At 34.8% G+C, this 57671-nt stretch carries 54 protein-coding genes and 1 other annotated feature (1 of these 55 running past the window's edge); of the genes, 8 read left to right on the top strand and 46 right to left on the bottom strand.

Translation table 11 applies throughout. The annotated features are described in order from the left end of the window. The 16 genes from ACLTBU_RS11800 to ACLTBU_RS11725 all read right to left on the bottom strand — a co-directional run. Nucleotides 1-150, bottom strand: partial view of a hypothetical protein gene (locus tag ACLTBU_RS11800; RefSeq protein ID WP_412219048.1) — the 5' end (the start) only. Its footprint begins 4272 nt before the window's first position; the window shows 150 of its 4422 coding nt (coding positions 1-150); it begins with the start codon at nt 148-150; its stop codon lies off the left edge, out of view. A 3-nt stretch (nt 151-153) separates the two neighbouring features. Continuing rightward, a complete protein-coding gene (locus ACLTBU_RS11795) occupies nt 154-885 on the bottom strand; it encodes a DUF6063 family protein (RefSeq protein WP_412219047.1) in 732 nt (243 codons plus the stop codon). Continuing rightward, the gene (locus tag ACLTBU_RS11790) at nt 875-2392 is read right to left on the bottom strand and encodes a replicative DNA helicase (protein WP_412219046.1); all 1518 of its coding nucleotides are present in this window, start codon (nt 2390-2392) and stop codon (nt 875-877) included. Before ACLTBU_RS11790 ends, ACLTBU_RS11795 begins: the two co-directional genes overlap by 11 nt. A gap of 243 nt (nt 2393-2635) precedes the next feature. Next, nucleotides 2636-3151: an N-acetyltransferase family protein gene (locus ACLTBU_RS11785; RefSeq protein WP_412219044.1), complete on the bottom strand. Its 516-nt coding sequence runs from the start codon at nt 3149-3151 to the stop codon at nt 2636-2638. A gap of 198 nt (nt 3152-3349) precedes the next feature. Then, nucleotides 3350-4255: a metallophosphoesterase family protein gene (locus ACLTBU_RS11780; RefSeq protein ID WP_412219043.1), complete on the bottom strand. Its 906-nt coding sequence runs from the start codon at nt 4253-4255 to the stop codon at nt 3350-3352. Between the two features lie 14 nt (nt 4256-4269). Continuing rightward, nucleotides 4270-5208: a DUF4474 domain-containing protein gene (locus ACLTBU_RS11775; RefSeq protein WP_412219042.1), complete on the bottom strand. Its 939-nt coding sequence runs from the start codon at nt 5206-5208 to the stop codon at nt 4270-4272. A 176-nt stretch (nt 5209-5384) separates the two neighbouring features. Then, nucleotides 5385-6176 carry an endonuclease/exonuclease/phosphatase family protein gene (locus tag ACLTBU_RS11770; protein WP_412219041.1) on the bottom strand — a complete coding sequence of 264 codons (792 nt, stop codon included), beginning with the start codon at nt 6174-6176 and terminating at the stop codon, nt 5385-5387. Between the two features lie 15 nt (nt 6177-6191). Then, nucleotides 6192-7850 carry a PTS transporter subunit IIBC gene (locus tag ACLTBU_RS11765; RefSeq protein ID WP_412219040.1) on the bottom strand — a complete coding sequence of 553 codons (1659 nt, stop codon included), beginning with the start codon at nt 7848-7850 and terminating at the stop codon, nt 6192-6194. Nucleotides 7851-7966: 116 nt separating this feature from the next. Then, nucleotides 7967-9613, bottom strand: a complete 1647-nt coding sequence (locus tag ACLTBU_RS11760) for a glycoside hydrolase family 13 protein (protein WP_412219038.1) — start codon at nt 9611-9613, stop codon at nt 7967-7969. 164 nt (nt 9614-9777) lie between these two features. Further along, entirely contained in the window at nt 9778-10770 is a 993-nt protein-coding gene (locus ACLTBU_RS11755; RefSeq protein WP_249333270.1) for a LacI family DNA-binding transcriptional regulator, read from the bottom strand. 451 nt (nt 10771-11221) lie between these two features. After that, a complete protein-coding gene (locus ACLTBU_RS11750; RefSeq protein ID WP_412219036.1) occupies nt 11222-12472 on the bottom strand; it encodes an alkaline phosphatase family protein in 1251 nt (416 codons plus the stop codon). 12 nt (nt 12473-12484) lie between these two features. Continuing rightward, the gene (locus tag ACLTBU_RS11745; protein WP_412219035.1) at nt 12485-13813 is read right to left on the bottom strand and encodes an ABC transporter substrate-binding protein; all 1329 of its coding nucleotides are present in this window, start codon (nt 13811-13813) and stop codon (nt 12485-12487) included. Nucleotides 13814-13842: 29 nt separating this feature from the next. Then, nucleotides 13843-14661: a carbohydrate ABC transporter permease gene (locus tag ACLTBU_RS11740; RefSeq protein WP_412219033.1), complete on the bottom strand. Its 819-nt coding sequence runs from the start codon at nt 14659-14661 to the stop codon at nt 13843-13845. A gap of 8 nt (nt 14662-14669) precedes the next feature. Continuing rightward, nucleotides 14670-15545: a carbohydrate ABC transporter permease gene (locus ACLTBU_RS11735; RefSeq protein ID WP_412219032.1), complete on the bottom strand. Its 876-nt coding sequence runs from the start codon at nt 15543-15545 to the stop codon at nt 14670-14672. Next, a complete protein-coding gene (locus tag ACLTBU_RS11730) occupies nt 15542-16588 on the bottom strand; it encodes an ABC transporter ATP-binding protein (RefSeq protein ID WP_177671652.1) in 1047 nt (348 codons plus the stop codon). The genes ACLTBU_RS11735 and ACLTBU_RS11730 overlap by 4 nt, the downstream gene beginning before the upstream one ends. 238 nt (nt 16589-16826) lie before the next feature. Further along, the gene (locus ACLTBU_RS11725; RefSeq protein ID WP_412219030.1) at nt 16827-17657 is read right to left on the bottom strand and encodes an HAD family hydrolase; all 831 of its coding nucleotides are present in this window, start codon (nt 17655-17657) and stop codon (nt 16827-16829) included. A gap of 185 nt (nt 17658-17842) precedes the next feature. Here ACLTBU_RS11725 and ACLTBU_RS11720 point away from each other — a divergent pair, with 185 nt between their 5' ends. Both ACLTBU_RS11720 and dhaS read left to right on the top strand, forming a co-directional pair. Further along, a complete protein-coding gene (locus ACLTBU_RS11720; protein ID WP_412219028.1) occupies nt 17843-18466 on the top strand; it encodes a hypothetical protein in 624 nt (207 codons plus the stop codon). 44 nt (nt 18467-18510) lie between these two features. Further along, nucleotides 18511-19086: a dihydroxyacetone kinase transcriptional activator DhaS gene (gene dhaS / locus ACLTBU_RS11715; protein WP_249333275.1), complete on the top strand. Its 576-nt coding sequence runs from the start codon at nt 18511-18513 to the stop codon at nt 19084-19086. On the opposite strand, the gene ACLTBU_RS11710 is transcribed toward dhaS, so the two are convergent. Further along, nucleotides 19081-19323 carry a hypothetical protein gene (locus ACLTBU_RS11710; RefSeq protein ID WP_249333276.1) on the bottom strand — a complete coding sequence of 81 codons (243 nt, stop codon included), beginning with the start codon at nt 19321-19323 and terminating at the stop codon, nt 19081-19083. The two genes, dhaS and ACLTBU_RS11710, sit on opposite strands and share 6 nt — an antisense overlap. 187 nt (nt 19324-19510) lie before the next feature. Here ACLTBU_RS11710 and ACLTBU_RS11705 point away from each other — a divergent pair, with 187 nt between their 5' ends. Beyond that, nucleotides 19511-21226: an oleate hydratase gene (locus tag ACLTBU_RS11705; protein WP_412219026.1), complete on the top strand. Its 1716-nt coding sequence runs from the start codon at nt 19511-19513 to the stop codon at nt 21224-21226. 52 nt (nt 21227-21278) lie between these two features. On the opposite strand, the gene ACLTBU_RS11700 is transcribed toward ACLTBU_RS11705, so the two are convergent. The 9 genes from ACLTBU_RS11700 to ACLTBU_RS11660 form a co-directional block, all read right to left on the bottom strand. Continuing rightward, nucleotides 21279-22760, bottom strand: coding sequence for a hypothetical protein (locus ACLTBU_RS11700; protein WP_412219024.1), 1482 nt, complete (start codon nt 22758-22760; stop codon nt 21279-21281). After that, nucleotides 22757-23284, bottom strand: a complete 528-nt coding sequence (locus tag ACLTBU_RS11695; protein ID WP_412219022.1) for a sigma-70 family RNA polymerase sigma factor — start codon at nt 23282-23284, stop codon at nt 22757-22759. The genes ACLTBU_RS11700 and ACLTBU_RS11695 overlap by 4 nt, the downstream gene beginning before the upstream one ends. 171 nt (nt 23285-23455) lie before the next feature. After that, on the bottom strand, nt 23456-24517 hold the full coding sequence (locus tag ACLTBU_RS11690; RefSeq protein ID WP_249333279.1) for a sialidase family protein: 1062 nt from the start codon (nt 24515-24517) through the stop codon (nt 23456-23458). A gap of 78 nt (nt 24518-24595) precedes the next feature. Continuing rightward, the gene (locus tag ACLTBU_RS11685) at nt 24596-25696 is read right to left on the bottom strand and encodes an aminopeptidase (RefSeq protein WP_177671660.1); all 1101 of its coding nucleotides are present in this window, start codon (nt 25694-25696) and stop codon (nt 24596-24598) included. An 83-nt stretch (nt 25697-25779) separates the two neighbouring features. After that, complete coding sequence (locus ACLTBU_RS11680) at nt 25780-27492, bottom strand: alpha-L-fucosidase (protein ID WP_412219019.1); 1713 nt, start codon at nt 27490-27492, stop codon at nt 25780-25782. 545 nt (nt 27493-28037) lie between these two features. Beyond that, nucleotides 28038-28343 (bottom strand): hypothetical protein, encoded by a 306-nt coding sequence (locus ACLTBU_RS11675; protein WP_249333282.1) that lies wholly within the window; start codon nt 28341-28343, stop codon nt 28038-28040. A gap of 108 nt (nt 28344-28451) precedes the next feature. After that, complete coding sequence (locus tag ACLTBU_RS11670) at nt 28452-29543, bottom strand: FHA domain-containing protein (protein ID WP_412219017.1); 1092 nt, start codon at nt 29541-29543, stop codon at nt 28452-28454. Nucleotides 29544-29612: 69 nt separating this feature from the next. Then, entirely contained in the window at nt 29613-29771 is a 159-nt protein-coding gene (locus ACLTBU_RS11665; protein WP_249333284.1) for a hypothetical protein, read from the bottom strand. Between the two features lie 172 nt (nt 29772-29943). Continuing rightward, nucleotides 29944-31275 (bottom strand): sulfatase-like hydrolase/transferase, encoded by a 1332-nt coding sequence (locus ACLTBU_RS11660; RefSeq protein ID WP_249333285.1) that lies wholly within the window; start codon nt 31273-31275, stop codon nt 29944-29946. Between the two features lie 368 nt (nt 31276-31643). On the opposite strand from ACLTBU_RS11660, the gene ACLTBU_RS11655 reads away from it, so the two are divergent. Continuing rightward, a complete protein-coding gene (locus tag ACLTBU_RS11655) occupies nt 31644-32708 on the top strand; it encodes a glycerol dehydrogenase (protein ID WP_412219014.1) in 1065 nt (354 codons plus the stop codon). A 159-nt stretch (nt 32709-32867) separates the two neighbouring features. Here the strand turns inward: ACLTBU_RS11655 and ACLTBU_RS11650 are convergent, their stop codons facing one another. Then, a complete protein-coding gene (locus ACLTBU_RS11650; protein WP_249333287.1) occupies nt 32868-33209 on the bottom strand; it encodes a DUF6508 domain-containing protein in 342 nt (113 codons plus the stop codon). Nucleotides 33210-33376: 167 nt separating this feature from the next. Further along, nucleotides 33377-34168, bottom strand: a complete 792-nt coding sequence (locus ACLTBU_RS11645; RefSeq protein ID WP_412219012.1) for an AraC family transcriptional regulator — start codon at nt 34166-34168, stop codon at nt 33377-33379. Nucleotides 34169-34337: 169 nt separating this feature from the next. Between ACLTBU_RS11645 and ACLTBU_RS11640 the strand changes: the two genes are divergently transcribed. Continuing rightward, entirely contained in the window at nt 34338-35660 is a 1323-nt protein-coding gene (locus ACLTBU_RS11640; protein WP_177671668.1) for an alpha-glucosidase/alpha-galactosidase, read from the top strand. A gap of 79 nt (nt 35661-35739) precedes the next feature. Here ACLTBU_RS11640 and ACLTBU_RS11635 read toward each other — a convergent pair whose 3' ends face one another. Both ACLTBU_RS11635 and ACLTBU_RS11630 read right to left on the bottom strand, forming a co-directional pair. Beyond that, nucleotides 35740-36777 (bottom strand): galactose-1-epimerase, encoded by a 1038-nt coding sequence (locus ACLTBU_RS11635; RefSeq protein WP_177671669.1) that lies wholly within the window; start codon nt 36775-36777, stop codon nt 35740-35742. 4 nt (nt 36778-36781) lie between these two features. Then, on the bottom strand, nt 36782-37762 hold the full coding sequence (locus tag ACLTBU_RS11630) for a LacI family DNA-binding transcriptional regulator (RefSeq protein ID WP_412219010.1): 981 nt from the start codon (nt 37760-37762) through the stop codon (nt 36782-36784). Between the two features lie 179 nt (nt 37763-37941). On the opposite strand from ACLTBU_RS11630, the gene ACLTBU_RS11625 reads away from it, so the two are divergent. Together ACLTBU_RS11625 and ACLTBU_RS11620 are read left to right on the top strand one after the other, a co-directional pair. Next, complete coding sequence (locus tag ACLTBU_RS11625) at nt 37942-39129, top strand: galactokinase (RefSeq protein WP_249333291.1); 1188 nt, start codon at nt 37942-37944, stop codon at nt 39127-39129. Next, complete coding sequence (locus ACLTBU_RS11620; protein WP_412219008.1) at nt 39122-40603, top strand: UDP-glucose--hexose-1-phosphate uridylyltransferase; 1482 nt, start codon at nt 39122-39124, stop codon at nt 40601-40603. The genes ACLTBU_RS11625 and ACLTBU_RS11620 overlap by 8 nt, the downstream gene beginning before the upstream one ends. 45 nt (nt 40604-40648) lie before the next feature. Here ACLTBU_RS11620 and ACLTBU_RS11615 read toward each other — a convergent pair whose 3' ends face one another. From ACLTBU_RS11615 to epsC, 8 genes are all read right to left on the bottom strand, one after another. Beyond that, entirely contained in the window at nt 40649-41122 is a 474-nt protein-coding gene (locus tag ACLTBU_RS11615) for a hypothetical protein (RefSeq protein WP_177671673.1), read from the bottom strand. Nucleotides 41123-41427: 305 nt separating this feature from the next. Beyond that, nucleotides 41428-42840 (bottom strand): flotillin family protein, encoded by a 1413-nt coding sequence (locus ACLTBU_RS11610; protein ID WP_177671674.1) that lies wholly within the window; start codon nt 42838-42840, stop codon nt 41428-41430. A 108-nt stretch (nt 42841-42948) separates the two neighbouring features. Beyond that, entirely contained in the window at nt 42949-43557 is a 609-nt protein-coding gene (sigH, locus tag ACLTBU_RS11605; protein ID WP_177671675.1) for an RNA polymerase sporulation sigma factor SigH, read from the bottom strand. Nucleotides 43558-43618: 61 nt separating this feature from the next. Next, complete coding sequence (gene rlmB, locus ACLTBU_RS11600; RefSeq protein WP_177671676.1) at nt 43619-44608, bottom strand: 23S rRNA (guanosine(2251)-2'-O)-methyltransferase RlmB; 990 nt, start codon at nt 44606-44608, stop codon at nt 43619-43621. 2 nt (nt 44609-44610) lie between these two features. After that, complete coding sequence (locus ACLTBU_RS11595; protein WP_177671677.1) at nt 44611-46194, bottom strand: polysaccharide biosynthesis protein; 1584 nt, start codon at nt 46192-46194, stop codon at nt 44611-44613. Nucleotides 46195-46217: 23 nt separating this feature from the next. Then, on the bottom strand, nt 46218-46598 hold the full coding sequence (locus tag ACLTBU_RS11590; RefSeq protein ID WP_249333293.1) for a Mini-ribonuclease 3: 381 nt from the start codon (nt 46596-46598) through the stop codon (nt 46218-46220). Between the two features lie 53 nt (nt 46599-46651). Next, on the bottom strand, nt 46652-48061 hold the full coding sequence (gene cysS, locus ACLTBU_RS11585) for a cysteine--tRNA ligase (protein WP_412219085.1): 1410 nt from the start codon (nt 48059-48061) through the stop codon (nt 46652-46654). Beyond that, the gene (gene epsC, locus ACLTBU_RS11580) at nt 48057-48818 is read right to left on the bottom strand and encodes a serine O-acetyltransferase EpsC (RefSeq protein ID WP_408646580.1); all 762 of its coding nucleotides are present in this window, start codon (nt 48816-48818) and stop codon (nt 48057-48059) included. Before epsC ends, cysS begins: the two co-directional genes overlap by 5 nt. Nucleotides 48819-48869: 51 nt before the next feature. Next, nucleotides 48870-49091: a binding site (T-box leader), on the bottom strand. A 165-nt stretch (nt 49092-49256) separates the two neighbouring features. On the opposite strand from epsC, the gene ACLTBU_RS11575 reads away from it, so the two are divergent. After that, on the top strand, nt 49257-49940 hold the full coding sequence (locus tag ACLTBU_RS11575; RefSeq protein WP_177671680.1) for an AraC family transcriptional regulator: 684 nt from the start codon (nt 49257-49259) through the stop codon (nt 49938-49940). Between the two features lie 73 nt (nt 49941-50013). Here the strand turns inward: ACLTBU_RS11575 and ACLTBU_RS11570 are convergent, their stop codons facing one another. From ACLTBU_RS11570 to ACLTBU_RS11535, 8 genes are all read right to left on the bottom strand, one after another. Continuing rightward, complete coding sequence (locus ACLTBU_RS11570; RefSeq protein WP_412219005.1) at nt 50014-50982, bottom strand: erythromycin esterase family protein; 969 nt, start codon at nt 50980-50982, stop codon at nt 50014-50016. A gap of 26 nt (nt 50983-51008) precedes the next feature. Next, a complete protein-coding gene (locus ACLTBU_RS11565) occupies nt 51009-51272 on the bottom strand; it encodes a hypothetical protein (protein ID WP_412219003.1) in 264 nt (87 codons plus the stop codon). 14 nt (nt 51273-51286) lie between these two features. Continuing rightward, on the bottom strand, nt 51287-53266 hold the full coding sequence (locus tag ACLTBU_RS11560; RefSeq protein ID WP_412219002.1) for an FtsX-like permease family protein: 1980 nt from the start codon (nt 53264-53266) through the stop codon (nt 51287-51289). Beyond that, entirely contained in the window at nt 53256-54023 is a 768-nt protein-coding gene (locus ACLTBU_RS11555; protein WP_283246230.1) for an ABC transporter ATP-binding protein, read from the bottom strand. Before ACLTBU_RS11555 ends, ACLTBU_RS11560 begins: the two co-directional genes overlap by 11 nt. Nucleotides 54024-54138: 115 nt before the next feature. Then, nucleotides 54139-54930, bottom strand: coding sequence for a sensor histidine kinase (locus ACLTBU_RS11550; RefSeq protein ID WP_412219001.1), 792 nt, complete (start codon nt 54928-54930; stop codon nt 54139-54141). 212 nt (nt 54931-55142) lie between these two features. Next, nucleotides 55143-55814 (bottom strand): response regulator transcription factor, encoded by a 672-nt coding sequence (locus tag ACLTBU_RS11545; protein WP_249333299.1) that lies wholly within the window; start codon nt 55812-55814, stop codon nt 55143-55145. A gap of 121 nt (nt 55815-55935) precedes the next feature. Beyond that, nucleotides 55936-56412 (bottom strand): 2-C-methyl-D-erythritol 2,4-cyclodiphosphate synthase, encoded by a 477-nt coding sequence (gene ispF, locus ACLTBU_RS11540; RefSeq protein WP_412219000.1) that lies wholly within the window; start codon nt 56410-56412, stop codon nt 55936-55938. Between the two features lie 193 nt (nt 56413-56605). Next, the gene (locus ACLTBU_RS11535; protein WP_412218999.1) at nt 56606-57463 is read right to left on the bottom strand and encodes a DegV family protein; all 858 of its coding nucleotides are present in this window, start codon (nt 57461-57463) and stop codon (nt 56606-56608) included. Nucleotides 57464-57671: the final 208 nt, after the last annotated feature.

Here is a 57671-nt window from a genome sequence, read left to right as displayed (position 1 = left end):
GGCAGCTTGAATGAAAACTGTTTTTCCTCCCCCATTCTCTAGTAGTATAGCTGTGTTATGTCCTGCACATTTAAAGAGTTCATCATTATAACGCTTACTACCATTTTCATAAATTACGTTAGTATATCTAATTTTTGATATCGATGCCATCTTTTATGCTCCCTCCTTCTTGTCAAACTGATAAATAAAATCTAGTAACCCACGGTTGTATTCATAATCCATATAGTAACGCTGAACAATAACTTTGGTCTTCTCAGTCAGCTCCATTTCGTTGTTCCCAATATCATGAATCATACCTTGTTTTTCTAAGAAGTTCTTCACTGAATTTAAGAAACTCATACGGCTATTGGTATTGCCTGATTGCTTTTTAGCTTTTTCTTTAACATCATCAATAGCCATCCATTTTTCTAGAATTCTAATCCAGTTGTACTCTTGTTCTTCTTCTATTTTTCTAAGTTCCTCTTCCTCTATTTTGGAAATGCTCTCAAGTCTTAAGTGTACTGCCTCTAGCCATTCTTCCATTTTAATAAAGCTTCTTGTAGGCTCTTGACTTTGATAGCTATTGTAGAACTCACCAAGTAGAATAATAATAGTCACATACATAAGATAAATATCTAGATTGGTCGCACCACTTGAGAGATAAATCCTTTTAATCATTTCATTACTCATATGTAAAGGAGAAGTGGTTGCAATAGGGACTAAATACAGTATGTCACCACCAACAATAATGGTTGCATCATCCTCCCTTGCAAATTGATCTACTAATTCTTCAATACGCTCATCTCTCATATAAGCCTTAGCGTCTGCTGTGAGGCAATTCCCACTAGCCGCTAGCCTTGTATAAATTTTATAAGCCTCAATAATTTCTTCATTTTTATATTCCATCGTCCTCACCTGCTTTTACTTCTAATGTCAAATCTATTTCCATATTTGTGATGGTAAAACGCTCATATTTTTCTATCTCGCCTTCGTTTTCTCTCACTTTAATGCTGTTAGTCATACCTCGTAAAACTTCCTTCACGCCACTTAAAAGGCTTTCATCATCTAATTCATCTAAATCGATAGGAGACTTTTGATGGAGCATAATCCAAAAATCATAGAACAGCCTCTGTTCTAATAAAACGGACTCTTTTTCCTCCAAACTACTGCAAATTTCTTCTAAAGTAATACACGTTCTTCCTTTTAGAAGCTCTCGCGCCTCTAACATCACCTCTTTAAAGTATGCCTTTAACTGCTCCTTGTGCTGATTAAGCTGCTCTTCACTTGCCCCTTCTAAAAAGGCTCTACCTGTTTCCTCTTCTGTACGCTTTTCAATACGCTGCTTACCAAATACACTAAGCGGGTACCATTCCCTACTACGTGCCACTTTTAAAAACGGCTCTACAAAAGTTTTACTTGCATGAAGTGGCAGTGGTTTACCCATCATAGCACCTACAATATCTTGCTGGAAGTTAAAATTATCTAGTCCTATAAAGTAAAGTGCCTGCTGAGCCGCTTCTAAAGCATGAGTACGTAGCACAATACTATCTTGTAACAGCTTGCTATGCTCATGATGTACTGCTTCTAATTGCTGGTCGATTTTTAGCATAAGTGTATAAGCTTTTTTATCTTTTTCATTTTCAATCTGATACTTTAAACTATCTTTTGTCAATCTCACAAAGTCTTGTAGTTCATCAAACTCCTGATTTTCCCTTGCTAGCCTTACATGAATATCTTCAATAAGATTTTTATAACGCTCATAGGTCTCTTCAGATACAATGCTCCTCGTCACTTCATGTTTAATTTTCATAAGCCTTTCTCTTAAGTTCTCAACTGAAAGACTCATCTCATCTATTTGTCTAAGGGCACCTATAAACTCACCTTTTTCAAGCTGCTTACGTAGGAGCAATTGATTAATAGAGATTTGAAACTCACTAAAGTATTCCTTACTAGAGAAAATCAGCTCTAACCCTTGGTCATCTAATGTATAGTATTGTGTATTAGACTTTACATCAGCACGTGCAGCCTTCAAAATGGAATAGTAAATAGTCTCCTCCTGCTTAGTCTCCCAGTTGTAGAAAGTCATACTATTACGACTCCCATTAGAAGGTCTAAAGACATCAATAATCTCTCTAGCTAATTCTAGAAACTCCTCTCTATTCATATCTATTTTTCCATCATTCACTTTATATAAAAAGGCCGCCAATTCCTTGACCCCACTGGTCTTCTGGCGCACAATCATATTTTCAAAAAAGAACAGTAAAGTGAGCATCCCTAATTCATAATAAGGAATATCCTGACTCGAATGATCTTTTTTTGTTTTTCTTCCAAGCCTGTATAAAGGATCATAAATAGCTAGCCTTTTCATACGCTCTCCAAAATGGTCCAAAACTCCGCCCATGTCTATATGCATTTTAGCTTCCTCCAAATTTCTAAAATATCTTTTTTATGGATCGCTTCCACATCATCTTATTTACTAAAAGAAACTTATGTTCCCCTCTATTATAACATGTCCCCCTATCAATCCCTAATTAAAAAAGTATAAGAATCCCTAAAAATAATTTCAGAAATTCTTATACTTATTAGTCTTTATTCAGTTCATCCCTATCCTAATAACCCCCTACCTTCTGGCCCATCAATCCCAACGCCAAAACGCTTATGCTTTACGTGTAAAATCTTTGGATAAATAAAGTACTAAATCATCATTATTTGTACATGCCGCATAAGGCTCTAACCTTTCATTGTTATACCAAACGCCACTCCCATCTGGAATGTAACCTCTTTTGATATACAAGCGCTGTGCAGGACCATATCCAGCATGTAGGCCTACCCCTAGACAAATCTTATCAGAATACTTTTTGACTCCATCTTCAATTGCATTAAAAATGGCCGTCCCTACTCTTTTTCTTTGATACTTTTCAAGAACATTGAAATCACATACAGTTGGAATATGCTGATTAGCAAAAGGACCATGCTGAGCATTTGGCAGAAGCGTTGCATATCCAAGTACTTGCTCTCCTTTTACTGCTATAAAAACTTTTCTCACACCATTTTTTTGTTCTTTATAATACTTTTCAAATAACTTGATAGGCTTATCCCATCCCTGTAACTTAAAAGCTTTGTGAAAATCAAGTATATCTGATTCCATCATATCCCTAATTTGAATATCCAAAATATCTCCCCCTATTTCTATAAGTTTTCCTTATTATATCATTATTTTAAAGAACTTCATGCACAATGTATGTATACAGCTATTCTTTAGAATATATACCTCTTAGCTTTAAACTCTATGTAGGGCTCTACCCAGCTTAAATAAAAAAGTATAAGCCTCTCTAAAAATGGTTTAGAAATTCCTATACTTATAAACATTTTATACATCTATCCTACTGTCAAAGAAATCCTGTATTTTTACTGCGCCTTCCAAGACTTCTCTTGTAACATATAAGCTTCTATCTGCCCTTGTCATGACATGCCACTTCACTAAGCTAATGGCACCCTTTTCGATTTCTATTGCTGTAATACACCTTGGATGCACACAACTTCCATCATTAAAGTACATAGGCTCACCAACTTTAGGAAAACTTGGTCTATGTGTATGTCCCGTTATTAACATCTTATTTTCTTCCTCTGCCCACTTCTTTAAGTGAGCCTCTACCTTATTCTTTTTGTTATAATTCTTCCCTGCTCTCGTGGGGTCCTTTACACCCCAAAGCTCCACTGTTCTCCATAAATACCTTACCAAAAATCTCCCTAACCTCCAGGCTTGATCATTAATAAAATCTCCTTGATGCCCATGCACAAGAAAAATTCTATTACCACTATTTCGATCTTCTAAAATCAAGCTCTCATAAACTTGCATAGAAGGAAATAGTGAACAAACCTTTTTTCGGGTCTCACAGTAATACTCTGTACACTTCCTTTTAAACAATTTCTTATTACTCTTCTCTTTATCATGATTGCCATAAATCATATATAATCTCTTTTCATTATAAAACCTAGACATAAGCCAAAAAGCATTACTATGCACTTGAATAATCTCTTTCATACATCTATTTTCCCAAAGTTCATCACCATCTCCTAGCTCAATGTACGTAAAACCTTCTTTATAATAGTCATTTAATGCTGCCCAAAATAGATGTTGATTCAATAAAAAATTATCTCCCCAATTTCCACTCCCTCTATGACAATCACTCATCATCACAAACTTAGAGTCCTGATCATAAGGAAGGATTATTGCCTCTTCATAAGCTTTTGATAAACATTTAGATGTTCTCATACTCCCCTCCCTTGCTATTGATTGAGATAAGGTTGCATATTTTTATAAAGTTCTTCCAATTTTTTAGCTCTTTTACCATTGGCAAGCATTCTAAATAATATAGGATAATAGATACGTAAGAAATCAATCTTATCAAGTGTGCGTGTAAAATCTCTCGTAACCCAATTAAATAAATGGCAATAAAATCTATTAAGTCTTTGAATCCAGGCTACTACCCATTTGCCATATTTCTGTGGCTGTGCCGTTCTAGGCGTTGTAAAAATAACTTGGACCATTTTATTTTCTACTCTAATATCCTGAGCTTTATAACCCGCATCACTCAGCCCCTTAATAAAAGCTCTTTGCATCTCCCGATTTGGAAAAATAATCCGAAGCTCTAAAGATAATTGCTCTGGTTTAGAAAAGACAGCTACATCAAAACCCGTTAACCACCAGTGTCTCCCTTTTCTTTCAATGATCGTCTTATCCTCTTTTTTTAAAGTATATGCCATTTGTAAACGGTCATCATCGGATACACACTCATAGAAAGCCCCTGAGAAAATGCCCGGTATATCTACATCCTCTTTATCTGTTACATACACGCCGACTTCTCCCCCTGTTGTCATACCATACTGCCCCTTCCAAAACTCAATAAGCCACCTTCTACCATCATATTGAAAATAAATAGGTTCACTGTCTATAATCATATTTAATGAGGGTGCTAATTCATCATAAAGACGGCAATATCCCACCTTTCTCTGCCATGGATACATGTGCGAATAGACAAGATCTTGTTGTACATCAAACAAAAAACCATATAGACTTAATGCTTCATTTATATCTTTTACCTTTTGACTATCCGTTCTTTCCTCTACTTTTTCTATTGCTAATCTTCTACGTATCCATGCCCAATACACAATTAATCCCATAAATAAAACTACCATACAAATTGCAAGGATAAGTGAATGTTCCATTTAACCTCCCCCTTATTATAAATGTATCTCTACACTATTTTATTCCTTCATAGCAGTATTGGTGATCTATTATCACTAGCTTGTATCCCTATCATGCTCTATCCTTAATATTTTTTAAATTGCAAAAAGCAGGGTTTTCTATAAAACCCTGCTCATAACGTCTTTCGAGTATTTCTTTATACTTCACATTCCATCTCTACACCGAAATGATCTGAGACAATTTCTTTGTTTACACCATTGAAACAAACTTGAGATTCTAAAACTTTTATAGGCTGATTGGCCCAAATCAAATCAATTCTTAACCCTGCTTGATTTTTTTCCCATCCATCAATCTTACCTTGTACTGTAATACCTTCATCTTTTTTCTCAGCTAACGTATAAGTATCAACCCAACCTTTAGAAAGCATATAGTCATAGCCTTCATCTCTTACATTAGCATTATTATTAAAATCACCCATCATAAAGGAAAGACGTTTTGAGTTAATCGATACATTAAGTGTATCTATTTGATGTTTAAAAGGCTCTTCTTCATCTATCCACCATCCTAGATGGCAAGTATAGAAATCTATGGTTTTACCTTTATAATCTATAGAAATTTTTACAACTTTACGTGTTTTCCAGTAATTTGTATCATGCCCTTTCGTCACAAAGAATTCTTGCTCTTCTACAATTGGGTGCTTACTTAAAAGACATAAGCCTTCTTCATAAACTTTATAGCCTATATGAGAGAATCCCCATCTAAAGTCATATTCTGTTACACCTATTGCCTTTAAGGCATCTAATAAAGCATAGACAAAATTACCTTCTTTAAGGCCTTGTACAACTACATCTCCATCTATAGGCTGACTAACTTCTTGGAGAGCAATGACATCATAGCCTTTGTCTTTAATCTCTTGTGCTAAAACCTTAATCTTATGTTGTTGATCTACTTCTTGCCATGAATGGCAGTTAAGTGTCAATAATTTCATGCTTTAATCTCCTACTTATTTTCCTAACAAATCTTGAACTTCTGATTTAAGCACATCCACTTGTGGACCATAAATGGCTTGGACACCGTTGTTTTTACATACAAGACCGATAGCACCATTTTGTTTCCATGCACTTAGGTCACCTACTAAACTTACATCCTTAACAGTTACTCTAAGTCTCGTCATACAAGCATCCACATCAATAATATTATCTGCGCCTCCTAAGAGTTCAATAGCTCTTGTAGCTTGAGATGCTTTTTGATAAGTTGATGCCGCTTTCTTAGTACTTCCTTCTGCTTCTTCACTTTCATCATCAATATAGTTACCACATCGTCCTGGGGTAGCAATATTAAACTTCTTGATTAAGAAACCAAATACGCCAAAGTTTAAGAAGAAGAATACAATACAACTAATCCCAAAATTCACAAGGTCCATACCAATACCTGCATTAACCATCATTGGTATACGTGTTAGGAGTTCAACGACTCCGAATGAATGTACTCTTAAGTTTATCAAATCCGCTAAAGCAAATGCAAGTCCAGTTAAGATGGCATAAGCTACATATAAGATAGGTGATACAAACATAAACATAAATTCAATTGGTTCTGTAACACCTGTTAAAAATACGGCTAAAATAGCGGATAAGAAAATGGTTTTGTATTTTGATCTTTTATCTTTATCTACATTTTTATACATTGCAAAGGCTACCCCAAGGAGAGAAGCTGAGGATAAAATAACTTGTCCTACTTTAAAACGTGCTGGTGTAACTGCCTCAATTAAATTGCTATAGCCTACCATATCTCCTGCAGCTTTTAAATTATTAAGGTCTGTAATCCATGCAAGCCATAGTGGGTCTTGTCCTGCTACAACTTGTCCTGCCGCTGGCCCTGTTAACATAGTGTATAAGCCACCTAACTCTGTGTAATTAACAGGCACAGTTAACATATGGTGAAGACCAAATGGTAGAAGTAATCTTTCTAAGGTTCCATAAACAAATGGTGCTACAACTGGCGCTGTATCTTTTGAAGCTGCTAACCATTGCCCAAAACTATTTAAAGAACCTTGAATAAATGGCCAAATCACAGATAAAGCTACCGCCATTACTGTAGACCCTAAAATAACCATAAAAGGTACAAAACGTTTTCCATTAAAGAAGGCAAGTGCCTTTGGTAATTTATTAAAGTTATAATATTTATTATACAAATAAGCTCCTAAGAAACCTGAAATAATACCGATAAATACCCCCATATTTAAGGCTGGTGCACCTAGGATAGATGTAAAGTAATCTGGAACTGTTAATGCTTGTCCAAGAAGACTTGTTACTGTTGCACTACTATCACTTAACATTGCACTACTTACACCAAAAATAGCCCCTGTAATACGATTTGTTAAAACAAAGGTTAACAGTGCTGCAAATGCACCACCAGCTCTGTCATTTGCCCAAGACCCACCAATGGCAACTGCAAACAGAATATGTAAATTGCCAATAATAGCCCAACCAATGTCTTCCATGACTCTTGCTACTGCTTGTAAAAATCCTGCATCAAAATTCATACCAATTAATTTACCAATTGAGATCATAATCCCTGCTGCTGGCATTACAGCAATTACAACGAGTAATGCTTTACCAAATTTTTGCCAAAATTCGAATGAAAATACCTTCTTATCCTTCATGTTCAATACCTCGCTCTCTTCCTACTCTCTTCTCTTTTTAAATGATTTATACTTATGCCTTTAAAATCATCTCTTCTTATGTTTTCTAAAATGACTTTATATGCATGTATGAGGGATTACTTCAATTTATAAAGTCTTGCTTCATAAGGACGTAATGTAGTATACTGCTTAAATTCTTCTACTGTATAATTAGCTAATAGTAACTCTTCTACTTCCAAAATCTCTCCGTTAAGTGTTGCCACTTGGTCTGTTAAGTTACAAAGTACTAAATACTTTTCATCTTCTTCTCCACGTGTATAAGCATAAACCTTAGGATGTTCCTCCCAGATTAATTGATATTTACCATAAACTAAGGTTTTGCTTGATTTTCTAATTTTAATCATCTCTTTATAGAAATTCAAAATAGAATCTTTATCTTCTTGCTGAGCTTTTACATTAATAGTGACATAGTTAGGGTTCATACCTATCCAAGGTGTGCCTGTAGTAAATCCAGCATTTATGCTCTCATCCCATTGCATTGGCGTTCTTGCATTATCCCTTGAACAGTTCCACATAAATTTCAGTGCTTCAGACTCCTGTACACCTTCTGCAATCATTTCATTGTATTTATTGACAGAAGATACATCATTGTAAGCTTCTATACTTTCAAAAGCTACGTTGGTCATACCAATTTCCTGCCCTTGGTAAATAAAAGGGGTACCTTGTTGCATAAAATACATAAGCCCTAAAGCTTTAGCACTTTCTAGCCAATAGTTTTTATCATTTCCCCATCTAGATACTGCTCTTGTAATATCATGATTTTCAATGAATAAGGCATTCCATCCTTTGTTATGCAGTGCATCTTGCCACTTTGAAAGCGTCTTCTTAAACGTGATAACATCTAAATCTTCTACACCTTCTTTATCCCATAACTCTAGATGTTCGAATTGGAAGATCATATCGAACTTCCCTTCCTTTTCACCTACCCATAGATGACTTTCCTTGGCACTTACACCATTGGCCTCGCCTACAGTCATAATATCGTACTTATCAAAAGTGTTCTCCTTCAACTCCTGCAAATAAGTATGTATACCTTTTACATTCATATGCTTACTAAAAGAAGAGACATATTTAAGTCCTTTTGGATTATCTAAATCCTTTAATCCTTCTTCTTTTTTGATATGGCTAATAGCATCTACTCGAAAACCATCTATACCCTTATCTAACCAACCATTAATCATATCATATAAAGCTCTTCTAACTTCCTTATTCTCCCAGTTCAAATCAGGTTGTCTTTTGCTAAAGAGGTGCATGAAGTACTCATCCGTTACCTCATCATATTCCCAAACTGAGCCGCTAAAAATACTCTCCCAGTTATTTGGCTCTTGTCCATCCTTACCTTCTCTCCAAATGTACCAATCACGTTTCTTACTATCCTTTGAAGTACGTGATTCTAAGAACCACTCATGCTCATCTGATGTATGATTGATAACTAAATCTATGATAAGCTTCATACCTCTTCCATGTACCTCATTGAGAAGTTCATCAAAGTCTTCCATTGTGCCAAACTCATCAAGAATTTCTTCATAATCACTAATATCGTAACCGTTATCATCATTTGGCGATTTGTACATTGGACAAATCCAAATAACGTCTATACCTAAATCTTTCAGATAATCTAGCTTAGAAATGATCCCTCTTAAATCACCTATACCATCTCCATTAGAATCCATAAAACTGCGTGGGTATATTTGATAACCTATCGCTTCCTTCTTCCAGTCCATGATGTCTCCTTTCAGTGCAACCGTTTGCATAAATCTCTAAAAAAATATATGTTTATAATGACCAGATTTATAGTAAATTAACCGGTTGTTTTGTGCAATTTGATATCGTATTTTTATTATACTCATTTTGCTACATTCATGCAACCGGTTTCATTCTTTTTATTCTATTTTCTTTTAATCCATTCAGTTTCTACTATATAATGCTTATTTTTTTGCTCTTTTCCTTCTAATTGATTAATGAGTAGCTTACTTGCATACCATCCTAATTTTACAGCTTGAATATCTATGGAAGAAATAGGTGGATTTTGATACTGGCCTATTACTGTATTGTTAAACCCAATAAGTACTTTTCCATCTTTCCCATTTTCATTGCAGTATAGATTAACCCCTACTGCTATAAGGTCATCAGTAGTTAGAATAGCTGTCAACTCTTTTTTAGAAAGTAAGACCTTAGCCCCTTCCTCCCCAGTTCTCTCATCAAAACCTGTTCCATGATAGACGAGTGCTTCATCATATACTATTTGATTATCTCTAAGTGCTTTTTTATAACCTTCCAGCCGATCTTTAGAAACCACCCAGTCTATTTTGGCGCCTATAAAACCAATATGCTTATGTCCACTTTTGATTAGTTCATCTACTACCTGATATGTAGCACTCTCATTATCGTTATCTACCCATAAAGTAGTATCCGTATCTTCTGGATGGCCAATGACTACAAAGGGAAAATTCATTTCTTTTAAAAGTTCTATGGTATGGTCTTGTGATTCAGCTTTTAAAATGACAATCCCATCTACTCGCCCATTCAAAGTAAAATCTTTGACATACTTAAGCTCATCCTTTTTATCCTTGGCTACAGCATACATTAAGTAATAATGATGCTGCGTAGCATATAAACTAATACCCTGCATAACTTGAATAAAAAATGGATTTGCAAAAGTATTTTCAATTTCATTAGGTAAAATAATACCTAATATGTGTGTTTTATTATTCGCCAAACTTCTTGCAATGGCATTAGGTTTAAAGTTTAGCTTCTTGATTGCCTCTTTTACCTTTTGCTTTGTTTCTTGACTAATACGCTCATTATTTGATAACACTCTTGAAACAGTAGAAGGTGATACCCCTGCTTCCTTTGCTACATCTCGAATCGTAACCTTCATGCTTATAACTCCTTTGCCAGTACTATACATTTTCTTTATCATACCTTTTTTAAAAAGAAAATCATAGCCTGTAGCAATAAATCTATTAACTCAGTTGTATAATCTCTATGAGTCATATAAAAATACTCTAAATACTACTATACTATTCTTTTGACTTGGTCCTAAGCATATTTTTGTCTCCAGGCACATTGCCCCCATCCCAAAGAAATTTTAAGCTAGGCGTGTCGTCGTACGGTTCACATACTTGCTCTAGACTTTCTCTATAATCAGCAATTTCTAATCGATTAATTTCATCTTTTTTAACTCCCTTGTTATAAATTTTATGGAGTTTATTACTGAGTAATCCAAGTTTTCATATAGTTATATCTTAATGCTTATATTTATATGAATCATTTTATAATATAGCTAAAAAAAAGCACCAGTGCTCATAACACTAATGCTCCCTAAAGATTTAATCTATAAATGCCTTGCCTTCTAATCCTTCTGGTAACTCTAACCCTAATAACTTCATTAAAGTTGGGAATTCATCTACTAGCTTACCAGATTCTATAACCTTGGCTGGGCGTTTAGAATTGTAAATAATGAAAGGTGGCTTATCTCCTTTTACAGGAAGGTGTCCATGGGTAGCCTTTGAATACTTGTAGTCTTCTGTATCTACATCTTGTGCCACCTCACAGTCTACTTGATTAGATATGGATATACCTGCACTACCTTCTACTACGTATTCAAAGTCTCCTGTAAGATGAAGTGCTTTAGCCTCTTCTTTATTGAAGATGGCTTCAATATAACCTAACTTCTTAGCTTCTTCCATTACTTCTAAAGCTTTAATTTCTGCTTCTTGATTTACTATGTATAAATGTCCTGAGATACCAGCTGACTGCATATAGGCCTCATACTCTAATACATTGCCCGCTCCATCTGTCTTAATTAAGCCTGCACGTCTTAGCATTTCATTGATACTGATGACACTTTGTATATCTAGCTGACCATGATCTCCTAGTACAACAAAAGTTGTATCTTCAAATAGGCCTTTACGTTTGTAGAGGTCTATTATATTTTGAATCCACTGTCCATGCAGTCTTTGCGCCTCACTTACTAATTCAGCCTGAGTACCTGCCGCGTGTCTTGCATGATCTAGACTTGCCTGATGCAAAAAGAGTACATCTGGTGTATAACGGTCTACAATCTCTAATAAACAAGCTTCTCCAAACTGGTCAAGATGAGGATTTTTCTTCCAATTAAGTAACCCTTTATGATGCTCGTAAATCTCTTCCATAAGAGATGATGTTGTTTCTACAATTCTTTTATTCGCTGCATCATACTCTGGCGCCCAAATCTCAGGAATAAGATAATCTATAGGTGCATCAGCTGTTACCGGCCATAGCACTGCTGATGTTGTAAGGCCCTTTTCTTTAGCATAATCAAAGATTGTTTTAACCTTTAAATCTTTATAGTACCAATACCAATTTTCATTATAATGCTCTGGATCTAAAATTTCATTATGATGAATACCATGCCCCTCTGGATAATGACCTGTCATAATCGTAGCATGACATGGATAAGTTAGTGTTGGATAAATACACTCTATATTTTTCACAACAACACTGTCTTCTAGTATTTCTTTAAAACCTGGTAAGTCTTTCACCACTTCTAAGTCACTTGTAAATAAAGAGTCTACACTGATTACCACTAATTTTCTCATCTCTTCATTCTCCTATTTGCTTTCTTGTAATAATTTTGTTGCTTCCATAGCTGCCTTGTCTAATGTATCTTGCACCTTTACATCCGTTGTAAAGATCTGATCTAAAGCATTAATATACACATTATAGGCTTCACCATATGCTTTATTCATAGGACGTCCATGACCATATTGTAATTGATCTACAGCCACTTTAAATTGTGGTGTGCTTTCATATAAAGCTTCAATTTCTGGATGAGTTGTTGAACTAATCGTTGTTGGAAGATAACCTGTTTTCTTATGTGAATACACTACTTGTTCTTCTTCTGTCATAAAGTTAATAAAAAGTGCTGCTGCCTCTTTTTCTTCATCGGTTAATTTAGAAGTCATAACAATATTACATCCCCCTGTTGGTACGCTATATTCTTTGCCACATGGGATAAAAGCTGTACCAATTTCATAACCATTTTGCCCCGCAATATCTAACGTATTATTAAGAGATCCTGTAGAGTCCACCCACATACCAATTTTTTGATTCATAATTTCAGTTGTACGTGTATCACTTGCATTGTTACCACTATAATATTTAAAGTTATATTTTTCTATACCTTCTTTTAAGAACTCTACAGCCTCAACCGCAGGTACCTGATTAAAGATAGCTTCTGTTTCATCTGCATTCACTATATTTCCACCATTACCTTGTGTGTATGCTTCAAAATGCCAAATATCATTAAGGAATCCAAAACCTTTTACACCAATACTTTCAAGTTGTTTGGAAGTACTTGCAAGCTCTTCCCAATTGGTTGGTGCACTGGTAATGCCTGCCTGATCAAATAACGTTTTGTTATAGTAGAAAATAGGTGTACTTCTTAAGTAAGGTACGCCATAGAGCTTACCATCTACATAAGAATTATCCATTAATCCAGGCAAGAAATTGCTTTCTTTTTCATCACTAATATAGTTCTCTAAAGGTTCAATCATGCCTGCATCAGCAAAGCTTTTAATACTGGCAATCTCCATTACAGAAATAGCTGGTTGTTCATTGGCAATGAAAGCACTTTTAAGTTTTGTATGTAATTCATCATAGCTACCTTGGTATTCAGCTGTAATACGAATATTATTTTCTTTGCCAACGGTTTCATTAAATTTTTCAGTAAGCTCTTGGTTATTTTCGGCTACTTTATCTTGCCAAGAGTACCAAAATTCTAATTCAATTAGATCACCTTCCTGATTGCTTCCTTTCTGAGTATCTTTCACACTACTTTGTGCCTCAGCGGCCTGGCCTGATGCACATCCTACTGTATTTATAGAAATCATAGCAATAAGTGAAGCACCTAACATTTTTCTAAAAAGATTTTTATTCATTTTCATTCTCCTTTATGAGTATTCAAATTTTATTTATCCCCTAAATAGGTAAAAGCTTTAATAATTTGTTTTTGTGCAAATAGGAATGCAATTAAAATCGGTATAACCAGCATGACATTACCTGCCATTAAAATATGATAGTTTACACCACTTTCAATCTGTCTTAAGGAAGCAATTCCTACTGGTAATGTTCTAACACTATCGTTTGTAGTTAACGTTAAAGGCCAGAAATAATCATTCCATGTACTAATAAAGGTTAATAAAGCTAACGTTGTAAGAGTCGGTCTAGCAAGAGGTAGCATAATTTTAGTAATGATTTTAAACTCCCCTGCCTTATCTAGTTTAGCTGCTTCAATCAGCTCTTTTGGAACTTGTTTAAAAGTTTGCCTTAACATAAAGATGCCAAAGGCACTAGAAGCAAACGGTAAAATAAGACTTGGCAATTTATTAATAAGTCCCATATTAGAAAACATAACGAATAAAGGTAGGAAAACAAGCTGTCCTGGAATCATCATAGTAATCATAATAATCCCAAAGATAAGTTTATCCCCTCTAAACTCATACCTAGCAAAGGCATAAGCTGCTGGAACAATGGTAAGCATTTGTAAAACAAGTACACTTATTGTAATGATGATACTGTTCTTAAGATAATGCATAAAAGGTATAGAATTAAAAGCTTGCTGGAAGTTTTGCCACTGAAAAACTTCTGGCCACATACTCGGTGGGAAAATAACAGTCTCCCCTAAAGTTTTGACAGATGTGATAAACATCCAATAAAACGGAAAGAAAAATATGAGAAATAAAATCACTGTCACCATAAATCTTGGAAGTTGTTTAATCCTTTTCATACTGCCTCCTATTGGTAATGAACTTTCTTAGAAAGTAACTTAAAGTAAATGATTGTAAAAATGGAGATAATTACAAGGAGTACCACACCAATGGTTGATGCATACCCAATCTTATAGAACTGGAATCCATATTCATAAATGGAATACACAAGAGTATTGGTACTATTTTGAGGCCCTCCATTTGTAATGATTTGAATAGTCTCAAAAACTTTAAATGAGGCAATAATACTTACAATGGTTAAGAAAAAGAGTGTAGGCGAAATCATAGGCAAGGTAATTTTAAAGAAGGTTTGCCTTTTAGTTGCTTTATCCAAAGATGCCGCTTCATACAAATGCTTTGGTATACTTTGAAGGGCTGATAAAATAATAAGCGTATTGTACCCTAGCGTCTTCCATACAGAAATAATTACAAGTGAGATTAAGGCCACTTTAGGATTACCTAGCCAATCTATAGGTCCTACCCCCACTAGGGATAAAAGATAGTTAAGTAGTCCAAAGTCATTATTCATAAGCCACATCCATAAGAATGAAATAGAGGCAAGGGATACAATATAAGGTGTAAAAATGAGATTTTGCATAAATTTATTAATGCGTGTATCCTTCCTTAAAAATAAAGCTAAGGCTATAGATAAAATCACACCTAATCCAACCGTTAATAGCATATACACAAAGGTATTGGATAGGGTTTGATAAAACTTTACATCTCTAAATAAAGTTTGATAGTTTTTAATACCTACAAATTCTTTAGTAGGTGAAATCATATCCCATTCATAAAAACTAAGGAAAATAGTATTTAAAATAGGATAAATAGAAAACACAATAAAAACAATAAGTGCCGGTGCCACAAATAAATAAGGCTTCAGAGTCTTAATAGCTTTTTTCATAATATACTCCCCTGAATTCTATCTTTATTGTAGTCAAATCCATACATATGTTTATAAGCAAGAGAAAGCTTTACTTCATCTTCTATTTCAAGTTCTACATCATTAAATACCTTAATGGCTATAACACCCATCTTAGTTTGGATACGATAAATAACTTCTGAACCAAGCATCTCTCTTGTTAAAACAGAACCCTTAAATACGAACTTTTCTTTTGTCTCATCGCCTTCTTCATAGATTTTCACTTTAGAAGGCCTAAAACCTATATAGCCTACTTCTGGTTGTAGCTCTAGACATTTGTTAACCTTGTCTCTTGTTAAGATATTCATCTCCGGTGTCCCAATAAATTGTGCTGTAAAAATATTTTGAGGAGATGCATAGATTTCATGAGGTGTACTGTGCTGTCTAATCACACCTTTTTCCATGAGTACAATATCTGTTGCCATAGATAAGGCTTCTACTTGGTCATGCGTTACATATACAAAAGTCACTCCTAATTTATGATGAAGCTCAATAAGCTCTGATCGCATTTGATTACGTAATTTAGCATCTAAATTACTTAAAGGTTCATCCATTAAGAATACTTTTGGCTTCTTCACCATGGCTCTTGCCAAGGCTACACGTTGTCTTTGCCCACCAGATAGTTGGGAAGGTTTTTTATGAAGATGTTCTGTTAAATCCACAATGCCTGCGATTTCTTCAATAAGACGTTCTCTCTCTGCCTTAGGTACTTTGGCATTAATAAGACCAAACTCAATATTGCCTTTCACCGTCATAGTCGGATATAAAGCATAGTTTTGAAATACCATAGCAATATCCCTATCTCCTGGCTCTACATGATTCATCAGTTTGCCATCAATATAAATTTCTCCATCTGTTGTATCTTCTAAGCCCGCAATCATTCTTAATGTAGTTGATTTACCACACCCAGAAGGCCCTACTAATACTGTAAAGCTACCTGACTCGATTTTTAAATTTAGATTTTCAATAACGGTTGTTCCGTTCTCATAAGTCTTTCTTATATTCTTTAAACAAATCTCTGACATAAGTCCTCCCTTATTGGTCTAACTTTATTCTCTTCTGCTGTTACAAGGCCTATTTTAAAGAGGTTTTATTAAACTCTGAGGAACTTTAGGTTAAATAATTGTTTTTTTATATTAAATTTATGATAAATAGAGTTTTGACTCATAAATCAAAATGAGGACTATCTCTTTGTAAATAGTCCTCATCAAAACTTTCTCTCTTCCTTTTATATCGAATGAACTTGACATCATGCCATTATCATTAAGCACTTTCTCTCTTCTTGCAGTAGACTAAAACTTCTTCTAACTGCTCTCTTAATTGTTCTAATGTATGAACACGTACTGACCAATCTACATGATCATGAATATCATAAGGGGAAGTTAAAATGGTATGACCTCCAATAGCTTTAACAGGATAAAGGTCATTATAGCCATGGTCCCCAATAGCTAATATTTCTGAACCCTCTATATGATGATTTTTAAGGATGCCTGGTAAGTGCTCCATAACACCAAAAGGCTTATCTGCCCCATAGTGAATGATGTTAAATTTATCCTCTAAGTTAATATACTTGGTAAAATCGATTGCTTCTGGCCTAGCTGTATTCGTCATCATATACATCCCCTCTGTATACTTAGCAAGTTCACCTAGAACCTGCACAAGCTGCTCATTAACCTCTATAGCATACTCAGGCATAAGCATTTCTTCTCTTACCTTAGCAAAGGCTCTATCTACTACTTCTTTTGCTATGCCTAATTGGCCAGCAAGCATAAAGACTATACTCCATCCATCCCCTATGAATCCATACTTTCTATCTAAATAATTTTCAAAATGTCCATCTGTATTTACAATAGGTTCAATATCTAATCTCTCTTCTAATGTTTTACCTGTTAAGTCCATTGTCCTATCATAAAGATGCCCTAATAAAAACTTATCCTTACCTTCTATGATAGCATCAGCTTTTGCTTGAATAAGCGCTTCAAACTCTTCAAATACACTTCCTTTCAAAAGATGAGAAATAAATCGTTTATAATATTGTCTGTCTTGATATAAGGTTCCATCTAAATCACATATAATCACTTTAATATTGTCCATCTTTTTTATACCTCTTCTTTAATCTAATCTTTTTATATTTCTATTTAAACTTTTATATCTAATACGTTATAATATTCTTTTAAGTATGACAATATATTTAAACTCGATTTAACTTTGTAAGTTGTTTTTTAACAAATAGTCTTATAAACTTAACAATTTCTATTTTAGAAAGGAAATGAACAATTATGAAAAAATGTATAGGTTTATTCATAGTACTTATGCTACTAGGTAGCTTTTCAGCTTGTACCCCAAAAGATACTATTCCTCCTATGTTTATACAAAAAGCCACTTTAACTAAAGATGAAGAGAAAATTATAAAATTATTAGACCTAGATACTATAGCTGATATTTATGATTTTAAAGTAGATGATAAATTACAATCTATTCATATTAATACTTATGAACTTAAAGACGGCAAGTGGGAAATGCTTATGTCAGATAGCAGCCAAATGGTTAAGGATGTATCAGGTAGACTGGCACTATCTTTTAACAAGCTCCCTTCAGAATTTCAAATTTCCATACAAAGTGAACACCATAATGGCACTAATAGGTACTCTACTGATGCAACAGAAGACTACAATAATATGACGCGTGCAGTCTCCTCTTTAAATAGCCCTACAGAAATTGTATATGGAAAAGAAATCCCACTGGTTATGCAAATACTAACTTCTCAAAATGTAGTTAGCTCTTACACTCTAGAGCATTTTTATAAGCCTGAGGTCTATGAAAAGCACAACTATGAACATGTCTATGCCATAACCATTATGTTTAGCGAAAAATCTCTAGGGGAACTTGATAGGCCGCAATAGAATCTGCTATAGTATTTTCATATTAACTTACAAAGGAGGGGCCTATGTCAGAATCACTTATTACCAAAAAAGCTATTGCTACAGCACTTAAAAGTCTCATTCTCGAGAAACCTTTTGATAAAATTTCAATAGCAGACCTTACAAAAGCCTGTGGGCTTAACAGGCAAACTTTTTATTATCACTTTCAAGATAAATATGAGCTCCTTACTTGGATTTACTATACAGAAGGCTTTGCTTTTGTAGTAGAAGATATTACTTTTGAAAATTGGGATCAAAAAATCCTTCTTCTATTAAATATTATGAAGAAGGATCAGACGTTTTATTGTCATACCATCAAGCATGACAGCCGCTATTTTATGGACTATCTTTTAGAAATTACTGCCACCCTCTTTACAGAAGCTATTAATGCTTTAGATACCCAGCATAAAGTACAAGCACAGCAAAAGCAGTTTTTCTCAGAATTCTATGCTTATGGCATTTGTGGTGTTATTCTTTCTTGGGTTCAGTCCAATATGAAACAGCCACCCGAAGAGGTTGCTAAGAACTTTAAAAAACTTGCACGCCACAGTGAACAACTTGGCTATAATTTCTATATCAAAGAACACGAAAGGCTTCTATAGCTTAAAAACACCTATCATCCATTTTTTAAGCTCATCTTCATCTTTTTCATCTATCATTTTTAAAAGCTCTTGATAGAGTCTACTTAGCTCACCTTCTGAAGGTGTAACTTTACTTAATCCTTTCCCTAACTCAATCATATTACGGCAGGTACGCTCTTTAGATTTCGCCTTATTTCTCAATAAATGGCGAAGAGACACACTAAGCGTAACCTGCTTTAATTTTGTCTCCAAACTCATCTTATAATCCCCTTTCTTTCATTTAAACTTAGTTTAGGCCTATATAGCTTGAAGATATATATACACATTTTCACTTTTGTCTAGTTCTTATACAAATTCTCCTTTTTGTCTAATTACAACTTTCTTAACCTTCTATATACTAGGCCTATAAACAGCTTAACAACTTAAAGAATCGGGGGTATTTCATATGAAAAAAAATCATTTAGGCGCTCTTTTAACTGTAGGTGCTATTACAGGTGCTGCGGCTTTTGCCATGCATCATACTAATAAGAAAAAAAACACACATAAAATGACACCTCTTCTTAGCAACTATCCTGACCATAGTGACAGACAAGTGTACTTTGTAGGTGGTGGTCTTGCTTCTTTAGCAGGTGCTGCTTATCTTATTCGCGACTGTAAATTCCCAGGAAGTAACATTCACATCTTTGAAGGTATGAATATACTTGGCGGCAGCAACGATGGGGCTGGTAATGTAACAAACGGCTTTGTATGCCGTGGTGGTCGTATGCTTAACGAAGAGACTTACGAAAACTTCTGGGAGCTTTTCTCTTCTATTCCTTCTCTTGATATGCCAGGCATGAGTGTTACAGAAGAAATTCTAAACTTTGACCACTTACATCCAACTCATGCACAGGCACGTCTTATTGATAAAGAAGGTGTAATTCAAGATGTAACAAGTATGGGCTTTGATACACAAGACCGTCTTCTTCTTGGTAAACTTATGATTACGCCAGAAGAAACTCTTGATGATATGACCATTGAAGAATGGTTTGCAGAAAGTCCTCATTTCTTTACAACCAACTTCTGGTATATGTGGCAAACTACTTTTGCCTTCCAAAAATGGTCTAGTCTCTTTGAATTCAAACGCTATATGGAACGTATGATTTTTGAATTCTCACGTATTGAAACACTTGAAGGGGTTACACGTACACCTTATAACCAATATGACTCTGTCATTTTACCACTACGCACTTACTTAGAAGGCTATGGTGTGAACTTCCATACTAATGCTACAGTAACAGACCTTGATTTTAAAGAAGGCCACTCTATTACTGTAACTGCTATTCACCTTGAGACAAGTGAAGGCGAAGAAATTATTACGTTACAAGACCAAGACCTTTGCATTATGACTAACGGATGTATGACAGATAGTGCAACTCTTGGCGATATGTATACACCAGCCCCTTATAACCCAACAAACCCTATCTCTGGTGACCTTTGGGCCAAAGTGGCTGCTAAGAGAGAAGGACTTGGCAATCCTGAACCTTTCTTTGGGCATCCAGATGAAACCAACTGGGAAAGCTTTACTGTAACTTGCAAAGGTAATAAACTTCTTAAAATGATTGAACAATTCTCAGGCAATATTCCTGGAAGTGGTGCCCTTATGACCTTCAAGGATTCTAACTGGCTTATGAGTATTGTCGTTGCAGCACAGCCACACTTTAAAAATCAACCAGCTGATACAACTATCTTCTGGGGCTATGGCCTATATACAGATAAAACAGGAAACTATGTAAAAAAAGCTATGCGTGATTGTACAGGTGAAGAAATCCTTACAGAGCTTATTCATCACTTCCACTGGGAAGATCATTTAGATGAGATTATGGCAGATGTCGTGAATGTTATTCCTTGTATGATGCCTTATATTGATGCTCAATTCCAACCTCGTAAAATGACAGACCGCCCACAAGTCATTCCACAAGGTTCAACCAACTTTGCTATGATTAGCCAATTCGTTGAAATTCCTGAAGATATGGTCTTCACTGAAGAGTATTCTGTCCGTGCAGCACGTATGGCTATTTATAAATTAATGGGTGTTACAGATAAAACCATTTGCCCTGTTACCCCTTATAAAAAGGATAAAAAAGTCCTCCTTAAAGCATTAAAAAAATCTTATAGTTAAGCTATGACTAGCTAAAAAAAGAGTGTTCACTTTTGCTAAGTGAACACTCTTTTTACATACTTGGTGATGCAGACCATACCTGCTCTCCATTAATAAAGATTTTGTCTATCTTCTCTATGTCTAAGAACACCCTATCATGTTTATCATCTAAAACTACACAGGTAGCTTTAAACTTATCTTTACTACTAGTCGTATCACTATTTATAAATGGAATGATACTACCATCTTGCATATGCATCTCTACTTTTATCTGTTCATAGATTGAATCCTTCTTAGGATCTTTTGGCCTTCCTGTTTTTGTTCCTGTTAAGGTAATCCCCATTACGGATATATTCATCTGCTGAATCTGAATCGATTCTCCATTTGCAGCAAAACCTAAATTAAGCTGAATAGGCTCTATGGTCGTTGTATCTTGCACATCAAATTCCACTTTCCAGTCTTGTTTTGTAAGGACTTCCTGCACCTCATAAGTTACTTTTGTAGCTTTTAGATAAGGTATATCAGCTGGGTCCATGATCTCACTAAACTGACTTGTCCCTAGGCTTCCTCTCCATAAAGTTGCCATATCATAATTTATACTTCTTTGATGTGCCGTATAGACCTTACCTGTTCGTATATCTGTTATTTCTGAAATAGTTCCTATGACATAATCATGACTTGTGCCTGTCCAATATTTATCACTTGCATTTCTTGTATAAAGGGTTAAACCTCCATCTGGATTCATAGGATTTTCAAGCCTTGAGTCTTGAATTAACCCTACATACTCAAAAGTCACAAGCGGCTCTTCTCTTAATACAATTCTTTGAGAATCACCTATTTCTCTGTGTAATAACCTATCTAATTTCATATAAAGATATTTACTATGGGGTGGATAATCATAATCTATTGTATCGAGTACCGTGTTATGTGCCTGAAATAAATCACCTAACGGTATATCAATTTCTTCTTCCACTTCTACTCTTTGAATGATATTACTTGCTTTTAGTCTAAGCTTTTTACCTTCTAGTATATCTTCATTTCCACTACCTTCCACATAATAAGTCAGTTTCCTGCCATCCTCCGAAAGAATAGGCGGTCCATATTTGCCTGATTGTGACCATGAATCATCCCACTCTCCTACTTTAACCCCTTCTGTCCAGGGTTTCTCACCTTCATTAATAAAACTAAAAACAAGAAGAGAATTGTAATGATCTGCTATGGCTGCTTCTACAACCATTTTAACTTCTTTTTGATGATCCCCTTTATTAATAGTCTGTACATGAGGAGCTATATTTTTGAGTACCTTCTCTCCTATAAACATACTAAAGCCTTCTACATGGTTTATGGCATAGGCAGTTCCTGAAAAGACAAATAGGATACCTATTATCCATACTGCCACATGTGCTAAAGCTTTAGGTACGCTATATATTTTCTTTCTTGCCTGCGTACTCCTATCTAGACACTTGGCTTTTATAGACTCTTCAAGCTGTGCGTTAAGATGCACTTCTTTGAGTTGCTTATCTATAACCTTTTTTAGATTATAAACTTCTTTCATAACTTCTCACCCTCCTCTAATTGTACACTTAACTTTTGCCTTGGCCTCTGTAGCCTCACTCTTACTGTGCCTTCTTTAATATGTAAAATGCTTGCAATCTCTTTTGTAGACATTTCTTGATAATAGTAAAGGAGAATGACTTCTTTATATTTACGTTCTAATTCGGCAATCTCACTTAAAATTTGTTTTTGCCTCTCTCTTTCAATAAAATTCTGGTCTATACGCTCTTTAGAAATCGTTTCTAAATCTAAACCAGTCTTAACTCTTTTAAACCAACTTGTACGCATATAATTTTTACAAACATTAATAGCAATACGCATAATCCATGTCTTTTCCTCTGATATTTGATTAAAAGTATAATATTTCTGATAGACTTTAATAAATGTTTCTTGTACTGCATCTTCTGCTAATGCTCTATCTTTCAAGTAAATGATACACATTCGTAAAAGTGTATCACCATACTCTCTCATCATTCTCTCAATTTCTACGATTTCTTGTTGTTCAATCTCTATAATACTTTCCATCTCCTATCCCCCTTTCTCCCCTTAGACACAATCAATTTTAAAATTGTAACACATTTTAAATATTTTTATCCATCACTACTCATATTGGTTACATTTATTAAATTTATTTTAAAAAGAACCTACTTCATCATCTCTCAGATTAAGTAGGTTCTTTTCTTTCTATTCTAAGCTTTAATCGATCAAATACGCTTCTCCAAATATGGCTAAAGTTAATCTTGCTGGTTCTTCATTTTCTGGTGGATTCCCATCTTCAAAGAAGCAATAATAAGTCTTGCCATCTGGTGAAGTCGCAATATCTGCGTATCCCCCAACTTCTGCAATTTGTTTCGCATATTGCCAAGTCTTTGCATCATCATAGCTCATTTTTACAGTGAGATGAATACGTTTAGGCCAGCCATTTCCTCTCATCTCTTCATTATTAGCGCAGTTTACAAATAAAATTTTACCATCCTTATCTCTTACAATACTTCCAAAGCAAATAGCATCCGGAAGTTGTTTATCTGGAACTGGTGTGCTAAAGTGGTCCTTACCATTTGGTGAGATGGCTATATAACGGTAACGATTAATACCGTTATGCCTCATATTGATTAAGACACTCCCATCTGAAAGTTCTACAACTTGTGACTCATTCACCCAGAAGAAATCATCTCCCCAGTTTTCACTACTGTAAATGATTTCACCACGCTCCCAAGTTGTGCCTCCATCATCGCTGATAAGGGTACTTACCTGTGTTGGATAGTGATTATTTCCTTCTCCACGAGCTAGCCATATAGGTACAACTAATCTGCCATTTCTCATTTCAATGCCATGTCCTGGACCTATCGCAAAGAGTGACCAGCAGTACTCTTCTTTAAAGGCTGTTACAGCATTTAAAATACTTACTGGATCTGAGAAAGTAAGTCCATCATCCGTGCTCACTTGGTAAAAAAGCTGTCTATAATCTTTTTGCCAAAGAAAATGTATGCGTCCATCCTGAGAGGCAATCATAACGGGATTATTCACTGCAAGGTCTTCAGAAATCGCAATCATTTGCCTTTTTGAAAAAGTTTTACCTTGATCCGTGCTACGTTTCATTCCTATACCCATTGCACTCCAATCATCATAAGCCGAAAGTCTGGTTTCATAGTACACAATAATCGTACCTTTACTTGATATCACAATACCTGGTATTCTATAACTTTTAAATCCGCCTTCATTATAGTTTTCAATATTGACTGACACGAGCTTACTCATTTTATTCCCCTAGCTCCTTTTCTTTATCACTTGTGAATATTTAACTATTTCATGCATTCTATACCTTCTGCTTTATTATTAACTTAAAGCTTCTTGAAGTGCTTCTTGATTAAGATGAAGGAGCTCATCCAAAACAAATTCTCCATCTTTTCTAATAAGTACATCATCAAACCAAATCTCTCCACCGCCACATTCTGGCTTATGAGACTGAATAAGATCCCAGTGAATAGAAGAGTTGCATCCTGGTGTAAAGTGGAAGCTTCCTATCATCTTTTCATCAAAAAGGGTATTATAAATAGGGTGTGTCATAAATGGGTTTGTCCCAATAGAAAATTCTCCAATATAACGTGCACCTTCATCTGTATCTAAAATGGCATTAAGTTTTTCTGTATCATTAGCTGTTGCTTCCACAATCTTGCCATTCTTAAAGGTAAATTTAATATCTGTAAACACTGTACCTTGGTAATGAGATGGTACGTTATAAGCAATTGTTCCATTAACTGAGTCTTTTACAATTTCCCCTAGTCCTACTTCTCCATCTGGAATGTTAAAGCGTCCACCGCAAATGCCTGCCCAGCAGCCTTTAATAGAGAACGTTAAATCTGTACCTGGTGCTTTAATATGTACTTTATCTGTTTTAGCCATAAGTGATCTTAAAGGTTCCATAAGCTCAGTGAATTTAGCATAATCTAATGTACATACATCAAAGTAGTAGTCTTCAAAAGCTGCTGTACTCATATGCGCCATTTGAGCAAAGCTATTGGTTGGGTACCCTAAAATACACCACTTTGTATTTTTACATCTTTCTCCTAAGTGAAGTGGTCCACTATATTCTGTATAGATTTTCATCTTATCTGCTGGTACATCACTCATTTGGTAAAGATTATCTACTCTTCTTACAGCAATATAAGCATCCATATCTTTCATACGCTCTAAGTCGTACTTTAACTGATACTCATACTGCTCTTTTGTAGCCCCCATAAGAAGGGCCTTGCGAATCACTTCAGATTCTAGATTTACAAATGGGATACCGCCCGCACGGTATGCTTCTTCTACAAGTGCTGATGCAATCTCCTCTCCTCCATTTGGAAGGTCAATTAAAAGCTTTTCTCCTGGTTGTAATTGCACAGAATACTGAATTAAGTTTTGTGCAAGTTTTGTTATTCTTTGGTCTCTCATATTTCCTCCTAAATCTATCACTTCCTGCTATTGTCATGATATTTAATAGCAGACTGTAACTTATTTTAATACTTAAATCTCACTTATATAGACTTATAAATTTTGATTTCTAGCCCATCTATAAGGGTTTCTAAACTACATCCTTCTTCCATATCTATTACTAATTTTACTTTATAGCTTCCGTCTTGTATTTCAAAGGTCGCTTTTTCATGTGCGCTTACATGTTTACTCTCATATACTTTTTCATACTGTGTACCATTAAAAGCGTAAAGCACATAAGCTTTCACTCCTTGACCATTCATCTCTAATGTATTAAATGGGTAAATACCTCCAAATTCAATTTCTAATTCATTATCTTTCACACTTTGACGCGTAGTAGGTTGTGCTACAAGGTCAATAACTTCATCTACTGTCTTAGTTACAGATGCTACCTCTGGTTTATAATAAACACCAAAGCTACGTAATACAGGTGCTACCACCGCATCTGTAATCACAATTCTAACTTCCTGTGTTGTAATCGTATCAAAATACTCTGCCCATCTAAATCCGATGCATTGATTTTCTACTAGTACTTTCCACTCCTCTTTTACTTTTGCCTCTACCCTATAGCCTCTTACCCGGTGTCCTAACTCAATCACTTCTGAGAGTACAAAGCAGTTAAAGGTAATAGGCTCTTTGGTTGTAAAAGTAATAGTTGGTGTAAGATCCTTTTCATCTGCTGCATAGAATAAATTTTCATCTTTTAAAAGCATCTTATCAGCTGAACAAATTGGCCTCATTTCACTTGTCGCACTCAATTCTGCTCCTTGTAATAAATTTACTGCAAAAGTCTTTTGAAGTATAGTAGCGGCATTAAGAACATTCTTAGTATCAATCTCATGGATTAAGCCTCTGCGATCAGGTGGGAAATTTAATAAGATACCTGCATTTCTACCACTTGATTCAAACCAATATTTTACTAAGTTTTCAGCTGAACGTACTGCCCCATCTTGATTTTCATGATAAAACCAACCTGGTCTAATAGATACATCTACCTCTGCCGGAATAAAGCGATTACCATCAGCTTTCCCGCTATTAAGTTCTACTGTATTTTCTATTTCTAATGAACTCTGGTCAATGGTTGCCCAACAAGGATTACCTGCATAACCACTCTCATTTCCTACCCATCTTGCTTCTACATATTCTGTAGCACCTAATGATCCAAAAATAATACAATCTGGTTGATGCGTTCTAACTGTATATGCCCATCTTCCCCAATCGTACTGAGCTTCTGTACTGCCCGCACCATCCCACCAACATTCATAAATCTTGCCATACTGTGTCATAAGTTCTGTTAATTGATTGTTATAATATGTATTGTATGCATCTGTTCCCCAATATTTTGAATGTCTATCCCAAGGTGAAAGATAAAGACCTGGTTTAATACCATATTCATGGCAAGCCTCAACAAACTCTCTTACCACGTCCCCTTTTCCCTCTTTATAAGGACTTTTTGCTATAGTGTGCTCAGAGTACTCACTTGGCCATAGACAAAATCCATCATGATGTTTAGCCGTTAAGATAGCCGTTGTAAATCCAGCCTGCTTAATAACACGCATCCATTGTCTACAGTCTAATTCTGTAGGATTAAACATTTTTTCTGCCTCTGTTCCATCTCCCCACTCTAAATCAGTAAATGTATTTACACCAAAATGAAAAAATGCTGTTGCTTCTCTACGATACCAATCCATTTGTCTTCTAGAAGGTACCGCTCCATATGGCTTTAATCCTAATGCTTCAAACTGATTGTGTAACATCTTATTACTCCTATCATTTTAGTTTGTAGTTTAAAATTTCATTAATATTATAATAGAATTCAATTATTATAAATAGTGTTTTTGTTAAATAATTATATTAATTTTATTTAATCTTTTATAAATATATACTAAAATCATAACACAAAACAATGTCAAATCATTAAAAGCACTTCAACCTCATTGTAGTTTTGGTGTAAACATCACCATTGGAGAATATAATACTTACTATTTGAAGCTACTATTTGCATTCTTAATATGACTTATTGGTTCTGGGGGCCAGCTTATCCCAAAACGCAAACTCTTACACCTGCTTTTATTGCATAAAAATATCATCATTTAACCAAACAAGGTAATCTACTTATTGTCAATAGTGGCCCAACTCCAGATGGTATATTAGAAGAACATGATCCCCAAAATTTATTTGAAGCTGCTAGAATGCTTAATATTGCTAAGGGTGATGCCTTACTTTCTTCTAATGCTAAAAAGAACTAACTGCCTAGGCAGTTAGTTCTTTTTAGCATTCATTATTCTTTTTCATTTTCCTATTACTTATAGTATCCATGCTCACACAGTACTTCATAACAGCTATTTACTTCATCATCTGTAAAGAGGTCACCATACTTACTATCACATACTACTGCTTCCATAGTAAGCTCTATACGCCCTGCTTCTTGTAATTTATCAAATCCATCCGAAAGTCTACCTTTTCTCAGAATTTCTTTTGCTGTTTTAACTCCACCAAACTTCTCTACTGTCTGTAAGAAGCGTGTTAATTTACAACCACATTCTTTCTCTGCTATTTGGCAGTTTTTAATTAGTTCTTCTTCAAATTGCTTCTCTAATGCTGTCATTTTATACCTCACTGTTTTAAATTTTATATGCCATTATACTATAGTATTTGTATAACTTCTCAATTTACTCTCACTTAAAGTACTTCCGCATTTTAATTCATCCAGCTCTTATAGACCTAATCTATATTCACTTTGACCAATGCGAATCTTATCATGATTAGAAAGCTTCATTTCACCTCTTACTCTCTGTCCATTAATGTATGTACCATTTGTAGAATTTAAATCTAGTATATAAAGCTCTTGATTTCTTTGATAAATCTTACAGTGATTTCCTGATACTGTCATATCTCCCTCAATAGTCCAGTGATGATAACCTGTATTTCTACCAATAGTTAAATAACCATCAAGTACAAATCTTTTATTTTCATCTTTTTGAGTAGTACTTACCTTATAGAAGTTTAAAATAACAGGCACGGATTCTTCTGAATAGCTTGTTGCTGATGTGATTTGTGTATTTTGTTGCTCTACTAGTTTATCTTCAGCAAACTGCTTATGCTTTTCTGCTTCTAATTCCTGGCTTTTTTGTTTGAGCTGGCTAATAATTTTTTCTAAATGTGGTTCTTCCTTGAAGCTACTTGCTACTTCTGCTGGTTGTAGATTTTCTACTTGTACCTTTTGCTGCTCCTGATTTTGCACTTCTACTTGCGGTATTTTTTCTAGGGGTGGCTTTATCTCCTCCACCAGTGGTTCGTTTACTTGCAGCTGACTTGCTACTTGTTGCGGCTTTTCCTGTTGCCCTCTTACTTCTTCCACTAGTTGTTCCCTTACCTGAGGCTGACTTACTTTTTCTGCTTGCTGTTTGCTTTCCTCTAGTTGATTTGGCTCCTGTACTTGCTGCTTGCTTTCCTGCCCCTGATTTAGTGTTTTTTCTACTGGCTGTAACCTTTCCTCTACCTGCTGTGTGCTTACTTGCGGCTGATTTACCTCTTGAACTTCCTCCTGTTTGACTGGTGGTACTTCCCTCTGAACTTTTCTTACTTCTTGTGGTTCTTGATTTTCTTCTGATACTACTTTTTCGCCCATCTTCTCGGCTTTTTTTGCTTCTTTTTTTTTAAGTTTACGTTCTCTTTTTGCTTCTCTCTTTGCGTCACGTTTTGCAGCACCTGCTAAATATATGGCAACAGGTATGAGAGAAATAAGAATCCCTATTATACCACCTACTGCGGCGTACTGCATCAAGTCAATTGAAGTGTCCATCATCTATCGTGTCCTTCCTATTATACAAAAATATTATGTTATATATTTTAACATAATCTGTAAAAATTACTACTAATTCTGCCATACTTTCATTTTTCCTATTTCCCTATTCCCCCAGCTATAATAAGGAACAAAAACATATTCTTGTTGATTAGGGCACTTGGCGATCACTTCTACAATACCTCTCGAAACACCTGACATTTCTGCTATTTCTTTAATTGTTACAACCACTTTTATTCTTCTCCTCTAGTATTATTGTGCACGCCACACAATTACCAAACTAATTTTTTCTCAAAATTATAAGTTATTCAATCTATCATCTGTAATTTATAATAATCTACACTAAAGTCACAAAACACCTCCTTAAGGTGACTTCTACATCATCTTAAGGAGGTGTTTTATCTTATACTGATTCAGCTGGTAAAATAACAGGCACCTCTTCCCCTGCTTGTTTCATTCTCTCCACAAGTCTTGCCGCTAACTCTTTTCTAATTTCTTTATATGCAGCATCGCTAACTAAGTTACAAAGTTCATATGGATCTTTTTGTAAATCATAAAAGTAAGCTTCATAGTAAGTAGATGCTCCTGATTCTTTCCATGGATCACCTTGTGCTTTTACAGCGTATTTATAACGCTGAGTACGAATAGCTCTTCCAATATGACTTTCACTAATTTGCAAAAAGACTTCTTCTTGCCAGTTCTTTGCATCCCCTTGAGCCAATTTACGAATAGATTTTCCGTGATAACTTTCTGGTATAGCAATCCCTGCACAATCTAGAAGTGTAGGTGGTAAATCAATTAAACTTACTAACTCTTCTACTACTCGCCCCTTTTCAAAACCTGGTCCATGGATGATAAGTGGGATATGTATACAACCATCATGACAAGAACGTTTATACTCACTGTTACGTGTTTTAAAGTGTGAACCATGGTCAGATGTATAAATAATAATAGTATTATCATAAATACCTTTTTCTTTTAGTGTATCTACGAGTCTTCCTATATTATAGTCTAAGCTATGGCAACATCCTAAGTAATCTGGATATTGTGCTTCCCAATCGCCTTTTCCTTCTGGTAAATCTCCTGGTTTTTCATAGTTTTTAAAACGTTCTTTACTTCCATCAGGCCCTTCATAACGATTACGGTCATTTTGATGGTGAGGCTCTATTTGTGATACAAATAAGAAGAATGGGTTATCACTTTCTTTATTGCGGATATAATCAAGTGCATAATTATTGATACAGTCTGCACGGTATCCTATAAATTCTACCTTCTCATTGTTTTTATCAAATACATACCCATTGTAGCCATGTGAAGTAAATTCTAATACATCTGAAGCCATCCAATAATCTTTATAGCCCCCCCTTCTTTCCTTTGGAATAGCTGCTTTTTCATAATGCATATTGGTACCATTATCACTTGCTAAATGCCATTTACCCACATAAGCCGTTTCATACCCTGCTTCATTAAAATAATCTGCTAGCATCTTCTGCGTAAAATCTGGTGCAATAGCATTTGTAAAGCATCCTGTAGCTGTAGCATACTGTCCAAGCTGCAAGCATGATCTTGCTGGTCCACATACAGGTTGGCAAGTGAAGGCTCCATTGAACCTTGTCCCCATTTCAGCTAACTTATCTAAGTTTGGTGTTACATCTAATTTTTGTCCATAACATCCTAGAGTGTCCCATCTTTGTTGGTCAGAAAAATAAAAAATAATATTAGGTCTCTTATCCATTGTTCTACTCCTAAATTCTTCTTTTATTTATAGGCTTGTTCTTTAACAATAGCTGCCCACGTACAGGTACTTCTTTTCTGTTTTTCCATATGACTTATAAATCATTTATAAGCCCCCTTTGTTTTCTCTATAAGCCTAAATATTTTATATGATTATACTATATCATAAATTATGTATTAAATTTGCATATTATATTTTAAAATTATCATTCTATTTAGAAATACTGTTTTACTTAACATTTTTATAGCTACATTTTACTTTCACGTAAAAAAATTTCCTTAATTTAAAACTTTAAAAAATATATTAATTAAATATTGACCTAGAATTTCGAAAATGCTACAGTAATAAAAAATTAAGGGGGTTTTGTAATGGAAAGAATAATCTGTGCACCTAGTCAATATAGCCAAGGTCAACATCTTATAGAAAAACTTGCTTCTTATTATAAAAAAATAGGTAATCAATCTGCCTATATTATTGTAGATTCATTTATTAACCAAACTTATCATGACATGATTATAAAGAGCTTTGAAGTTTCACATACGCCCTACACCTTAACTGTATTCGGAAAAGAATGTTGTATGGAAGAAATTCAATTACATGTACATGCACATACTTTAAATGCCTATGATGTTGTTATAGGTATAGGTGGTGGGAAAACATTAGACACTGCCAAAGCTGTAGCACATTTTCTTCATTTACCTGTCATCATTTTGCCAACTTCTGTTTCTTCTGATGCACCTTGCAGTCAGATTTCTGCCATTTATACAGCTGATGGATGTTTCGATTACTACCTTCAGCTTGGCACTAATCCCAATATGGTTATCGTAGATACCTCACTCATTATACAAGCACCTATCAGACTTTTTGTAGCCGGTATGGGAGATGCACTTTCTACTTATTATGAATCCTATGCCTGCTACCAGTCAGGTGCACGCTCTCAAGTAGGTGGAACAATCACTAAAGCCGCTCTTGCTCTTAGTAAACTTGCGTTAGATACATTGCTTGAAGATGGTTATGCTGCAAAGTGTGCCATCGAGAAAAAAGTTGATTCACCTGCTGTAAACAATATTATAGAAGCTAATACTTATTTAAGTGGTGTAGGCTTTGAAAACTGCGGTCTTGCCCTTGCTCATGCTACGGCTAATGCACTTTCTAAACTACCTACTTCTACTGTTTCTCTACACGGTGAAAAGGTTGCCTTTGGTACACTACTTCAAATCATACTTGAGCAAAGACCAAAATCAGAAGTTCAATCTATTATAGGTTTTTGCTGTACTGTAGGCCTCCCAACTACCTTAACAGCTCTTGGCGTTCAAGAAGAGCAACTTCACACACTCATCCCCCTTATCTTAGAAGAACCAGGCATCAAAAATATGCCCTTTTCAATTACTTCTGATATGCTTTATGATGCACTTATCAGCTTAATACACTAGCTTTATTATAAATCCAATGCTTTTATTTAAGAAACAACTCTATCTTACATCTTTATACAACTTTAAATAAAGTTTCTTAATAGCATTTCTCAATATAGGCTCTAAACTAAAAACACGCCCTGACTAGGCCACATAGCCTTTCAAGACGTGTTTTTCCTTTTACGCTTCACTTAATGTTTTAAGTCTATATAAGAGTTTCAAAAAGATTTCTTCTTTGATTGGTTCTTCCCAAAGCTTCATAGCATAAGGCTTTTGGCAAATATAATAGCCAAACAGTGCTTTTAGCATATCCATATCAGCTGTTGGAATAAGTGCTTCATATTCTTCACCTGGTGCTTTTTCTTGTAAGTAGTTAAAATACTCTTTGTTAATTATGCCACATTGATGGGATTCGTCTACAAATGCTGTAATTTCATCGTCTTGTCTTCTGTACCCCAGAGTAAGTACAGTTGGGTCTTCAAAATACGGAATAAATTTTAATAAACGAGCATAGTTGTTCATAATTTGTCCCCCTGATAGCTATTTCAGTATTTTTTTAATCATTTTAACCAAAATTAACACCTTATAATTTTGAATTAGAAGTAATTGTATAAATTATATCAGATAATTTTATAATTTTCATTATTAAAATATAATATTTTTTTAACTTATTTTATGGTAATTATTATCTAATTCTTTAAATGTCTATAGTTTTTTTTATACTCAGTAGGCGATATGCCAAACTTTTTTTTAAACATTTTTGAGAAATTGAACAAATCATGATATCCTACACTCGTTGCAGCCTCTCCCGGCTTATAATCATATAATCCCATAAGCTCTGCAGCTTTTGTTAATCTAAATTCTACTAAATAAGCTTGAGGAGATTTACCCATCTTCTTTTTAAATATATTGCTGAAATAACTTCTTTCAAGTCCTAATTTTTCTGCCAAACCTTCTATAGTAATAGGCTTCATATAATTGGCCATAATATAGTTCTTCGCTTTATCGATATAGATGCTCACCGCTTCTTTGTTTTCTCTTTTTTTATCCTCTACCTGTACAAGAAGTTCATAAATTTTACTACAAATATAAAACTCTCTACCTGTTTCAATAAGGTCACTTTCCTTTATCGCTTTAAAAATATACTCTGCTTGAGGGAGCGAAATCACATCTTCCTCAAGACATGTACGAATAGGCAAATCTAGTTCAAATCCTACCCAACAATAATGCCATGGTTCTTTTTGATCAGCTTCATAATAGGTTACTTCAAAAGGATGAATCACAAAGATTTCACCTTGTTTAACATTATAACTACCTCTTGAGCTTTCAAACCTTCCTTTACCAGATAACACATAATGTAATAAATAATAGGGTCTTGTAGCAGGCCCAAATGCATGTCCATTTCTACACTTTTCTTCTCCACATAAAAGTGGCTTAATATCTTTAAAAGGATAATCCCTTAATAAAACTTCTTTAATCATTTTTCCACTTCTCCTAAATTTATTACAAATTTTATATGTACTTATTAAAACAATACGAAATAGATGTATCTTAAAGATTACACACATTATAACAAATTTATCTCACATCATCCAATTACCTATAGTTAATTTTTTTCCTATAATAAATCCAAAGAAAGGAAGTGTAAATATGCTTAAAATTACTTTTTTAGGTGCTGGAAGCACTGTTTTTGCTCGTAACGTTCTAGGTGACTGTATGTGTAGTCCTGTACTACGCGAATGTGAGATTGCACTCTATGACATTGATGCTGAAAGATTAAATGAAAGTCACATGATACTAAATGCTATTAATAAAGGAAAAGGAAATCCTAGTACTATTAAAACTTATCTAGGTTTAGATGCTCTAAAAGATGCTTTAAGAGATGCTCACTTTGTAGTGAATGCTATTCAAGTAGGCGGTTATGATCCTTGTACTATTTTAGACTTTGAAATTCCTAAGAAATATGGTATTCGTCAAACCATAGCGGACACTTTAGGCATTGGAGGCATCATGCGTACCCTTCGTACAATCCCTGTTATGGAAACCTTTGCACGCGCTATGGAAGAGGTTTGCCCTGATGCATGGTTCCTGAACTACACCAATCCAATGGCTATGCTTACAGGCTATATGCAACGCTATACAAAAATAAAAACTATAGGTCTGTGCCATAGCGTACAAACTTGTAGCCGTGAACTTCTAAAATCTGTAGGTCTAGAAGATAAAATTGAAGGTCGCAAGGAACTTATAGCAGGTATTAACCATATGGGATGGCTTCTAGAAATCAAAGATAAAGAGGGTAATGACCTCTATCCAGAAATTAAAAAACGTGCCAAAGCTAAGAATGCTTCTGAAAAACATCACGATATGGTACGTTTTGACTATATGGATAAACTTGGATACTACTGCACAGAATCTAGCGAACATAATTCTGAATACAATATGTTCTATATTAAGAGCAAATACCCAGAACTTATTGATGCGTTTAATATTCCTTTAGATGAATACCCTCGTCGCTGTGTTAATCAAATTGCTGGTTGGGAACATCAACGTGATGACTTACTTGCTCACCCAGTTCTCGAACATAATCGTAGCCAGGAATATGCTTCTTATATCATGGAAGCCCTCGTTACTAATATTCCTTATAAAATCGGTGGAAACGTACTTAACAAAGGCCATCTCATTGAAAACCTTCCTGAAGATGCCTGCGTGGAAGTGCCTTGTCTAGTAGATAATGCGGGCATTCATCCTTGCTATGTAGGTAAGCTTCCAGTACAGCTAGCAGCTATGAATATGACTAACATTAATGTTCAACTTCTCACTATAGAAGCTGCTGTTACTAAAAAGAAAGAACATATCTATCACGCTGCTATGCTAGACCCTCATACAGCTAGTGAACTTTCTATCCCTGATATTATGGCTATGGTAGATGAACTTATAGAAGCTGAAAAAGATTGGCTTCCTGAATACCACTAATCTTCCAAATAAAAAAGGGAGGATTGCAAAATAAAATTTGCAATCCTCCCTTTTTTATTTCTATATTATAAGATACGCTTTACCACTCAAATTTAAAGCAACTTTCCTTTTCATACTTTTCTCCTGCTCTTAAGATGCTATCTTCTATAAAGCAGTCTTCATATCCAATAGGTAAACTCTGAGTCTCAAAACAGATTCCCATTCTTACTTTAGCCATTTCACCATTTTGTAAGTACTTTGGATCATCTGCAAAGTTCATACTATAAATCACTACTACTTTTTGATCTGTTGTTACATACATACGCCTTCTAGAAATAGGGTCCTCGTAAACAACTGCCTGCTTACTTCCTTCACGTAATACCCATGGATGATCATAGCCTGATTGAAGTTTTGTACATTCTTCATCAATTTGTGCACCTATACACTTTAAGTTATTAAAATTAAATGCATCTACATCTTTTACCGATAAAAGTTTTCCTGTAGGAATCGAAGCTTCATCGAGTTGTGCGATATAATCGCTACATACTTGTAAGTTATGCATGGTAACAGGCGCTTTTACATCTCCTGATAAATTGAAGTAACTGTGATTTGTTAAGTTAACTAATGTATCTTCATCACTTACTGCTTTATAATGTATTTTTAATTCATTAGATTCTGTTAATGTATAAGTTACTTCAACTTGTACGTTACCTGGATACCCTTCTTCTAAATGGGTACTTACATAAGATAAACTAACACCTACTGCATCTGCATGCTCGAAAGTTTCTACATTCCAAACTTTTTTATTAAAGCCTTCTAACCCACCATGAAGATTGTTTTCTCCATTATTAACTGGCAATTTATAAACTTTGTCATTGAGTGTAAATCTAGCTCCGCCAATACGTCCTGCTGTACGTCCTATAAGAGCTCCAAAACATGCTCCATCTTCTAAATAATCTTCTAAATTTCTATATCCTAATACTACATTTTCTATATTACCCTTAGCATCAGGTACCATAATCTTTGTAATGATACCACCTAAGCTCAAAATTTCTACACTCATTTGCTGTGTATTTGTTAAGGTTATCTTTTGTGCCTGTTTAGATCCTACCTCAATAGCTTCTCTATTTAATCGCATCTTCTCACCTCACACTATCTCTTTGAATAAGAGCAGTTGGAATTGTTACTTTCTTATGCAAACTTCTCCCTGTTGTAAGTTGTTCAATCAAAAGCTCGACCCCTGTTTCAGCCATAAATTCTGTATAAACTTTAACTGTTGTAAGCGCTGGTGTTAAAAATTGTGCTGTTTTAATATCGTCAAAACCTAAAATACTTATATCTTCTGGAATAGAAAGTCCTGCATCAAATATAGCCTTATAAGCTCCTATAGCCATAGGATCACTAGCAATAAAAACAGCAGTTGGTCTATCTTTTTCTTTTAGTAGTTTACCCATAAGACGGTGTCCATCTTCATAAGTAAAACTTCCTTTTAAAACCCATTTCTCTTTTACAGCTTCTTTTTGTGCCATCCATTTTCTATAGGCTATTTCCCTACAGTCATCTAGTTTCTGCTTATCTTTATTAATGAATTCTTCTCCACCAATAAAGGCTATTTTTTTATGTCCAAGCTTTTCTAAATAGTTTAAAGCTTCTTCTACCCCACCCTCATAATCTGCAATAACACTATCATAACGCTTTGGTGCAGGTGAACAATCTAAAAATACAATATGTGGCGAAAGAGCTTCTATTTCTTTAATATCCTCTTCACCAAACTTACCAATTGCCACAAGTCCATCAATTACTTTTTCTTCATTTAAATGATTAATATTGACGTACTGTACGTCAAGTTCCTGACATTTCTTCTCTACTGCCAATCTAATAGACAAATAGTAAGGGTCCCCCACCTCTTCTTTTTGACTATACCAATTTGCAATACCTATTGTATACTGTTTTGATTTAGATCTACGTGTTCGTGTAGGCGTGTAATTTAAGGCTTCTGCAGTTTCAAAAATCTTCTTTCTTGTCTCTTCTGACACACTCATATTCTGGTCAAAATTAAGTACACGGGAAACTGTAGCTACACATACACCTACCTGAGCTGCGATGTCTTTAATAGTTGCCATATATACCTCTTCTCTAATTTACTCTTTTTTACTTTTAGTATATTACATTCTTACTAGTCTTTCAATATTATATTTTTTATTCTTAAGTAAAATAAACATAATTTTTTACTAAAAATGTTGATTTATTTTACTATTTTAATATAATTAAATTATATTCTAATATTTCAAGGAGGATTCTTATGCACGTAGTGACCATGAAGCAAGAATTCATCAAACTTTTTGACCACGCGCCTGAGCATGCATACTTTGCCCCCGGCCGTATCAATCTTATTGGAGAACATATTGATTACAATGGTGGTCTTGTTTTCCCTGCGCCTATTACACTTGGTACTTATGCACTCGTAAGTAGACGCGATGATACATTAGTAAAAGCTTATTCTATGAATTTTAAAGATCTTGGCCTTATTACTTTTGATTTAAACAACCTTACCTACGATCCAGCACATGACTGGGTAAATTACATCAAAGGTGTGGCTAAAATGCTTGCTGAAGAAGGCACTCCTGTTCCTTCAGGACTTAATCTTGTAGTATTCGGAGATATTCCTAACGGTTCAGGCCTTTCTTCTTCTGCTTCGCTTGAAATGCTTACAACTTATATCTTTAAAGATTTATTTAATTTTAATTTATCCCCTGTAGATTCTGCCCTTTTAGGTAAAAAAGTAGAAAATCTTTATATCGGTGTAAATAGTGGTATCATGGATCAATTTGCCATAGCTTTAGGTAAAAAAGATCATGCAGTTTTACTAAACTGTGAAAATTTAGATTATGGATATTTCCCAATAAAGCTCGAAGATCATTGTATAGTTATTATGAATACTAATAAACGTCGTGAACTTGCCGACTCTAAGTACAATGAACGCCGCAGTGAATGTGAAAGCGCTCTTTCTAAACTCCAAACTGTCTTAAATGCACCTAACTTATGCTCTATAGTGCTTGCTGACTTAGAAGCTCATAAAAACCTTTTAACAGAAGTCGAATACCGCAGAGCACATCACGTTATTACAGAAAATGAACGTGTTAAACAAGCAACTGAATGCTTAAAAGCTAACAACTTAGAAGAATTCGGTAAACTTCTTAATGCTTCTCATACTTCTCTTTGCCATGACTATGAGGTAACAGGCAAAGAACTTGATGCACTCGTTGAAGCAGCATGGGAAGCGCCTGGTATTGTAGGTGCACGTATGACAGGTGCTGGATTCGGTGGCTGTAGTTTAGCTATCGTAGAAAAAGACTCTGCTGAAGCCTTTACTAAATATGTAGGTGCTAAATATGTAGATGCTATCGGTTATGAGGCTTCCTTCTACATCGCATCTATCGGTGATGGTCCTACTTGCATTCAAATGGAAGGAGATGAGGCACATGTCTAACCTTTTCTCTCTTGTAGATAGACTTATTGTGCTTTCTCTAGATGCAAACCTTATAGAGGAAACAGACATTCAGTACGTACGTAATCGTATCCTTGCTGAATTTGGTGAACTGAGCTACGAGGAAACTGAAGAAGCTACAGGTTCTCTTTATGATACATTAGATGCACTTTCTGACTTAGCCATGCAAAAAGAACTTATTGGCGATACATTAGCAGAAAAAGATATCTTTACTTCTCGTCTTATGAATCTTTTCCTAGATAAACCTTCTGTAGTTAATGCTAAGTTCTTTGAACACTACGCTCATTCACCAGAAGAAGCTACAAACTACTTCTATGCTATGAGTCAGGCTTCTAACTATATTAAAATGAACCGCATTGCTAAAAATAAGCAATTTACAACACCTTCTCCTTACGGTCCTATTGAGATTACTATCAATTTATCTAAACCTGAAAAAGACCCTAAGCAGATTGCAGCAGAAAAACTTCTTGCAAGCAGTAGTTACCCAACTTGCCTGCTTTGTACTGAGAATGAAGGCTTCGAAGGTACACTTAAGCAACCTGATCGTGCTAACCATCGTATGATTCGCCTTGCTATTAATAATGGTGACTGGATGCTTCAATATTCTCCTTACCTTTACTACAACGAGCACTGCATCCTTTTATCAGCAAACCATACGCCAATGCAAGTAACAGGTGAAACTTTCTACACCTTACTTGGCTTTACCAAACAGTTCCCTCACTACTTCATAGGTTCAAATGCAGATCTTCCTATTGTGGGTGGCTCTATTCTTTCTCATGAGCATTACCAAGGTGGGCACTACACCTTCCCTATGGACCATGCTACAACACTCTTTAACTTTACACCTAATGAATACCCAAATGTAGAAGGGCATGTGCTTAACTGGCCTCTTTCTACACTTGAACTCACAAGCACTTCTCTTAGTGACTTAGCAGAGTGTAGCAATATGATTTTAAAACTTTGGCGTAATTATAGTGATGAGAGTCTTGGTATTCTCTCTCATACTGGAGATACACCTCACAACACCATTACACCAATTTGCAAACGTCAAGGTGATAAATATGTTATGCGTCTTGTACTTCGCAACAACCGTACAAATGATGAACATCCTCTAGGTATCTTCCATGCCCACGAAGATGTACACCATATTAAAAAAGAAAATATAGGCCTTATTGAAGTAATGGGGCTTGCAATCTTGCCAGCGAGACTTCTTACTGAATTAGAAACGATTAAAGCTTATATCTTATCTGAATCCCAAGATGTTCCTCCATATCATAAAGCTTGGGCAGATATGCTTAAAGAAAAGTACATACCAGATACTAATTTAGACGATTATATCACAGCAGCACTTGGAGATAAGTTTGTTCAAGTACTTGAACACTGTGGCGTATACAAATTAACTAATGAAGGTTTAGTTGGCCTTAAAAAATTCCTTAGCAACTTTGCAACATTATAAATCGGACATACAAAAACTGCTGTAAATATATATTACAGCAGTTTTTTATTCATCTGATTCCATAATCCCTTTAAGATAACTTTCTAAATTTAAGACAATGTACTCTGTATTACCATGTATTTCTTGATAAGGCAACGTTTCATCATCTATATAAATATAGCCATCTCGTGTTAAGTACATTCTTTGAAATAGAGTTTCTCCCTTTACCAAATATTCAATATCAATCGTATAGTACCTCCCATCTGGTGAACTATGATATTTTTTGTCCCATACTTTACAATACTTAAACGCCTCCATCAATGCTGCTATTTCTTCAAACTGTTCTTGATGAATAGCAATCGTTTCAGAAGCTGGTGTTCCCCTATCCCACCATGTTACACGTACGATACAGTTTATAATCTCTGTCTCCTCCTCAATATGATTCATTTTCTCAAAGGTCACAGGCCTAGTCATTATAAAGAAACCTATAACCATTATCCCTAGTACAAAAGCTGGCCAATATCGTACTTTCTTATCCACACACTCTCCCCCCAAGCTTTAATTTATCTCTAAAACCTAGTTCTCTTACCAGTATTTATATTCTATTTCCTCGTCAGTTATTTCATTTAACCTGACTCTTTCCCCCATTCTATCTCCCTCTCTTATTACTATTTAACACATCATATCCTATTCTTTTCTCTTTATATCCATTCTTTTTAAGCATACTATCTCATTCTCTTTAGCGTACGCAGAGACTCTGCTTCTCCCTATTCATTCTTGCCACAGTAAGTATAAAAAAGCCATCTAAACCTTTAATAGCTCAGATGGCATCTTCTTATACTTTTCTAACTCTCTTTTTTATTAACAACATTTTTTACAACGTCTACTAAGTCTACACCTGTTAATGAATCAATGACTTCTGGAAGTTGTGCTACAATGTTGGTTACATTTTTTGTGATCTTACTTGCACCGCCATCTCCTCCATTATCAATAACCACGATTTTTTCTGTTTTACTAAGTGGTTCAGAGATAGCTGCTGCAATTTCAGGTAATCTTGATGTAAGCATTTCAACAATAGCTGCTTCGCCGTATTGTTTGTAAGCCTCTGCTTTTTCTTTCATGGCTTCTGCCTCTGCTTTCATAGCATCAGCTGTAGCTTCACCCTTAAGCCTAATAGCTTCTGCTTCTGCCATACCTTTAAGCTTGATGGTTTCAGCTTCTGCTTCTGCACGCTTAATCATCTCAGTACGTTCAGCATCGGCCTTTTGTTCAATACGATATTTTTCAGCTTCTGCATTCTTTTCAATTTTGAACTTATCTGCTTCTGCCACTTTCTTAATCGTTGCTTCAAGTTCACGTTCACGTTTTTTAGCTTGTTGCTCTGCAATTTCTGTTTGACGTTGTTCTTCAAACAATTCAGCATTTTTCTGTCCTTCAATAACTTGCTTCCTAACAATATTTTCTTCTACTTGATAAGCAAGGTCTGCTTTAGCCTGTGCACGTTGTTCTTGTTCTTTGTATTCCTGAACTTTTAATTCTTTTTCTTTTTCAGCACGTGCAATTTCTGTCTCAGCTAAAAGCTGTGCCTCGCGACCTGCACGCTTAGCTTCTGCTGTTTTTTGCATTTGCTCTTTTTGAGCTTCTGCTTCTGCAATCGCCGCATTTTTCTTTACCTCTGCAATTTGTTTTGCTCCAAGTGCTTTTAAATACCCTTGCTGGTCATCAATATCACGAATTGTAAAAGTAGTGATTTCAAGACCCATTTTTTCCAGATCAGATTTTGCTACACTTTCGACTTGATTAGCAAACATCTCCCTATCTTTATAAATTTCTTCAACAGTCATTTTAGAAATAATTTCACGTAATTTCCCTTCAAGTACATCTTGAACTGTTGCTTTAATAACTTGAATGGTTTCTTTTTCACGACCTGTATTAAACTGCTCTACAGCTTGCAGGATGCATTCTTTATCAGATTTTACTTTAATAATTGCAACACCATCTGTATCAAGTGGTACACCGTTACTATCTAAAGAACCAAAAGTTTTAATTTCGACTTTCATGTTTTCCAGGGAAATACGATCTACCTGTTCGAAAATAGGAATAACAACCCCACCGGCTCCACTAATAACACGCTTTTTAAGACCTGTTACAACAATAGCCTTATCTTGTGGAGCTTTCTTCCAAAGTAGAGCAATCAAAAGCAAAATAACAACAATTCCTACTACTACGCTTATAAGTGTAATAATCATAGTATCCATTTTATCTCCCCCTTAATTAATTAATTAATTAATTAATTCTATACTCAATATAATATTTCGAATATAACTAAATTATACAAAAAAGAGTCTGCTTATGCAAACTCTTTCTTATCTTATATTTTCACTTAGTTTTCTTTTAATACGTTGAAGAGCATTATCAATAGATTTTACAGACTTACCCATCTCATGGGCAATCTCATGATAATTTTTGCCTTGTGTGTGACTTAAAAGTACTTCCCATTCTAAATCGCTAAGAGTCTCTTTCATATGCTTTTTCAGAAGCTTCAAATCTTCTTGATGAATAATGAGTTCTTCTGGATTTGGTCCTACTTCATCTCTTAAGGTATCCATTAAAGTGATTTGATCTTCTTCTTCCCCCGCTATAGGTAAGTTTAAAGAAATACTTGTATTAAGAGGCATATGCTTTTGTCTTGTAGCTGTTTTAAAAGCTGTACTAAGCTGTCTTGTAATGCATAAAGTTGCAAAAGACTTAAAAGTTGTATCTTTGTTTGGATTATAATCACATATAGCTTTAAATAATCCAATCATACCCTCTTGAATCAAGTCTTCCCTATCTGCACCTATGAAATAAGTGGATTTAATCTTTTTCCTTACAAATATTTTATACCTTTGAATAAGAATTTCTATACAGTTTAAATCTCCAGACCTATAAGCTGCAATAAGCTCTTCATCTGTTAAGACCTCGGGTGTCATCATACCTATCCCCTCCTTAGTCTAGCTCTCCAAGACATAAGCCTTCATCTCTCTTGTAAAAATTTTAGAAGTAACGTTGTCTTACAACTTCATAAGCAAGAATACTTGCTGCTACAGACGCATTAAGAGAAGTTACTTTCCCATACATTGGAATTCTAACAACGAAGTCACATTTACTCTTAACAAGTTTAGATACACCTTCGCCTTCACTACCGATTACAATACCAATTGGTCCTCTTAAGTTATCTGTATAAATGATTTCACCATCCATATCTGCACATGCTACCCAGATCCCTTTTGCTTTAAGCTCTTCAATTGTTTGTGCAATATTAGATACTTTCGCTACCTTTGTATATTCAATAGCACCTGCTGATGCTTTAGATACTGTTGAAGTAAGCCCTACTGCTCGACGTTTTGAAATAATAATACCATGTACACCTGCATTATGTGCTGAACGAATAATAGCCCCTAAGTTATGTGGGTCTTGAATGTTTTCAAGGATAAGAATAAATGGATCTTCACCTTTAGACTTTGCATCATTTAAAATTTCATCGATTTCAACATATTTGTGTGCACTTACATAAGCTACCACACCTTGATGTTTTTCCATGTTACACATTTCATCAAGTTTTGTTTTTTCAACTTCTTGCACAACAATCCCACGTTGTTTTGCATCACCCATGATTTTTTTGATAGAGCCTTCCATTTGACCTTTTTGTACAAGGATTTTTTCAATATCACGACCTGATTTTAATACTTCAAGTACTGAGTTTCTACCAAATAAGATGTTTTCATCAACTACTACACCTTCTTTTGGTTGTTTGCTTCTAGCTGGTCTTTGGTTATAAGAAGGTCTTCTATTTGTAGCTTTTTCACCTTCACCACCTTTTTCGCCTTGTGCTTTATTAGATGTTTTTTTACCATCTACTACTTTTTCACCTTGTACTTTATTAAATGGCTTCTTGCCTTGGTGCCCTTTACCTTGGCATGGTTTTTTCTTAAATGGCTTTTTGCCTTCTGCTGGTCTATTTTCAGTTGTTTGCTCTAGATTCATTACTATTTGTTCTCCTTTTTCTTCTTGAGTTCATCAAGGTCTTGTTTAGATATACCGCCTGTTACTAAAATCATAATCATATAAACGACTCCACCTACTGCAACAGCTCCAAGAGTCATCACCGCATTTTGTATCGTTGATGAAGCATCTAATACTTTCCCTAAAAGTCCATAAGTAAAGTAAGCTGCAACGCCCATTGTAAGCGCTGAAATAAGTGGCTTAATAATAACTAATGCTACATTAAGTTTAAAGCCTGTAATCTTTTTAACGGCTATAAAGTTGTAAAGTGTAAATACACCATATCCTGCAATAGAAGATAATGGCGCTCCTAAAATACCTAATGGTGTACCTACTAAAATAATGTTAAGTACCGCTTTTACAACTGCTGCAAGTCCAATTGCTTGTACTGGAATCCACACTTTTCCAAGTCCTTGTAATACCCCAGTCATAGCTTGTCCTAACATAATAAATGGAATACTGAAAGCTGCTACTTGAAGAATTGGGCCACCTTGCAGTGATTCTGGGAATAAGAAGCCCATAATTGGCACAGCAAGTACTGCAAGTCCAATAGCTGCTGGCAAGGATAAAAGTAATCCAAAGCGTGAGCCAAGTTCCATCTTATCTTGCATTTCCTTGTGATCTTTACGTGCTACCGCTTCTGCAATAGCAGGAACAACACTTGTTACAAGTGCCATACCAAAAGCAAGTGGTAGATTAACAAGTGTTGAAGTATTTGTAAGCTGTCCAAAAAGATTAGCTGCATCTAAGTCAGACATACCACCCTTTACAAGTACAGCTGTTACAATAGCAGAATCCATAAAATTCATAACAGAGTTAACTGCTGCCCCAATAGAAATTGGAATAGCAAGTACAAGTACAACTTTTACAACACTTTTAAATGGTGTCGCAATAGTAGCTTGTTTTTGACTGTCCATTTCCTCATGAATTTCTTTTTTATGTTTAAGATATAAAAGTGCAAGTACTAATGCACCGCATACACCACCTACTACGGAGCCAAAAGATGCCCCACCTGCTGCATAACCTACATTTGGCATAAAGAAATAAGCAAGTCCAAGTCCTACTACAACGCGGCCAAAGTTCTCTAAAACTTGTGAAATAGCTGTTGGAACCATGTTCTGCATACCTTGGAAATAACCACGGTATACACCCATAATACAAACAAAGATTGGACTTAAACTAAGTCCCCATAAAGAATAAATTGTCTGCTCTTCCCATCTGAATGCTTTAATAAGTAAGGGTGATCCTATGATGAAAAATCCAGACATAATCAGACCCACAATAATCATAAAACGCATAGTATGCTTAAAGATTAAGTGTGCTTCCTTATACTGACCTAAAACTCTTTTTTCGGCTACTAATTTTGAAATAGTTGAAGGAATGGCTACGATTGCAATAGAACTTAAAAAAGTATAAATTGGATAACCGTATCCATAGTATCCCATCCCTACATTCCCAATAAGTGAACCAAGTGGTATTCTAAAAAAGGCACTAAGTACTTTAGCGAAAAGTGCTGCTACTGATAAAATCAGTGCCCCTTTTACAAACTTTCCTGTTGCTTTTGACATAATTTCCTCCTTAGTACAACGTCTTATAATGCATTAAGGCCTATTTCAATGATTTCATTGATACGGTCTATTCTACCCTCCAAATATAAATACCCTATGAGGGCCTCAACACCTGTTGCATGTCTATATTCTGTAATATCGGCATTTTTAGGTGCTGAGATACTTTTTGCATTACGACCTCTTTTTAACACTTGCAGCTCTTCTTCTGTAAGCATATCTTCTATAAGATGATAAAGCTTCGCCTGAGCTGTAGCGCGTACCAGCTCGCGTGAAGCCTTATGCATTTTATTTACTGGCATATTCCCACGACTTAAAACATATGTGCGAATAAAAAGTTCATATACGCCGTCTCCAATGTAAGCAAGTGCTAACGGAGAATAGGTATTGGCTTTATGCGTATTCATTTTTGTAGTCACATTTAAAACTTCATTAAGATTAGTATTCATATTCTAATGCTTTATATACGTTTAAAACGTACTCCTTCTCTTGTATCTTCAATGAGCACACCTTGTTCTTTAAGGAACTCACGAATTCTATCAGCTTCAGCAAAGTCCCTTGCTTTTTTAGCTGCTGTTCTTTTTCCAATATATTCTTGTACTTCATCATCAGATAAAGCATGTGCTTTTTCTTCACCTGATTCATAGATAAGACCAAGAATATTGACAAGCTTCATAAACTCATCATATACAGCTTGTGTAAAGTCTTTTGTAGCACCTTCTTTAGCATAAGTATTTGCAAATTTAACAAGTTCAAAGACAACGCTTATAGCATCTGCTGTGTTAAAGTCATCTTGCATAGCCTCATGGAATTTAAATTCGAAACCTTTAAGTTCTTCTAAAAGAACAGTCTCCTCATTTGTTAAAGGTTCACCTTTTGCATGGATAAGGGCAAATTCTAAGTTAGACTTACATGTTTTAATACGCTCTAACCCATTTTTTGCAGCTTCCATTAAATCATTGCTATAATTAAGTGGACTTCTATAATGAGCACTCAGCATGAAGAAACGTACTGTATCATAACCGAATGCTTCACCTACATCTCTTAACACTTTAAAGTTACCAAGAGACTTACTCATTTTGTGATTATCAATATTAAGGAAGCTATTGTGCATCCAATAATTAGAGAATGTCTTTCCATTGGCCGCTTCACTTTGTGCAATCTCATTCTCATGGTGTGGGAACACTAAATCTTCACCACCAGCATGAATATCTATTGTCTCACCTAAGTATTTTTTACACATCGCAGAACATTCAATATGCCAGCCTGGTCTTCCCTCACTCCATGGACTTTCCCAGTAAGGTTCACCATCTTTTTTAGGTTTCCAAAGTACAAAGTCCATAGGATTTTTCTTTTCCTGCGCAACTTCAATACGTGCACCAGCTTCAAGCTCATCTAATACTTTTTTAGAAAGCTTACCATACTCATTAAAGGCTGTTGTATCAAAGTATACTGTACCCTCTACCTCATAAGCAAAACCTTTTTGGATTAAAGTTTCGATCAATTTAATAATACCGTCCATCTCTTCTGTTACACGTGGATGATGAGTTGCACGTTTTACATTAAGATTTTTAGCATCTTGAAGCGTCTCACTAATATACTCTTCCACAAGTTCTGTTGTACTGCGACCTTCTTCATTGGCTTTATTAATAATCTTATCATCTACATCTGTAAAGTTTTGAACGTAGTTTACATCGTAACCTATTGCTTCAAAATATCTTCTTACTGTATCAAATACGATATATGGTCTAGCATTCCCAATATGAATGAGATTATAAACTGTTGGACCACACACATACATACGCACCTTATTTTCTTCAATAGGTTTAAAGGTTTCTTTTTGTTTTGTAAGAGTGTTATAAATTTTAATCATTTCTCTCTTCCTTTCCTTCGTAATGATCTTTTCTATAGTTTTCACATACTTCTTTTCCGGTGCAGTTAGGCACAGTGCAGTGATGATCATGAGACATCATCGATGTATGAATATGTGTTATACTTTCTATTTGCCCGAGTTTCTTCTCTAATACTTCTATTGTATTTTTAAGCTTACAGATTTCCATTTGAATAGGGTCTGGTACTTTAACCTGATCAAGCTGCTTACATGGATTGACTCTTTGACCTGCTACTTTTACAACTCTTCCTGGAATACCTACTACAGTAGAATCTTCTGGTACTTCTTGAAGGACTACTGCATTGGCTGCAATACGTGAATTATCGCCAACTTTAAAAGGTCCTAATACTTTAGCACCTGTACTAATCATTACATTGTTACCGATAGTAGGATGCCGCTTGCCGTGATCTTTCCCTGTACCGCCTAATGTAACACCATGATAGATGGTAACATTCTCACCAATTTCACAAGTTTCTCCTATAACAACACCCATACCATGATCGATAAATAATCCTTTACCAATAGTAGCTCCTGGATGAATCTCAATACCCGTAAGTCCTCTACCTAATTGTGAAATGAGTCTTGCTATAAAAAAATGATCTTTTTTATAAAGCTTATGCGCTATTCTATGGAATAAAAGTGCATAAAAACTAGGATATAAAAATACTTCTGCTGACTTTTTAATGGCCGGGTCACGTTCTTTAATAACTTCGATTTGCTCTTTAATATAGCCCATAACTCTCATCTCCTTTATTTTTAAATGTACATAAAAAAACTCCCCTCTATAATCAGAGGCGAGTTATACGCGGTTCCACTCTGTTTAAAGCACCTAAGTATGCCAGATGCTCTATCTTAATGGCTTTAACGCAGCTTATACGTTCTATACTACTTTCTTTCGCATAGAAAGCTCCAGAATGCACTTCATATAGTTCTTCATAACACACTTCCAGCCATGATGTGTCTCTCTAGAATAAAGCTTCTATATTACTCTTTCCTTCATTGCTTTTCCTTTATAAATTTTAATTATACATTTCAGTATATGATACTTTCATATTATAATGCATAAAAAGAAGGGTTTCAACTGATATATGAATCATTATATTAAAAGATTAGATTTTCGTGCTTATTTTACTATAATATAAAAAGTATAAAAATATAAGAAAGAAGGTACTTTATGTCTAATACTTCATTACATATTTTAAATGGGCAATGTCTATATGATTACCTTGAAACAAATAATCTTTTTAAAGAAGGCATTTATATTCCTTTTAATGAGGCCATGTGCGTCGGTAAAGTCACTGATCTACCTTTTACATCATCTTTTATAGCCAAGAGACCTCGTGTACATCATATTACTGCTTCAGACTATGAAGCTATTACACTCAATCCCCTTGCACCTCTTTTACAAACTGACTTAAATAAACATTTTGATGAAATCCATCTTTACTTTGATCATGATATGTTCTGCCAAATGAATCTACTTACCCTATTAGCTTATCTAGATACTATGCACTTTACAGGCAAGGTCAACTTTCATCTTATCTATACAGATTTTATCAACAAGGACTTACAAACTATCCAAATTTATCCACTTTCTTGTTCAGGTTATGCAGATATTTATAAAAAAGTTTTTATGAAAAAAGAAATCCCTTCCGCCCCTTTAATGCCTGTTCTTCAAAAAGGCATAAGGCTCTATCTTAATACCTTTGATGATGACTGGGAAGTTCTCACTTTTATCAAAGAGCATAAAAATTTATCTGATCGAAAACTGGCAGCTTTATTACTCCAAACCTTTACAGCCTATGGATTAGGAGATGTACAGTATCTAGATCTTATTAACAAGGTCCGTCTTAATTAACATTAAGACGGACCTTGTTACAGCCTTTCTATTTTCTTTGCTTATCTCTTACATCTATAAAGATAGAATATCACTATTTCTCTATATGAGTTGGAGTGGCCTCTTTTACCATAATCATCCCATCATAGCTTGTATCAGGTACTAAGCTTAACGTATAACTCATCTTTAGTAATTTTTGCCACTCATTAAATTCAGAACCTATATTGGCCATAGACTGTGAATGTTCAAGAATAGCTTTTAATTCTGGATGAGCTTTTGCCTTTTCAAAATCTAAGAAGTACATATTATGAGGTAAATCCATAAACTGCTCTATAAGTGTATTGTTATTTTTGAGTGTAAAATGCTTCGCCTCTCCTTTTGAGTTATTGGCTCTAAAAGTACTTTGGTAAAAGTCTGTTCCTATAGCATAGTAAGCATCTCCAAATTCATCAAATAAACGGCTCCCCATAGTCGTATAAGAAAGCCCTGATTTAGACTTTGTAATATGTCCATTGTGACCTGTAATAAAAAGTTTCTCATCTTCTTCATACTCTAAAATCCATTTCACCTTCTGAGTCATATAAGTATCTCTTGTCTGTGAATAATTAGCTTTTCCTAACTGCAACGTTGCATTTTCTTTAAGACACTGAGCATATTGAAGGGCTAAGGTGTATTCTTTTTCACTGGTCTCTTTTATATAAATAGCCCTATTCTCACTCATTTCCATCATTAAGGTATTTAGCTCTGATAAGGCGTATTCTATCTTTTCCTTAGCTTGTGTGTAGACTGTCGCATTATTTAAGTCAGCTAATTTTTCTTCATAGGATTTAGCGAGCTTCTCATCTATTTGACCTAAATAGCTTAGGAGTCCCTCTTTACTATAATCATATCTTTGCATATCAAATCCGTAAAACTTAATCTTTTCATCATCTGTTACACCCTGATTATAGTTATGCATCCACTGCACCAAATTTTCCATTTCCTGCGTACGGTAAATTTCAAACCCAATGGCCTCTACTGCTTCTTTAGCAGTTCCTTCACCTGTTAGTATATAATCATTCACTTTCTGGCAACCTCCAAAGTCGCCTTCTATAGCAAAGATCTTACAGCCATATGCTCTAATACTGCTCCAAAAACCTCTTGTTTCAACACCTGGAATTCTGAATTACCATGTGTTGCTTCCCCAAGCCCTATAATCTTCACATCATCTGGGACCTTAATAGCTTCAATATCTGTAACATACTGCATCATATTCTCTACTTTTTTAGCTTCTGTCTGCATAGCACATCCTGTAACAAGACAAGCCGTAATACTTATACTTATTAATCCCTTTATCAAATTTCTCATTTTCATTTTTTCTCCCCCTTTTACTCTACAATTTTGTAATAATTTCTTGCTGTAAGGCTATAAACAAATGTATATAAGACACTAAATATAAGAACTGTTACAATAAGACATCCTATAAATAACATACTATTTTCAAATCCTAATATAGCTAACATTTTAAGGATAATTTTAGAGGCTACCATAACATGAATAAAGGCTACTATAACAGGTAGGAAGAATACAGCAATGACTTGGGAACGTATAACCTTTCTTACCTCCTCCTTACTCATACCTACTTTTTGAAGAATCTTAAAACGCTCCTGATCATCATAGCCTTCAGAAATCTGCTTATAGTAAATAATTAAAGCTGTTGCCATACTAAAAAGAAGCCCAAGGAAAATCCCCACAAATAAAAGTCCACCATACATCATCTGATAATCTGCTCTTGTAAATCGCTCGGATGCTACAGCAGCATTGATAAATCCTGCCTGTTCTAGTTCATTCTCTATAGCTTTCATGAGCTCATAATCACTCTTTTTATTGGCATTTGTATCAAATCCATAGACATAAGAAAAATCAGATTGACTCTCTACTTTTCGCTCTAAACTTTGGTAGATTTTTTGGATAACCTCTTCACTTTCTACAACGAAAATATATCTTTGTATAATGCTTGACTGAAACATCTTACTTATTTCCACTTCTTCAAGCTGTTTTTTAATCAAAAACTTATCTTCTCCAAATTTTACACTATCTCCTTTAAGCTTATTCCCTTGTTCATATACAAGTACTTCTCCTGGCTGTAAAACTTCACTTTGTTCTTCTAAAGTATTATAAACATCAAGTGGTATAAGTCCTACACCACTGAGATCATCAAAATTAAATCCATTTTTTAAAGGCTCTTTAAAGCACTTACCATCATATTCAAGCATCAAATAATGAATCTGCTGAGTATAAATATTGGACATCTCAATACCTAATTGATCACATACTTTTTGGATAACCTCTTCTACTAAAGGTATTTGCTCCTTTGTGATTTGTTCTACTACGGTCATCATTTCTCTATCATATTGACTTTTAATAATTCCATCTACACCTACAGCAATACTAGAAGTAGCAGAAAGCATAATAAGTACTGCTGTTGTTAGTATACAAATATTAGCAAGCCCTACCGCATTTTGTTTCATACGATAAATCATGCCTGAAAGTGTGATAAAGTTCGGATTTCTATAGTAAAGTCTTTTATTCTTTTTCAGCGCTTTTAATACGATAATACTGCCTCCTATAAATAGGGCATAGGTTCCTATCATAACTAAGATAACGGCTAATAAGAAAGTATCTATTGCACTTACTGGAGATTCTATTTGTAAGGCAGTAACATAACCACTACTTAAACTCATTATCCCTATAAGGGTGAGTAACCATCTTGATCTAGGCTCTTTCTCCCCTGCTCGTGCTTTTTGTAAAAGTTCCATAGGATTAGCTCTATAAATCTGCACTATATTCCATATTAAAATAGTACTATATATACCTATAAACACTAGACAGGTTAGACTAATAGATTGCATAGGAATCTCAAATCCCGAAGGCACTTCAAAATCAAAGATTTTTAATAGAATAAGAAGCATCATTTTGCTAAAAGCAATTCCAACTATTAAGCCTCCCACTATGCTTGCCATGCCTATGACAAATGTTTCAATACTTAAGACTTTAGCAATATGTTTCTTATCCATACCTAGTATGTTAAAAAGTCCAAATTCTTTTTGTCTACGTTTAATTAGAAAACTATTGGTGTAGAAAAGAAAAATTCCAGCAAATAACCCTACTACACCCACTCCTAGTGTTAATACATACTGAATACTTGCACCATCATTCATCTTTCCTAATGTTTCACTAATGCTTAGAAACTGAATGATATAAAACATTACTACGGTACAGACTGAGGCTATCATGTAAGGCCCATAGGTTTTAGCATTCTTTTTAATATTCCTTATAGCCATTTTAAGATAGAACTTATTTCCCATTAAGTTCACCACCTGTCGCAAGAAGTGTAAGGGTATCTGCTATCTTGTGATACATTTCTTCCTTACTCATTGCCCCCTTATATATTTGATGAAAAACTTCTCCATCTTTGATAAAAAGTACACGTTTAGCATGACTTGCTGCTTTCGTACTATGTGTTACCATAAGTAAGGTCTGCCCTTCCTCATTAATTTCTTCAAATAGTTTCAGTAGTTCATCTGTAGCTTTAGAATCTAGGGCTCCTGTTGGCTCGTCAGCCAGTACAATTTGAGGGTTTGTAATAAGTGCTCTGGCTACAGCACACCTTTGTTTTTGTCCACCAGATAGTTCATAGGGATACTTTTCTAATAAATCCTTTATACCAAGCTTCTTAACCAAAGGTGCAAGCCTGCTTTCCATCTCCTCCACCGTTTTATCTGATAGAACAAGTGGTAAGAAAATATTATCTTTTACAGAAAAAGTATCTAGTAAATTAAAATCTTGAAATACAAAACCTAAATGTTCACGTCTAAAGGCTGCCAGTTCCTTCTCTTTCATTCCCTCTATACTTTGTCCATTTAACAAAATCTTGCCACTTGTAGGTCTATCAAGTGTAGCTAAAATATTAAGGAGAGTTGTTTTCCCTGCCCCAGACTCCCCCATAATGGCTACATACTCTCCCTTTTCTACCGAGAAACTTACGTTAGATAGAGCTATAACTTGGCTTCCACCAAAACGTGTTTGATATATTTTTTTTAAGCTTTTTGCTTCTAATAACATGATGATCTTTCCTCCTAAGCATTTTCTTGTCTCTAGTATAATAAAAAAGAGAAATGCTCCGCCATTTATATAGCTTACATTTCTCTTGTCAACCTTACACTTTTGTAAGGGCTACTTATTCAATCATTCTCTCTATCATCTCAAGATTAATGAAAACTTTTGTACCCTTTCCTACTACAGATTCTATTTTAATCGTATGTGATAATCTACTTAAGATTTTTTTGCATAAATAAAGCCCAATACCTGTAGACTTCTTATGCATATGTCCATTATAACCTGTAAAACCACTTTCAAAAACACGCGGTAAATCTTCCTCCTGAATGCCAATACCAGTATCTTCTATAACAAGTGTATACTTCTTGTCTTCATCCATATAAATAGAAATACTTCCTCTTTTAGTATACTTTAACGCATTGGATAACACCTGCTCTATTACAAAAAGTAGCCATTTTTCATCTGTCAATACCCAAGTATCTACACATTCATAATGAAGTGAAATCTTCTTTCTAATAAAACTTCCAGCATATTTATGTATGGCCTGCTTAATAATAGAGTCTAAATTTTGCCTTTTTAGAACAAGGTCTGTACACATATTCTCCATCCGCATATAATGTAATATGATTTCAACATACTCTTCAATTTTAAAAAGCTCTGCCAAAAGCTCTACTGCATCCTCTCCTTCCATAGTCTGCAGCATCAGATTCATCCCTGCAATGGGCGTCTTAATCTGGTGAACCCATAAAGTAAAATATTCAAGCATTTCCCGTGCTTTAGCATCTGCTGAAGATAAATCATCCCTTCTTGCTTTGTCTATTATCGTAACAATTTGATTATAATCTACTTCTATCTGATTCCTAGAAGAAGGTAACTGCTCAATCATACTTTGTGCATGCTTTTTAATATTCATAAGCTTTTCATGCTTTTTACAAAAGCTATAAAAACTTTCTACAAAGAAAATACTTCCTAAGACGAGGCATAATATCATTGCATAATATACTATTTCCGCTGGTACATTATATAAGAAAGGAAGCATGATAAAAATAGTGCTAAACACACTTAGCATCATAATAAGTCTCATATGGCACTTTAAATATATTTTTAAGTACCCCATAAATTTCCTCATCTTATCCTATACCCCACGCCTTTTTGTGTCACAATGAAGTTTACTATACCTATTTCCTCTAACTTTTTACGTAACCTTGTTACATTAACTGTAAGTGTATTATCATCAATATAATGATCGGATTCCCATAAACGCTTTATAATAGCATCTCTTGATACACACTTACCTGCCTGTTCCATAAGCACTATCATAATTTTTCCTTCATTCTTAGTGAGCCCTACAGTCCTGCTCTCATAAGTTATACTTAAATTATCCTTATCTAAAATAACGCCCACATGTTCAAGTAATGCACTTTGCCCTGCAAAATCATAGCTACGTCTTAGTAAGGCCTGTATTTTAGAAATAAGCACATTAAGATCAAAAGGCTTAGCAATAAAATCATCTCCTCCCATATTCATAGCCATGACAATATTCATATTATCTGCTGAAGAAGAAATGAACATTATAGGAACTTTCGATACCTTTCGAATCTCTGTACACCAATGATACCCATTATAAAAAGGTAAGGAAATATCTAAAAGTACAAGATGTGGTTTAAACTGCACAAAAATAGGAATTACTTCCTTAAAGTCCTCTATACGTAACACCTCATATCCCCATGCCCTCGCTTGCTTCTCTATGGCTTTAGCAATGATTTCATCATCTTCTATAATCAGCACTCTAAACATTTTCTATCCGTCCTTATCTTACTCATTTATGCCTCAAGCATAACATACTTATTATAAAAGCTACAATACTTGTACTATAATAAAAAATCTCATCTTAATTAAAATTAAGATGAGATTTTTACTATTTTTTATCTAATAAAACAATCGCCTGACTTGAAATACCTTGTTGGGTACCTGTAAAGCCAAGACCTTCTTCAGTTGTTGCTTTTACATTAATTTGATTTACCTCAATATTTAAGGCTGCTGCTATATTTTCTCTCATTGCCATAATATGTGGTGCCATTTTAGGTTTTTGAGCAATAATTGTTGCATCTATATTATGGATAACGGCGCCTTCCCTATCTAATATTCCTTTTACATGTTCTAATAGTTTAATACTAGAGATACCTTTATACTGAGGGTCTGTATCTGGAAAATGCTTGCCGATATCTCCGCCAGCTATAGCACCAAGTAATGCATCCATAATAGCATGTACAAGTACATCTGCATCTGAATGGCCAAGTAATCCTAGTGTGTGTTCAATTTCCACTCCACCTAATATAAGTTTTCTATCTTCGACTAATTTATGCACGTCATATCCCATACCAATTCTTAACATCTTTTCATCCTCTTCCTTTGTTTCTCTTCGTACCCTTTAAGCTTTAAGTATCTATCTGCTTAGAATAGGTTCAGATTTTTTATCTATATTATATACTAACTTTCTATACCTTTAAATATACGCCCTAAAAAAGTCGAATCTCTCTAAAACACAAAAAAACACCTAAGCCACTTTAATGACTTAGATGCCCTTATTAATCGACTATTTGAATCCCAATTCCTACTAATCCTGGTCCCGTATGTACACCAAGTGCTGGACTAATTTGGCCTTCTATAAAATCTTTCATCCCCGGTAATGCTTTTATAAGATCTGCTTTCATATTTTCAGCTTCTTCTTTTGCATATCCATGAAGTAAAGCTATATTGTAATGTTTTCCTTTAGAGGCAAATTCTACTGCTAACTCTTTCATTTTTTCTAGAGATTTCTTTCTACCTCTTACTTTGGCTACATTATAATAAACGCCTTCTTCATTACATGAAATAATGGGTTTTAAATTTAGAACAGTTCCAAGTGTAGAAGCAACAAGGCCAATACGTCCACCTTTTTGAAGATATTCTAATGTATCTATACAAAAGAATATTTTTGAGTTTATAATTTCTTTTTCTACTCTTTCTTTAAGTTCATCAAAACCCATGCCTTGTTCAATATATTTAGCTGCTTGTATAGCATTAAAGCCTCCGCCAATAGAAATATTACGTGTATCAATGACTGCAATTTCTAAGCCTTCATACTCTTTAGCAATCATTGAAATCAAATTAAAAGTACCACTTAATCCACTTGATAGCGTAACTATTAGTACTTTTTCATAACCATCTTCTTTAATCTTGGCAAGCTTCTCTAAAATCTCTCCTGTGCTTGGAAGCGAAGTTTTAGGAATTTCCTCTGAAAGTTTACTATAAACTTCTTCTGCTGTAATATCTACACCATCTGAATACTCACGTTCTTTATAAATAATTTTAAGTGGGATACTATACATATTATATTGTTCTCTAATATGTTTTGGAATATCTATACCTGAATCTACTAATAAAGCGATTTTTTGGCTATTCATCTTCAAAACCTCTCTTAACTCCATATTTTATAGAATCTCTTTTTATTAATTACAATCATACCTTATCTTATATATTATTTCAAGTAGTTTTTAAAACTATATAGTTTTTTACATATAGCAAAAAGCAGATACTTAAGTATCTGCTTCAAAGAATAGCGGAAGACGGATTTGAACCGCCGACACCATGGGTATGAACCATGTGCTCTAG

Source organism: Zhenhengia sp. (assembly GCF_046966505.1).
GTDB classification, from domain to species: Bacteria; Bacillota; Clostridia; order Lachnospirales; family Cellulosilyticaceae; genus Zhenhengia; species Zhenhengia yiwuensis.
This window is presented reverse-complemented; position numbering and strand designations above follow the sequence as displayed.

Coding starts and splice junctions, on each gene's coding strand:
- ACLTBU_RS11735 (WP_412219032.1), bottom strand. CDS start 15,545: ATGAAAAAAGCTATTAAGACTCTGAAGCCTTATTTATTTGTGGCACCG.
- ACLTBU_RS11755 (WP_249333270.1), bottom strand. CDS start 10,770: ATGAAGGTTACGATTCGAGATGTAGCAAAGGAAGCAGGGGTATCACCT.
- ACLTBU_RS11750 (WP_412219036.1), bottom strand. CDS start 12,472: ATGAGAAAATTAGTGGTAATCAGTGTAGACTCTTTATTTACAAGTGAC.
- ACLTBU_RS11660 (WP_249333285.1), bottom strand. CDS start 31,275: ATGGATAAGAGACCTAATATTATTTTTTATTTTTCTGACCAACAAAGA.
- sigH (WP_177671675.1), bottom strand. CDS start 43,557: ATGATGACACCCGAGGTCTTAACAGATGAAGAGCTTATTGCAGCTTAT.
- ACLTBU_RS11680 (WP_412219019.1), bottom strand. CDS start 27,492: ATGTTACACAATCAGTTTGAAGCATTAGGATTAAAGCCATATGGAGCG.
- ACLTBU_RS11710 (WP_249333276.1), bottom strand. CDS start 19,323: ATGAGTTTGGAGACAAAATTAAAGCAGGTTACGCTTAGTGTGTCTCTT.
- ACLTBU_RS11565 (WP_412219003.1), bottom strand. CDS start 51,272: ATGAAAATGAGAAATTTGATAAAGGGATTAATAAGTATAAGTATTACG.
- ACLTBU_RS11775 (WP_412219042.1), bottom strand. CDS start 5,208: ATGGAACATTCACTTATCCTTGCAATTTGTATGGTAGTTTTATTTATG.
- ispF (WP_412219000.1), bottom strand. CDS start 56,412: ATGTTAAGAATTGGTATGGGATATGACGTGCATAAATTAGTCGAAGAT.
- ACLTBU_RS11675 (WP_249333282.1), bottom strand. CDS start 28,343: ATGACAGCATTAGAGAAGCAATTTGAAGAAGAACTAATTAAAAACTGC.
- epsC (WP_408646580.1), bottom strand. CDS start 48,818: ATGGGCTATATTAAAGAGCAAATCGAAGTTATTAAAGAACGTGACCCG.
- ACLTBU_RS11550 (WP_412219001.1), bottom strand. CDS start 54,930: ATGAATATTAAAAAGCATGCACAAAGTATGATTGAGCAGTTACCTTCT.
- ACLTBU_RS11730 (WP_177671652.1), bottom strand. CDS start 16,588: ATGTCAGAGATTTGTTTAAAGAATATAAGAAAGACTTATGAGAACGGA.
- ACLTBU_RS11635 (WP_177671669.1), bottom strand. CDS start 36,777: ATGCGATTAAATAGAGAAGCTATTGAGGTAGGATCTAAACAGGCACAA.
- ACLTBU_RS11555 (WP_283246230.1), bottom strand. CDS start 54,023: ATGTTATTAGAAGCAAAAAGCTTAAAAAAAATATATCAAACACGTTTT.
- ACLTBU_RS11795 (WP_412219047.1), bottom strand. CDS start 885: ATGGAATATAAAAATGAAGAAATTATTGAGGCTTATAAAATTTATACA.
- ACLTBU_RS11610 (WP_177671674.1), bottom strand. CDS start 42,840: ATGGATACTATGATTATTACACTTATAAGCGTAGTAGTAGGAATTGTT.
- ACLTBU_RS11685 (WP_177671660.1), bottom strand. CDS start 25,696: ATGAGAGACCAAAGAATAACAAAACTTGCACAAAACTTAATTCAGTAT.
- ACLTBU_RS11595 (WP_177671677.1), bottom strand. CDS start 46,194: ATGTCAAAAGCAACAGGAAAGTTTGTAAAAGGGGCACTGATTTTATCA.
- ACLTBU_RS11620 (WP_412219008.1), top strand. CDS start 39,122: ATGTCTAACCTTTTCTCTCTTGTAGATAGACTTATTGTGCTTTCTCTA.
- ACLTBU_RS11770 (WP_412219041.1), bottom strand. CDS start 6,176: ATGAAATTATTGACACTTAACTGCCATTCATGGCAAGAAGTAGATCAA.
- ACLTBU_RS11535 (WP_412218999.1), bottom strand. CDS start 57,463: ATGAATAGCCAAAAAATCGCTTTATTAGTAGATTCAGGTATAGATATT.
- ACLTBU_RS11700 (WP_412219024.1), bottom strand. CDS start 22,760: ATGAAAGAAGTTTATAATCTAAAAAAGGTTATAGATAAGCAACTCAAA.
- ACLTBU_RS11790 (WP_412219046.1), bottom strand. CDS start 2,392: ATGCATATAGACATGGGCGGAGTTTTGGACCATTTTGGAGAGCGTATG.
- rlmB (WP_177671676.1), bottom strand. CDS start 44,608: ATGAATCTAGAGCAAACAACTGAAAATAGACCAGCAGAAGGCAAAAAG.
- ACLTBU_RS11745 (WP_412219035.1), bottom strand. CDS start 13,813: ATGAATAAAAATCTTTTTAGAAAAATGTTAGGTGCTTCACTTATTGCT.
- ACLTBU_RS11655 (WP_412219014.1), top strand. CDS start 31,644: ATGGAAAGAATAATCTGTGCACCTAGTCAATATAGCCAAGGTCAACAT.
- ACLTBU_RS11575 (WP_177671680.1), top strand. CDS start 49,257: ATGTCTAATACTTCATTACATATTTTAAATGGGCAATGTCTATATGAT.
- ACLTBU_RS11695 (WP_412219022.1), bottom strand. CDS start 23,284: ATGGAAAGTATTATAGAGATTGAACAACAAGAAATCGTAGAAATTGAG.
- ACLTBU_RS11760 (WP_412219038.1), bottom strand. CDS start 9,613: ATGGACTGGAAGAAGGAAGCGATAGGTTATCAAATATACCCACGCAGT.
- ACLTBU_RS11670 (WP_412219017.1), bottom strand. CDS start 29,543: ATGATGGACACTTCAATTGACTTGATGCAGTACGCCGCAGTAGGTGGT.
- ACLTBU_RS11650 (WP_249333287.1), bottom strand. CDS start 33,209: ATGAACAACTATGCTCGTTTATTAAAATTTATTCCGTATTTTGAAGAC.
- ACLTBU_RS11630 (WP_412219010.1), bottom strand. CDS start 37,762: ATGGCAACTATTAAAGACATCGCAGCTCAGGTAGGTGTATGTGTAGCT.
- ACLTBU_RS11720 (WP_412219028.1), top strand. CDS start 17,843: ATGAAAAAATGTATAGGTTTATTCATAGTACTTATGCTACTAGGTAGC.
- ACLTBU_RS11645 (WP_412219012.1), bottom strand. CDS start 34,168: ATGATTAAAGAAGTTTTATTAAGGGATTATCCTTTTAAAGATATTAAG.
- dhaS (WP_249333275.1), top strand. CDS start 18,511: ATGTCAGAATCACTTATTACCAAAAAAGCTATTGCTACAGCACTTAAA.
- ACLTBU_RS11560 (WP_412219002.1), bottom strand. CDS start 53,266: ATGGGAAATAAGTTCTATCTTAAAATGGCTATAAGGAATATTAAAAAG.
- ACLTBU_RS11690 (WP_249333279.1), bottom strand. CDS start 24,517: ATGAGTAAGCTCGTGTCAGTCAATATTGAAAACTATAATGAAGGCGGA.
- ACLTBU_RS11545 (WP_249333299.1), bottom strand. CDS start 55,814: ATGTTTAGAGTGCTGATTATAGAAGATGATGAAATCATTGCTAAAGCC.
- ACLTBU_RS11705 (WP_412219026.1), top strand. CDS start 19,511: ATGAAAAAAAATCATTTAGGCGCTCTTTTAACTGTAGGTGCTATTACA.
- ACLTBU_RS11780 (WP_412219043.1), bottom strand. CDS start 4,255: ATGAGAACATCTAAATGTTTATCAAAAGCTTATGAAGAGGCAATAATC.
- ACLTBU_RS11740 (WP_412219033.1), bottom strand. CDS start 14,661: ATGAAAAGGATTAAACAACTTCCAAGATTTATGGTGACAGTGATTTTA.
- ACLTBU_RS11765 (WP_412219040.1), bottom strand. CDS start 7,850: ATGAAGGATAAGAAGGTATTTTCATTCGAATTTTGGCAAAAATTTGGT.
- ACLTBU_RS11625 (WP_249333291.1), top strand. CDS start 37,942: ATGCACGTAGTGACCATGAAGCAAGAATTCATCAAACTTTTTGACCAC.
- ACLTBU_RS11590 (WP_249333293.1), bottom strand. CDS start 46,598: ATGAATACGCATAAAGCCAATACCTATTCTCCGTTAGCACTTGCTTAC.
- ACLTBU_RS11725 (WP_412219030.1), bottom strand. CDS start 17,657: ATGGACAATATTAAAGTGATTATATGTGATTTAGATGGAACCTTATAT.
- ACLTBU_RS11640 (WP_177671668.1), top strand. CDS start 34,338: ATGCTTAAAATTACTTTTTTAGGTGCTGGAAGCACTGTTTTTGCTCGT.